Annotated in this window: 48 protein-coding genes; 22 read left to right on the top strand and 26 right to left on the bottom strand. The window is 72.1% G+C overall.

Annotated elements, in window-relative coordinates:
- Positions 1 to 290 precede the first annotated feature (290 nt).
- The 3 genes from ACFWI4_RS08530 (at position 291) to ACFWI4_RS08520 (ending at position 2,785) form a co-directional block, all read left to right on the top strand.
- A complete protein-coding gene (locus ACFWI4_RS08530; protein WP_387192362.1) occupies positions 291 to 1,655 on the top strand; it encodes an integrase in 1,365 nt (454 codons plus the stop codon).
- Positions 1,656 to 1,844: 189 nt separating this feature from the next.
- Positions 1,845 to 2,297 (top strand): hypothetical protein, encoded by a 453-nt coding sequence (locus ACFWI4_RS08525; RefSeq protein WP_387192793.1) that lies wholly within the window; start codon positions 1,845 to 1,847, stop codon positions 2,295 to 2,297.
- Positions 2,294 to 2,785: a hypothetical protein gene (locus tag ACFWI4_RS08520; RefSeq protein ID WP_387192359.1), complete on the top strand. Its 492-nt coding sequence runs from the start codon at positions 2,294 to 2,296 to the stop codon at positions 2,783 to 2,785. Before ACFWI4_RS08525 ends, ACFWI4_RS08520 begins: the two co-directional genes overlap by 4 nt.
- A gap of 38 nt (positions 2,786 to 2,823) precedes the next feature.
- Here the strand turns inward: ACFWI4_RS08520 and ACFWI4_RS08515 are convergent, their stop codons facing one another.
- Both ACFWI4_RS08515 and ACFWI4_RS08510 read right to left on the bottom strand, forming a co-directional pair.
- Complete coding sequence (locus ACFWI4_RS08515; protein ID WP_387192356.1) at positions 2,824 to 3,540, bottom strand: methyltransferase domain-containing protein; 717 nt, start codon at positions 3,538 to 3,540, stop codon at positions 2,824 to 2,826.
- 5 nt (positions 3,541 to 3,545) lie between these two features.
- Positions 3,546 to 3,851 carry a 4a-hydroxytetrahydrobiopterin dehydratase gene (locus ACFWI4_RS08510; protein WP_387192353.1) on the bottom strand — a complete coding sequence of 102 codons (306 nt, stop codon included), beginning with the start codon at positions 3,849 to 3,851 and terminating at the stop codon, positions 3,546 to 3,548.
- 344 nt (positions 3,852 to 4,195) lie between these two features.
- Between ACFWI4_RS08510 and ACFWI4_RS08505 the strand changes: the two genes are divergently transcribed.
- Together ACFWI4_RS08505 and ACFWI4_RS08500 are read left to right on the top strand one after the other, a co-directional pair.
- Positions 4,196 to 5,041 carry a helix-turn-helix domain-containing protein gene (locus ACFWI4_RS08505; protein ID WP_387192350.1) on the top strand — a complete coding sequence of 282 codons (846 nt, stop codon included), beginning with the start codon at positions 4,196 to 4,198 and terminating at the stop codon, positions 5,039 to 5,041.
- A 58-nt stretch (positions 5,042 to 5,099) separates the two neighbouring features.
- Positions 5,100 to 5,963, top strand: coding sequence for a helix-turn-helix domain-containing protein (locus ACFWI4_RS08500; RefSeq protein WP_387192347.1), 864 nt, complete (start codon positions 5,100 to 5,102; stop codon positions 5,961 to 5,963).
- Positions 5,964 to 5,981: 18 nt separating this feature from the next.
- Here the strand turns inward: ACFWI4_RS08500 and dnaK are convergent, their stop codons facing one another.
- The 4 genes from dnaK to ACFWI4_RS08480 form a co-directional block, all read right to left on the bottom strand.
- A complete protein-coding gene (dnaK, locus tag ACFWI4_RS08495) occupies positions 5,982 to 7,892 on the bottom strand; it encodes a molecular chaperone DnaK (RefSeq protein ID WP_387192344.1) in 1,911 nt (636 codons plus the stop codon).
- Between the two features lie 155 nt (positions 7,893 to 8,047).
- A complete protein-coding gene (locus ACFWI4_RS08490) occupies positions 8,048 to 8,476 on the bottom strand; it encodes an OsmC family protein (protein ID WP_387192341.1) in 429 nt (142 codons plus the stop codon).
- Positions 8,477 to 8,974: 498 nt separating this feature from the next.
- A complete protein-coding gene (locus ACFWI4_RS08485; RefSeq protein ID WP_387192791.1) occupies positions 8,975 to 10,993 on the bottom strand; it encodes an alkaline phosphatase family protein in 2,019 nt (672 codons plus the stop codon).
- Between the two features lie 237 nt (positions 10,994 to 11,230).
- Entirely contained in the window at positions 11,231 to 11,710 is a 480-nt protein-coding gene (locus ACFWI4_RS08480; RefSeq protein ID WP_387192338.1) for a hypothetical protein, read from the bottom strand.
- 84 nt (positions 11,711 to 11,794) lie between these two features.
- On the opposite strand from ACFWI4_RS08480, the gene ACFWI4_RS08475 reads away from it, so the two are divergent.
- Positions 11,795 to 12,568, top strand: a complete 774-nt coding sequence (locus ACFWI4_RS08475) for an MBL fold metallo-hydrolase (RefSeq protein WP_387192335.1) — start codon at positions 11,795 to 11,797, stop codon at positions 12,566 to 12,568.
- On the top strand, positions 12,568 to 13,227 hold the full coding sequence (locus ACFWI4_RS08470) for a DedA family protein (RefSeq protein WP_387192788.1): 660 nt from the start codon (positions 12,568 to 12,570) through the stop codon (positions 13,225 to 13,227). Before ACFWI4_RS08475 ends, ACFWI4_RS08470 begins: the two co-directional genes overlap by 1 nt.
- Positions 13,228 to 13,290: 63 nt before the next feature.
- Here the strand turns inward: ACFWI4_RS08470 and ACFWI4_RS08465 are convergent, their stop codons facing one another.
- The 7 genes from ACFWI4_RS08465 to ACFWI4_RS08435 form a co-directional block, all read right to left on the bottom strand.
- Positions 13,291 to 14,400 carry an MBL fold metallo-hydrolase gene (locus ACFWI4_RS08465; protein ID WP_387192332.1) on the bottom strand — a complete coding sequence of 370 codons (1,110 nt, stop codon included), beginning with the start codon at positions 14,398 to 14,400 and terminating at the stop codon, positions 13,291 to 13,293.
- Complete coding sequence (locus tag ACFWI4_RS08460; protein ID WP_387192329.1) at positions 14,397 to 15,644, bottom strand: aminotransferase class I/II-fold pyridoxal phosphate-dependent enzyme; 1,248 nt, start codon at positions 15,642 to 15,644, stop codon at positions 14,397 to 14,399. Before ACFWI4_RS08460 ends, ACFWI4_RS08465 begins: the two co-directional genes overlap by 4 nt.
- Before the next feature lie 274 nt (positions 15,645 to 15,918).
- Positions 15,919 to 17,004: a hypothetical protein gene (locus ACFWI4_RS08455; RefSeq protein WP_387192327.1), complete on the bottom strand. Its 1,086-nt coding sequence runs from the start codon at positions 17,002 to 17,004 to the stop codon at positions 15,919 to 15,921.
- A 265-nt stretch (positions 17,005 to 17,269) separates the two neighbouring features.
- On the bottom strand, positions 17,270 to 18,064 hold the full coding sequence (locus ACFWI4_RS08450) for an RNA polymerase sigma factor SigF (protein WP_387192324.1): 795 nt from the start codon (positions 18,062 to 18,064) through the stop codon (positions 17,270 to 17,272).
- A gap of 215 nt (positions 18,065 to 18,279) precedes the next feature.
- Positions 18,280 to 18,858: a TIGR03086 family metal-binding protein gene (locus ACFWI4_RS08445; protein ID WP_387192321.1), complete on the bottom strand. Its 579-nt coding sequence runs from the start codon at positions 18,856 to 18,858 to the stop codon at positions 18,280 to 18,282.
- Positions 18,855 to 19,097: a DUF6158 family protein gene (locus tag ACFWI4_RS08440; protein ID WP_037621429.1), complete on the bottom strand. Its 243-nt coding sequence runs from the start codon at positions 19,095 to 19,097 to the stop codon at positions 18,855 to 18,857. Before ACFWI4_RS08440 ends, ACFWI4_RS08445 begins: the two co-directional genes overlap by 4 nt.
- A 223-nt stretch (positions 19,098 to 19,320) precedes the next feature.
- Positions 19,321 to 20,940 (bottom strand): ABC-F family ATP-binding cassette domain-containing protein, encoded by a 1,620-nt coding sequence (locus ACFWI4_RS08435; protein ID WP_385408172.1) that lies wholly within the window; start codon positions 20,938 to 20,940, stop codon positions 19,321 to 19,323.
- A 151-nt stretch (positions 20,941 to 21,091) separates the two neighbouring features.
- Here ACFWI4_RS08435 and ACFWI4_RS08430 point away from each other — a divergent pair, with 151 nt between their 5' ends.
- From ACFWI4_RS08430 to ACFWI4_RS08420, 3 genes are all read left to right on the top strand, one after another.
- Complete coding sequence (locus ACFWI4_RS08430) at positions 21,092 to 22,597, top strand: bifunctional phosphatase PAP2/diacylglycerol kinase family protein (RefSeq protein ID WP_387192317.1); 1,506 nt, start codon at positions 21,092 to 21,094, stop codon at positions 22,595 to 22,597.
- 239 nt (positions 22,598 to 22,836) lie between these two features.
- A complete protein-coding gene (locus ACFWI4_RS08425) occupies positions 22,837 to 23,664 on the top strand; it encodes a class I SAM-dependent methyltransferase (protein ID WP_385408176.1) in 828 nt (275 codons plus the stop codon).
- A 43-nt stretch (positions 23,665 to 23,707) separates the two neighbouring features.
- A complete protein-coding gene (locus tag ACFWI4_RS08420; protein ID WP_385408178.1) occupies positions 23,708 to 23,878 on the top strand; it encodes a hydrophobic protein in 171 nt (56 codons plus the stop codon).
- 134 nt (positions 23,879 to 24,012) lie between these two features.
- On the opposite strand, the gene ACFWI4_RS08415 is transcribed toward ACFWI4_RS08420, so the two are convergent.
- From ACFWI4_RS08415 to ACFWI4_RS08360, 12 genes are all read right to left on the bottom strand, one after another.
- A complete protein-coding gene (locus tag ACFWI4_RS08415) occupies positions 24,013 to 24,762 on the bottom strand; it encodes a GvpL/GvpF family gas vesicle protein (RefSeq protein ID WP_387192313.1) in 750 nt (249 codons plus the stop codon).
- Between the two features lie 68 nt (positions 24,763 to 24,830).
- Positions 24,831 to 26,678 carry a transketolase gene (locus ACFWI4_RS08410; RefSeq protein WP_387192311.1) on the bottom strand — a complete coding sequence of 616 codons (1,848 nt, stop codon included), beginning with the start codon at positions 26,676 to 26,678 and terminating at the stop codon, positions 24,831 to 24,833.
- Between the two features lie 317 nt (positions 26,679 to 26,995).
- Positions 26,996 to 28,972: a DUF5107 domain-containing protein gene (locus ACFWI4_RS08405; RefSeq protein ID WP_387192309.1), complete on the bottom strand. Its 1,977-nt coding sequence runs from the start codon at positions 28,970 to 28,972 to the stop codon at positions 26,996 to 26,998.
- A gap of 103 nt (positions 28,973 to 29,075) precedes the next feature.
- Complete coding sequence (locus ACFWI4_RS08400; protein WP_387192307.1) at positions 29,076 to 29,624, bottom strand: GNAT family N-acetyltransferase; 549 nt, start codon at positions 29,622 to 29,624, stop codon at positions 29,076 to 29,078.
- A gap of 46 nt (positions 29,625 to 29,670) precedes the next feature.
- Positions 29,671 to 30,597: an LD-carboxypeptidase gene (locus tag ACFWI4_RS08395; RefSeq protein ID WP_385407919.1), complete on the bottom strand. Its 927-nt coding sequence runs from the start codon at positions 30,595 to 30,597 to the stop codon at positions 29,671 to 29,673.
- Positions 30,598 to 30,694: 97 nt separating this feature from the next.
- Positions 30,695 to 32,668, bottom strand: a complete 1,974-nt coding sequence (locus ACFWI4_RS08390) for a prolyl oligopeptidase family serine peptidase (protein ID WP_387192304.1) — start codon at positions 32,666 to 32,668, stop codon at positions 30,695 to 30,697.
- A gap of 9 nt (positions 32,669 to 32,677) precedes the next feature.
- A complete protein-coding gene (locus ACFWI4_RS08385) occupies positions 32,678 to 33,982 on the bottom strand; it encodes a M20/M25/M40 family metallo-hydrolase (protein ID WP_387192301.1) in 1,305 nt (434 codons plus the stop codon).
- A complete protein-coding gene (locus ACFWI4_RS08380) occupies positions 33,975 to 34,808 on the bottom strand; it encodes a M55 family metallopeptidase (RefSeq protein ID WP_387192298.1) in 834 nt (277 codons plus the stop codon). Before ACFWI4_RS08380 ends, ACFWI4_RS08385 begins: the two co-directional genes overlap by 8 nt.
- A gap of 74 nt (positions 34,809 to 34,882) precedes the next feature.
- A complete protein-coding gene (locus ACFWI4_RS08375) occupies positions 34,883 to 35,608 on the bottom strand; it encodes a class I SAM-dependent methyltransferase (RefSeq protein WP_387192295.1) in 726 nt (241 codons plus the stop codon).
- A 171-nt stretch (positions 35,609 to 35,779) separates the two neighbouring features.
- Positions 35,780 to 38,236 (bottom strand): SpoIIE family protein phosphatase, encoded by a 2,457-nt coding sequence (locus tag ACFWI4_RS08370; RefSeq protein WP_387192293.1) that lies wholly within the window; start codon positions 38,234 to 38,236, stop codon positions 35,780 to 35,782.
- A gap of 280 nt (positions 38,237 to 38,516) precedes the next feature.
- A complete protein-coding gene (locus tag ACFWI4_RS08365; protein WP_387192290.1) occupies positions 38,517 to 40,904 on the bottom strand; it encodes an MFS transporter in 2,388 nt (795 codons plus the stop codon).
- 225 nt (positions 40,905 to 41,129) lie between these two features.
- Positions 41,130 to 41,573: an SRPBCC family protein gene (locus tag ACFWI4_RS08360; protein WP_387192287.1), complete on the bottom strand. Its 444-nt coding sequence runs from the start codon at positions 41,571 to 41,573 to the stop codon at positions 41,130 to 41,132.
- A gap of 193 nt (positions 41,574 to 41,766) precedes the next feature.
- Here ACFWI4_RS08360 and ACFWI4_RS08355 point away from each other — a divergent pair, with 193 nt between their 5' ends.
- The 3 genes from ACFWI4_RS08355 (at position 41,767) to ACFWI4_RS08345 (ending at position 45,210) form a co-directional block, all read left to right on the top strand.
- Entirely contained in the window at positions 41,767 to 42,816 is a 1,050-nt protein-coding gene (locus tag ACFWI4_RS08355; RefSeq protein WP_387192284.1) for an Rv2578c family radical SAM protein, read from the top strand.
- A 186-nt stretch (positions 42,817 to 43,002) separates the two neighbouring features.
- Positions 43,003 to 44,586, top strand: coding sequence for an alpha/beta hydrolase (locus ACFWI4_RS08350; RefSeq protein ID WP_387192281.1), 1,584 nt, complete (start codon positions 43,003 to 43,005; stop codon positions 44,584 to 44,586).
- Positions 44,587 to 44,646: 60 nt separating this feature from the next.
- On the top strand, positions 44,647 to 45,210 hold the full coding sequence (locus ACFWI4_RS08345; RefSeq protein WP_387192278.1) for a GNAT family N-acetyltransferase: 564 nt from the start codon (positions 44,647 to 44,649) through the stop codon (positions 45,208 to 45,210).
- Between the two features lie 68 nt (positions 45,211 to 45,278).
- Here the strand turns inward: ACFWI4_RS08345 and ACFWI4_RS08340 are convergent, their stop codons facing one another.
- Complete coding sequence (locus tag ACFWI4_RS08340) at positions 45,279 to 45,863, bottom strand: adenylosuccinate lyase (protein WP_387192275.1); 585 nt, start codon at positions 45,861 to 45,863, stop codon at positions 45,279 to 45,281.
- A 371-nt stretch (positions 45,864 to 46,234) separates the two neighbouring features.
- On the opposite strand from ACFWI4_RS08340, the gene ACFWI4_RS08335 reads away from it, so the two are divergent.
- The 9 genes from ACFWI4_RS08335 (at position 46,235) to pssA (ending at position 57,175) form a co-directional block, all read left to right on the top strand.
- The gene (locus ACFWI4_RS08335) at positions 46,235 to 48,040 is read left to right on the top strand and encodes a 3-hydroxyacyl-CoA dehydrogenase family protein (protein WP_387192272.1); all 1,806 of its coding nucleotides are present in this window, start codon (positions 46,235 to 46,237) and stop codon (positions 48,038 to 48,040) included.
- Positions 48,041 to 48,176: 136 nt separating this feature from the next.
- Entirely contained in the window at positions 48,177 to 48,989 is an 813-nt protein-coding gene (locus ACFWI4_RS08330) for a TetR family transcriptional regulator (protein WP_385407884.1), read from the top strand.
- A gap of 429 nt (positions 48,990 to 49,418) precedes the next feature.
- The gene (gene ccrA, locus ACFWI4_RS08325) at positions 49,419 to 50,756 is read left to right on the top strand and encodes a crotonyl-CoA carboxylase/reductase (protein ID WP_387192269.1); all 1,338 of its coding nucleotides are present in this window, start codon (positions 49,419 to 49,421) and stop codon (positions 50,754 to 50,756) included.
- A gap of 8 nt (positions 50,757 to 50,764) precedes the next feature.
- Positions 50,765 to 52,813 carry a protein meaA gene (locus ACFWI4_RS08320; protein WP_387192265.1) on the top strand — a complete coding sequence of 683 codons (2,049 nt, stop codon included), beginning with the start codon at positions 50,765 to 50,767 and terminating at the stop codon, positions 52,811 to 52,813.
- Positions 52,810 to 53,775: an HpcH/HpaI aldolase/citrate lyase family protein gene (locus ACFWI4_RS08315; protein WP_385407892.1), complete on the top strand. Its 966-nt coding sequence runs from the start codon at positions 52,810 to 52,812 to the stop codon at positions 53,773 to 53,775. The genes ACFWI4_RS08320 and ACFWI4_RS08315 overlap by 4 nt, the downstream gene beginning before the upstream one ends.
- 5 nt (positions 53,776 to 53,780) lie before the next feature.
- Positions 53,781 to 54,308: a MaoC family dehydratase gene (locus ACFWI4_RS08310; protein WP_261705053.1), complete on the top strand. Its 528-nt coding sequence runs from the start codon at positions 53,781 to 53,783 to the stop codon at positions 54,306 to 54,308.
- Between the two features lie 2 nt (positions 54,309 to 54,310).
- Positions 54,311 to 55,516, top strand: coding sequence for an acyl-CoA dehydrogenase family protein (locus tag ACFWI4_RS08305; protein ID WP_385407894.1), 1,206 nt, complete (start codon positions 54,311 to 54,313; stop codon positions 55,514 to 55,516).
- 170 nt (positions 55,517 to 55,686) lie between these two features.
- A complete protein-coding gene (locus ACFWI4_RS08300) occupies positions 55,687 to 56,334 on the top strand; it encodes a phosphatidylserine decarboxylase (RefSeq protein ID WP_385407896.1) in 648 nt (215 codons plus the stop codon).
- A 22-nt stretch (positions 56,335 to 56,356) separates the two neighbouring features.
- Positions 56,357 to 57,175, top strand: a complete 819-nt coding sequence (gene pssA, locus ACFWI4_RS08295; protein WP_339135874.1) for a CDP-diacylglycerol--serine O-phosphatidyltransferase — start codon at positions 56,357 to 56,359, stop codon at positions 57,173 to 57,175.
- Positions 57,176 to 57,209 lie beyond the last annotated feature (34 nt).

Raw genomic sequence — 57,209 nt, 5'->3', positions numbered from 1 at the left:
AGTTTTGCCATCAACCTAGATCTTGGGCCGACATCCACATTCCTTGGATACCCGACCCAAGTAGACGGCGAGACAGTATGTGTCCTGACCCCCAGGGCCACCGAAGACCGCGCGATTCAGGAGCGCGTGAGGCGGTTCATGAAGGGCCAGGGCCAGGATTGCAAAGCCTGCCGCGGCTGCCCCGTCGGCACGACAGACTGAGCAATCCACACGCGGAGGCCCGGCGGTAGGGGTGCCTGCCGGACCCATCCGCAGTCCAACTCACAACCCGGGGAGGGCGCATGCCTTCTGTGGAGGTACGCGGAGCCAGCATCCGCGTGAAGTGGTGGGGCGGCGAGTTCAAGCTCGACGACGAGGGCCGCCCGACAAAGAAGAAGAAGTACGAGAGCGCGTCCGGTCCCGAGCCGGGCATCCCGTTCGAGAGCGAGCAGCAGGCCTACGAATACGGGCTCGACCGGGAATCCGAAGTCCGCAACGGCAAGTACCGGCCCAAGACAGCCGACATGAACATGGCCGAGTACAGCGACCTGTGGTTCTCCACCATCGACCTGGCCGCCCGGTCGAACGACAAGTACGAGTCGATCCTCAAAGCCGTCATCAAGCCGTACTGGCGCACCTGGACCGTCGGCCAGGTCACGCCCGTCGACTGCGATTTGTTCCGGGCGCACCTCAAGAGGCGCTACTCGGAGAGCTACAAGAACAGCGTCCTCAGCGTCTTCCGGATGCTGATGACCGACGCCGTCCTCAAGTACAAGCTGCGCGACGAGTCACCGATCATCGAGCAACGCGGGCGCGGCCGGTACGAGAAGAAGCAGACCCGCCGCGTCAAGGGCGAGCTGCCCATCGAGGCCGTGCACCAGCTGGCCGTCAACGCGTTCCACGTGTGGGGCTACGCAGGCTGGGTGTACATCTGGACCCTCGCGTTCACCGGGATGCGTCCGCCCGGCGAAATCCAGGGCTTGCAGCGTGGGTTCACGTCCGTGCACTGGCCGGCAGCCGACCCGGACCGCGACCGGCGCCGGGAAGCCGAGAAGCGCTACGACGGGATGCACGTCCTGCGGGTGCAGTACCAGACCTATTACGCGGCTGGGAAGCAGGTGCTGGCGCTGCCGAAGTACGACAGTTACAGGTCTCTCGTGATTCCGCCATTCCTGCATGACCTGCATGAACGGCTGCTCGTTTCCCATGACAAGCCGTGGCTGTTCGTCTCCCCCATGGGCAAGAACCTGCTGGGCGTGGGGTTCACGAAGAACTACTGGTACCCCATCCGGGACGGCAGGAAAGAGCACGAGCCGCGGGCGGGGTTCGAGCGGTACGCGAAGTGCGCCCTGCCGGCGGTGGACGAGATGGCCGGGCAGGACATCTACCGGCTGCGGCACTGGCACAAGGCTTTGCTGGACGAGCCGGGGGCGGATATCGCGACGGTGGCGAAGGAGGCCCGGATGGGGCATGAGATGCCTGGCATGGAGGGCGTGTACAGCGAGGTGACGCTGTCGATGGAGCGGCGGATCGTGGAGTACCTTCAGGAGGTGTGGGAGAAGCAGGTCGTGTCGGCGGGGCTGTGGATGCCGCCGTTTCCCATCCGTCTCCCAGATGATCTTCTGGGTGGTTCGTCTTCGCTGTTCAGCGGGCTTCCTTCTTTTGCACTTCACTGACACAGGATGTCAGTGAAGCGGCTCTAGCGTCCTCCCATGACTTCAGCCACCTCCGTTCCTTCCACGACCTCCGTGGATCCCACGGCGCCTGCGGGGCATCCGGGGCCCGCGCCTTCCGGTGGCTCCGCGGGTTCCGTGGGCTCCGGTGCGTCCCCGGCGCCCGCCGTCTTCCGGGAGAAGCTCCTGACCGTGCCGCCGCCCATCGAGACGGCGGGACGGCGGATCAAGCGGTACCACGTGACCACGGACCCCGCCGGTATCGAGCCGGAGATCGAGGCGGCGGCCTACGCGATGCTGCCGCGGCTGCTGCCCGAGCCGGACGGCACCCCGCCCGCCACGTTCGCCGTCCTGCACCGGGCCGGCGACGGCAGCGCCTATCTGTGCGCGTACAGCTGGGTCTGGGACAACGTCCTGCACTTCCGGGCCGCCGCCGCGGGCCAGCCGGTGCTCGGCTGCCCCGACCGTGACGCGACGAACTTCGTGGTCACCGAGCGTCCGTGGATCGGCTGCGTCTGGGAGCTGCCGCCGATCCTGCACGAGCGGGACGCCTGGGTACGGCATCTGCTCGCCTCCGACGTACCCGACCTCGACGCCTACATGACCGACTGCCTGCCCGGCGGAACGACAGGAGACCGCACGTGAACGACGTCCGCGACCCGGCCTCGGCCGTGCACGACTTCGACTTCTTCCACGGCGACTGGGACGTCGCCCACCGCCGCCGCACCGACTTCCTGTACCCGGACAGCGACTGGGAGGAGTTCCCCGCGGTGACCCACTGCCGGCCGCTCTTCGGCGGCGCGGCGAACATCGACGAGATCGACGTGCCGAGCCGGGGATGGACGGGCCTGACGCTGCGGCTCTTCGACGTGGAGACCGGGCTGTGGTCGCTGAACTGGTCGTCCAGCAGGACCGGCCGGCTGTTCCCGCCGGTGTTCGGGGGGTTCGGACCGGACGGGCGCGGGGTGTTCCACGGCGACGACACCCATGAAGGGAAGGATGTGCGGGTGCGGTTCGTCTGGTCGGGGATCTCGGGGACCACGGCCCGCTGGGAGCAGGCGTTCTCCCTGGACGGGGAGAACACCTGGCTGACCAACTGGACCATGGACTTCACCCGGAGGGAGGCCGGCTGAGGCGCCGGTGGGACCCGGGCGAGGCCCGGCCCGCGCGTTCAGTGCTTGCGGAAGGCCCGCAGGGTGAAGGCCGGTTCGCGGCGCGGGACGTCGGGGCCCGGCAGGGTCTCGACGCGCTCGGCGAGCCGGGGTCCGCCGGCCGGGTACAGCCGGCCGCTGCGGATGTACTCGGCGACGCGTCGCGGGGTGCGGCCCTGGCCGTGGCCGCGGAAGAGGGCCGTGCCGCTCGGGACCAGACCGTGCTCGGCCGCGTACTCCGTCATGCGCTCGCTGCCGTCCTCCGCGTGTCCGGCGTACCACCGCACGGTCAACGCGTCGATGTCGCTGCCGACGTGGTGGGCGGCGTCCTTGTCGACGGTGGTGACGAACACGCCGCCGGGGCGCAGCACACGGGCGGCCTCGGCGACGACGGGGCGCGCGTCGTCCAGCAGATGGAGCAGCCAGACGGCGCACACGGCGTCGAACGAGCCCGCGGAGAAGGGGAGTCGGCGGGCGTCGGCGCGGACCGCCGCTCCCGGCAGACGCTCGGCGGCCCGGCGTGCCATGCCGTGGGCCGCGTCCGCTCCCGTCACCCTGAGCCCGGGCCTGGCGGTGGCGAGCCTGCTGGTCACGATGCCGGTGCCGCAGGCCACGTCGAGCAGGTCCCGGGCGTCGTCGGGGACCAGCGCGAGCACGGCGGCGGCAGCGGCTACGGCCCGTGGCTCCCCGCCCCGCGTGGCGTCGTACCGCTCCGCTTCCTTGTCGTAGTCCAGCACGGCGGTCAGCTCGCCCCGTGCGCCGGTGCGAGCTCCTCCACCCTGCGGGCGAGGTCGAAGTCCAGCGCGGTGACGGCGCCGCCGACACTGTGGGTGTTCACGGAGAGGGCGACCGTGTTGTAGCCGAGGGTGAGGTCGGAGTGGTGGTCGAGCTCCTCCTGCACCTGGGCGATGTGCACGACCAGCGCGGCCGCCGCGAAGTGCGTACGGAGGCGGTAGGTCCGGGCGAGCCGGTCGCCGTCCACCGACCAGCCGGGCAGCTGCGCCAGCCGCTCCTCGATCTGCTCGGGCTCCAGCGCTTCGACGGCCATGGACGTGATCCCTTCGTACGGCGGGCGGGACGGCGGGTCCGCGGTGGGACGCGGGGTCCCGGACCGGCGGCGAAGGGCGACCGGAGCGGCCCCGCGCCCAGCGTGCCACAGCCCGCCCCCCTCGGCAGGGCACACGCGGCAGGCGACTGACCTGCGAGGGACGAGGGGCCCATCCGAGTGACCGGATCCGAACGCCTGGATCTGAGCGTGGCCGGCATCGTCGGATGTCGGCCCGGGTGCTGTGCCCGGGTGCCGCGCTCGGGTGGCGCGGCGGGCGGCGTCGTGCCGTGGGGGTCGGGCTCGTGGCGCGGGTCCCGGTCCGGCTCCTCGGCTACCGTCGTCCCATGAGCATCGACCCGCCCGGTCCCGCCCCCGTCCCGGCCCCAAGTGCCGCCTCCGGCAATGGTGTCGGTCCGCTGCTGCGCGCCTGGCGGGAGCAGCGGCGGATGAGCCAGCTGGAGCTGGCCCTGCGGGCCGACTCCTCGGCCCGGCACATCAGCTTCGTCGAGACGGGACGCTCGCGCCCCAGCGAGGAGATGGTGCTGCGGCTCGCCGAGCACCTCGACGTACCGGTGCGGGAGCGCAACGCGCTGCTGCTGGCCGCCGGTTACGCCCCTCGCTACGCGGAGACCCCGCTCGACGACCCGTCGATGGACGCGCTGCGCGAGGGCGTGCAGCGGCTGATCCAGGGCTACGAGCCGTATCCGGCGCTGGTGGTGGACGCGACGTACGACGTCCTCGCGGCGAACCGCGGCATCGCCATGCTGCTGGACGGTGTCCCCGACCGGCTCCTCGTGCCGCCGCTGAACGCGATGCGGCTCACCCTGCACCCGGAGGGTCTGGCGCCGCGCATCCTCAATCTGCGGGCCTGGCGCGGCCATCTGCTCGCCCAGATGGACCGGCAGATCGCGCTGCGCCGTTCGGAGCCGCTGCGCGCGCTGTACGAGGAGGTGGCGGCGTATCCGTTCCCGGACCGGGAGCCGGTACCGGCGGACGACGAACCCGACGCCCCCGCACCGCACTTCGCGCTCCCGCTGCGTATCGAGCACGAGGGTCGGGTGCTGTCGTTCATCTCGTCCGTCTCGACGTTCAACACCCCGATGGACGTGACCGTGAGCGAGCTGGCCATCGAGACGTTCCTGCCGGCCGACCCGGCCACGGGAAAGTACCTTCACTCACTCTCTTCGTGATGGCGCGGCGCGAACATGGCACACTGCACGCATACTTCGGCGCGTGGGGAGGCGTGGCGTGAGTGAGCGGCGGCCGGCACCCACGGTGGGGCAGGTGGTCCTGGGCCGACGGCTCCAGGAGCTTCGGGAGGCCGCGGGCCTGAAGCGCGAGGAGGCGGCGCGTGTCCTGCGGGTCGCTCCGGCGACCGTGCGGCGAATGGAGACGGCCGAGGTCTCCCTCAAGATCCCTTACGTACAGGTCCTGTTGACGACGTACGGTGTCTCCGACGCCGAGGCCGTGACGTTCGTCGCGCTGGCCGAGGAGGCCAACGAGCCGGGCTGGTGGCAGCGCTACCACGACGTGCTGCCGGACTGGTTCAGCATGCACGTCAGCCTGGAGGGCGCGGCCCGGCTGATCCGCAGCTACGAACCGCACTTCGTGCCGGGCCTGTTGCAGACCGAGGAGTACGCGCGGGCCGTGCTGGAGGCCGGGACGGTCGGGCAGACCGGGGCCGAGGCCATCGACCGGCATGTGGCGCTGCGCATGAAGCGGCAGGCGCTGCTCACCCGCGAGAACCCGCCCCACCTCTGGGTGATCATGGACGAGACGGCCCTGTTGCGTCCGGTGAGCGTCCGGGGCGAGGTGATGCGCGAGCAGATGGACCGGCTCCTCGAATGGGTCGAGCTCGATCACGTCACGCTCCAGGTGGCCGAGTTCGCGGCCGGCCCGCACCCGGGGACGTACACCTCCTTCGCCCTGTTCCGCTTCGCCGAGCGAGAGCTGCCGGACATCGTCTACAGCGAGTACGTGACGGGCGCCCTCTATCTCGACGCGCGGGAGGAGGTGGCGCTGCATCTGGAGGTGCTGGACCGCATGGCGACCCACGCCGCCTCGGCCGAGCGCACCAAGGAGATCCTCCGGGAGTTCCGCGAGCGCCACTGACCGGGTCCGCGGGACCCGTCAGCGCCGACCCCCGGCGCTCCCGCCCTGTCCGTCCGCTCCGCCCGCATCCCGCTCGTCGTCGATGATCTCCGCGTCCACGACGACGTCGTCCTCGCCCGGGGCCTGTCCGTCGGCCTGCTCGGTGGGCGGCCGGTCCTGCGGGTCCGACGGCTGCTGGGCCTGGGCGTACATGGCCTGGCCCATCTGCTGGCTGACGGTGGCCAGTTTCTCGATGGCCCCGCGCAGGGCGACGGTGTCGGTGGAGGAGTCCTCCAGGAGCTGTTTCAGCTCGCCGGCCGCCCCCGCGACCGCGGCCTTCGTCTCGGCGGGGACGCGGTCGTCGTTGTCGCGGACGAACTTCTCCGTCTGGTAGACGAGTTGCTCGCCCTGGTTACGGGTCTCGGCCGCCTCCCGGTTGCGCCGGTCCTCCTCCGCGTACTGCTCGGCCTCGCGCACCATGCGGTCGATGTCGCCCTTGGGCAGCGCGGAACCGCCGGTCACGGTCATCTTCTGCTCGCGCCCGGTGGCCAGGTCCTTCGCCGAGACATGGGTGATCCCGTTGGCGTCGATGTCGAAGGCGACCTCGATCTGCGGGACCCCGCGCGGCGCGGGCGGCAGTCCGGTGAGGTCGAAGACCCCGAGCTTCTTGTTGTACGCGGCGATCTCGCGCTCGCCCTGGTAGACCTGGATGCCGACCGAGGGCTGGTTGTCGGCGGCCGTCGTGAAGATCTCCGAACGCCGGGTGGGGATCGTGGTGTTGCGCTCGATGAGCGTGGTCATGATGCCGCCCTTGGTCTCGATCCCGAGGGACAGCGGGGTGACGTCGAGGAGCAGGACGTCCTTCACGTCGCCGCGGATCACCCCGGCCTGGAGCCCGGCACCCAGGGCCACGACCTCGTCGGGGTTGACGCCCTTGTGCGGCTCCTTGCCGGTGAGTTCCTTCACGAGTTCGGTGACGGCGGGCATCCGGGTCGATCCGCCGACCAGCACGACGTGGTCGACGGCCGAGAGCTTCACACCGGCGTCCTTGACGGCCTGGTGGAAGGGCGTCCTGCAACGGTCGAGCAAGTCGGCCGTCAACTCCTGGAACTGAGCGCGCGTCAGCTTCTCGTCGAGGTGCAGCGGGCCCTGCGCGGTGGCGGTGATGTAGGGCAGGTTGACGGTGGTCTCGGTGGACGAGGACAGCTCGATCTTGGCCTTCTCGGCACCCTCGCGCAGCCGTTGCAGCGCCATCTTGTCGTGGCCGAGGTCGACGCCGTGCGCGGCCTTGAAGCGCTGGGCGAGGTGCTCGACGATCCGCTGGTCCCAGTCGTCCCCGCCGAGCCGGGTGTCACCGTTGGTCGCCTTGACCTCGATGACCCCGTCGCCGATCTCCAGGAGCGAGACGTCGAACGTGCCGCCGCCGAGGTCGAACACCAGGACGGTCTGCTCCTCCCCGCGGTCGAGCCCGTACGCCAGGGCCGCGGCGGTGGGCTCGTTGATGATCCGTAAGACCTTCAGGCCCGCGATCTCGCCGGCCTCCTTGGTGGCCTGGCGCTGCGCGTCGTCGAAGTAGGCGGGCACGGTGATCACGGCGTCCGTGACGTCCTGGCCGAGATAGGCCTCGGCGTCCCGCTTCAGCTTCTGGAGCACCCGCGCGGACAGTTCCTGGGCCCGGAAGCGGGTGCCGTCCACGCTGCCCTTCTCGGGGAAGCGCCAACTCGTGTCGCCCATGTACCGCTTCACGGACCGCGCGGTGCGCTCCACGTTCGTCACGGCCTGCCGTTTGGCGACCTCGCCGACCAGCACCTCGCCGTTCTTGGCGAAGGCCACCACCGAGGGCGTGGTACGTGCTCCCTCGGCGTTGGCGACGACCGTCGCCTCTCCGCCCTCCAGGACGGCCACCACCGAGTTCGTCGTTCCGAGATCGATCCCGACCGCACGTCCCATGTCAGTCCCCTTCCGCCCCGGCTCTGCCCGCCCTCAAGCACAAAACGTGTGTTCTCGCTTGTCAATGGCGCGGACGGACGGATGGCCGGACCGCCCCGGACACGCCGGTGCCGCGCCCCCACGGACGGGACGCGGCACCGGTGGACGGACGGGCGTCAGGCGAGCTTCGCCGACAGGGTGATCGTCGTACCGGTCAGGGCCTGGCTGACCGGGCAGTTCTTCTTGGCGTCCTCGGCCGCGGCGACGAAGCCGTCGTTGTCGAGGCCCGGCACCGTGCCCTCGACCGTGAGGTGGATGCCGGTGATCCCCTCGCCGGGCTGGAAGGACACGTCGGCGTTGGTGAGGAGCCTGGTGGGGGGCGTCCCGGCACCCGCGAGGGCGTGCGACAGCGCCATGGAGAAGCAGCTGGAGTGGGCGGCCGCGATCAGTTCCTCGGGGCTGGTCTTTCCGTTCGCGTCCTGGGCCCGCGACGCCCAGGTGACCGGCTGGTCGGCGATGGCACCGGAGGAGTCGAAGGTGACGACGCCGTTGCCCTCGAGCAGGTTGCCTTCCCACACAGTGTGTGCGGTGCGCGTGGTTGCCACGATGATTCCTTTCGGGTGTGGTCCCGTTGCCGGGGTCCGTGTCCCCCATCCGATCACACCTGGGCCCGGTGCACCCCGCGGTTCGGGCGGCGACCTGCCGGGGCGTGTCCGGGATTTCACCGACCGGGGACGGCGCGCGTCACGGCGGGCGCTCAGGTCACCCGGAACACCGGTCCGCGCGCGGTGAACGGCAGCCGCGCGCCGTGCGGCACCAGATAGGCGTGCTCGCGCCGCACCCGCAGCACGTCGCAGTAGCCGTCCGTGATCATTTTCCGGCGCGCCCGACGGCCCCGGCCGGCCTCCGCTGCGCACGCGACCGCGACGGCCGGCCCGCACAGCGCACGCGAGCGCCCCGACCGGCCCCGCAACCGCCCCGGCCGGCCTCGCGGCGCGCACGACCGCCCCGGCCGGCCGCTCTCTCGGTTCCCGTCCTCCCGGTGGTGGCGTCGCCGCCCGTACAACTCGGCCCCGGTGTCCGGCTCGTGGCGGAGTGCCGGCTCAGGCGGCCTGTTCGTCCGGGTGGGCGGGCAGTGGGATCTGGGGGCCGTCGCACTCGCGCAGCCAGCCCCGCAGCACCTCGTGCACCCGCTCCGCGCCGACGAGTGCGGTGCCGTGGCCGCCGGGTTCCGTGTCCGCGCCGGCCGGTGCGGACAGGGTCAGCGGGGAGAGGAGGAAGGGGTGCCCCTGGGCTCCGCCGAGGCCGCCGTGCGAGCCGATCTGCTCCTCGAAGGCGAGGACTTCGCCCTCGACGGGGTCGTACCAGGAGTTGACCATGATGTCGGCGGTGTGCGGGAACGTGTGCGTGCGCCGCACCGCGGCGGCGGCGCCGGGGCCGAAGTCGGCCAGGGGGCCCGGGTGTTCGTCGTCGAGCCGGTCCACCGGCACCTCGACGCCGTGCGCGCCGAGCACCAGTCCGCCGTGCTCCTCGCTGCGCACGAGGAGGAAGCCGACGCCGGGGTGGTTGGCGAGCGTGGACAGCAGCGCGGGATGACGCCGGTCGATCTCCTCGCGGCTCATCCGGTGGGCGACGTCGGGGAAGGAGACGAGACCGAGGTTGCCGGAGGCCAGGACCAGGGGTTCGGAGCGGCGGGTCGCCGGTCCGTCCCGTTCCTCGCGCTCCTCGACCGGTCTGCGCAGGGCGGCGCGGACGGCGGTCCTGGCCTCGGCGCCGCTGTGGGTGCGACGGGCCCTGCGGGGCACGGGCAGCCCGCAGCCCGCCCGGACCAGATCGCCGAGGCCGAGGCCGTATCTGCTCAGGAAGGTCTCTCCCGGGCTCTGGCCGTGGTCGGAGAGCACGACGATCCGGTACGGCCGCGGGGCGTGCTCGGCGACCTTCTCGATCAGCGCGAGCGACCGGTCGAGCCGCTCCAGGATCTTCTCGGTGTCCCGGCCGCGCGGTCCGGAGTGGTGCGCCACCTCGTCGTAGGCGACGAGGTCCGCGTAGACCGCGTTGCGCCCGGCGAGCATGTCGCCGATCACCGCGGCGACCACGACGTCCCGTTCGACGACGGTCGCGAAGGCGCGGACGAACGGGTACAGCCCGCCGCGTCCGACCCGGGGCCGCCGCCGCTGGAGCCGGGCCCGGGTGGACTGGCCCGTCTCCCTGAAGACCTCGGCGACGAACGACATCGCCGTACGGACGGCGTTGGCCGGATCGGAGAAGTACGCGAAGTAGCCGGCCCGTGAGCGGTTGTCCCGTCCCCGGCGCGCGGCCACGGACAGCACCAGGGCGAGCTCGTCGGCACCGCCGCCGAAGAGGTTGCCGCGGCTCGCGCCGTCGACCGTGAGCAGGCCGCCGTCGCCGGTGTACGCGACGGCCCGCCGCTGGAGTTCGGCGGCGCTCGTCGGCCGGTTGCAGACCATCACCTCCTGGGTGTCCTTCTCGTACCACCGGAAGGCCGGGACGTCGTGGTTGGTGCCGTGCAGGATGCCGAGCTGGCTGGCGCCGGTCTGGCTGGACCAGTCGGTTCTCCACGGGGTGAGCCGGTGGGTGGGGCGGGGCCCGTCGAGCCATCGGGCGGCGGTCGGCATCAGGTTCCGGTCGATCGCCTCCCGCAGCACGTCGTGCCCGACGCCGTCGAGCTGGAGGAAGACCACGCCGGGTGTGGAGGGGCCGGGCAGCCCGGCCGCGCGTCTGCGGCGCCGGTCGGCGAGGCGGTACAGGCGCCGCCGGTACGCGTCGTCGTCCCGTACGGCGAGGGCGGCGCCGGTGGCCGAGGCGACGGCGGACATGACGGCGGCCACGACCACGGCGGTCTCGGGGGCCGCGTCACCGTGCCCGGAGGGGTTCAGCCACAGGGCGATCAGCAGCAGCGAGCCGTTCAGGAAGAAGACGAGCAGCCCGAGCACGAACGCGGGGACGAGCAGCAGGGTCCGTACGAGCAGGGGCCACACCAGCGCCGAGAGGAGACCGAAGACGCCCGCGCCGGCCGCTGCGGTGACGGCGATCCGGGTCGCGCTGTCCCCGCTCGGCGACTGGAGCCGGAAGTCGGGCAGCGCACCGGCGAGGACGAGCATCGTGACCGTGGACACGGCCCACACCGTGATGCTGCGTCCCGCCGCGCTGGCGAGGCGCCGCCACCGTCCCTTGTCCACGCCCAGTCCACCTCACGTCCCGGCCCGCCCGGTCCGCGCGGCCTGCTCCCACCCTGTCACAACGGCCGGAGATCCCCAGAAGTCCCCAAAAGCCGCAAGAAGTGCCGCGGCGACCTCATCCACGGGTGGCCCGTGCCGGGACTCCTCCCGGGAGCGGGGTCAGCGGCCGTCGTAGCCGGCCGTCGGCATCGACAGCCGGCGGTGGACGCTGGCCTTCATCTGGGCGTCGTACGACGGTTCGGCGGTGCCCACGGTCTCGACGCGGACGCCCCGGCGCGCGCACTCGGCGGTGAACTCCTCCACCGAGGCGAGGGCGCGCTCCAGCACGCGGTGGCTCGGCGAGACGAACAGGTCCACCAGACCGGCCTCGACGTCCGCCCACAGGCTGCGGTGGTCGGGGCGCAGCCCGCGTACGAGGAGTTCCCTCGTGACGACATGGCCGTGCTCGGCGGCCCAGCGGGCGCACATCGCGTACTGGCTGCGGGAGTCGACGAGAAAGGGGTCCTCGTCGAGCTCCTCCAGGGGTGTCAGGCTGGCGATCGCCATGACGCGGAGCGACGGAGGGCGCGGCGCGGGGCCGTTCCGCTCGTGCGGGCGTGTGAGGGCGTGCGCGCCGGAGGCACCGCGTGCTTCTGCCATGGTGTCCCCCTCACCTCCTGGTTTCGCCGCAGACCCTACTCCTGCCCGTAGGCTCGGGGGGAGTCGTGCGAAGGAGGCAAAGAGGTGCCGGTGGAGATCACCTGGTGGGGGCACGCCACCTGCACGCTGGAGGACTCCGGGACACGCGTGCTCACCGATCCCCTCTTCGCGCGCCGGCTCGCACATCTGCGGCGCAGGCGCGGGGCGCCGCCCCCTCCCCCGGCCGCGGTCGCCGATGTCGCGCTCGTCTCCCATCTGCACGCCGACCATCTGCATCTTCCCTCGCTGGCGCGGCTGGCCCCGGGCACCCGGCTGCTCGTGCCGCGCGGGGCCCCGCGTTCGGTGCCGGGGCTGCGCAAGCTGGACCATCTGCGGCTGACCGAGGTCGCGCCCGGTGACCGCACCCGGGTCGGTGACCTGGCCGTACGCACGGTTCCCGCACGGCACGACGGACGCCGGCTGCCGATCGGGCCCCATCGTTCGCCCGCCGTCGGGTACGTGATCGAGGGGGAGGCGCGGACGTACTTCGCCGGGGACACGGGGCTGTTCGCGTCGATGGCCGAGGAGGTCGGGCCGGTCGACGTGGCGCTGCTGCCGGTGGGCGGCTGGGGGCCGTACCTCGGGGAGGGGCATCTGGACGCGGGGCGCGCCGCCGAGGCGCTCGTGGCACTGCGTCCGCTCAGTGCCGTGCCGGTGCACTACGGCACGTTCTGGCCCATCGGGATGGATGCCGTGCGCCCCCATGAATTCCACGCGCCGGGTGAGGAGTTCGTGCGCCTGGCGGCCGAGCGCGCGCCGCAGGTGGCGGTGCATCTGCTGGCGCAGGGCGAGAGCGTGCGTCCGGAGGCCGCTCGGTGATCGTCTGGTCCGCCGCCGGGGCGGTGGCTCACTCGGTCCTGCGGTCCACCGCGCCGCCGACCGTCCCGCCGGAGTCCACGCAGCAGGCCATCGGCTATCCGTCACTGTTCCTGCTGGTGCTGATCGGCGCGCTGGTGCCGGTGGTGCCGACGGGCGCGCTGGTGAGTTCGGCGGCGGTGGTGGCCTTCCACCAGACGTCGCCCTTCGCGCTGATGGCGGTGTTCGTGGTGTCGTCGGTCGCCGCGTTCCTCGGCGACATGTCGCTGTACTGGCTCGGGCAGCGCGGCATGGGTTCGAAGAACGGGTCGCGCTGGCTGGAGGCGATCCGGGCCCGCGCCCCCGAGGACCGCCTCGCCCAGGCGCAGCGGAAGCTCGCCGACCACGGGATCGCCGTCCTCGTCCTGTCCCGCCTCGTTCCGGCGGGACGCATTCCGGTGATGCTGGCTTGTCTGCTGGCGAGGATGCCGCTGCGTGTCTTCGCCCGCGGGGACGTCCCGGCCTGCCTCGCCTGGGCGGCGACCTACCAGATCATCGGCATCCTCGGCGGCTCGCTCTTCCCCGAGCCCTGGGAGGGTGTGGTGGCGGCGGTGGCCCTGACGGTGGCGATCAGCGTGGCGCCGGGCGTGTGGCGCAGGGTCCGCGCACGGAAGCAGCCGTAGGAACTCGGCCGCACGCGGGGGAACAGGACCACGGGCTCTTACGAGAGGCCTGGCGGGGGCGGCTCACTCCAGGACCCGGGAGGCTCCCACCGCGAGGTCCCACAGGTTCTCCCGGGCCAGGCCCGCCCTCTCCCACGCGGCCCGCACCCGCCGCAGGGGTTCGAGCACCGGCTCGGCCGAGAGCACGAACGTGCCCCAGTGCATCGGGGCCATCCGCCGCGCGCGCAGGTCGACGGCCGCCTGCACGGCCTCCTCCGGGTCGCAGTGCACGTCCCGCAGCCACCAGCGCGGGTCGTACGCGCCGATGGGCAGGAGGGCGAGGTCGATCCCGGGGTGGCGCTCCCCGATGAGGCCGAACCAGTGGCCGTATCCGGTGTCGCCCGCGAAGTACACCCGCCGGCCGTCGGGCGCCGTGAGCACCCAGCCGCCCCACAGGGAGCGGCAGGTGTCGGTGAGGGTGCGCTTGGACCAGTGGTGGGCGGGGACGAAGTCGAAGCGGACGCCGCCGAGTCGGGCCGCCTCCCACCAGTCGAGCTCGGTGACGCGGCTGAACCGGCGGCGCCTGAACCAGCGTCCGAGGCCTGCCGGTACGAACACCGGTGTGTCGCGCGGGAGTCGGCGCAGTGTCGGCGCGTCCAGGTGGTCGTAGTGGTTGTGGCTGATGACGACCGCGTCGATGTGCGGCAGCGCGCTCCAGGCCACGCCGACCGGGGTGATCCTGGCCGGGGTCCCCATGATCCGGCGGGACCAGACGGGGTCGGTGAGGACGGTGAGCCCACCGATCCCGATCACCCAACTCGCGTGCCCCGCCCAGGAGACGGCGACCGTTCCCGCGGGGGCGGCCGGCAGCGGTTCCGGCTCGAAGGGCAGCAGCGGGATCTCCGCGAGCCCCTCGGCCCGGGGCCGCAGCGCTCCTTCGCGGGCCAGCCGGGCGAAGGCGCGCAGTCCCGGCAGCGGCGCGGTCAGCCGGTCCACGAAGGAGCGGGGCCAGACCCGCCGTTCACCGAGCGGGTGGGGCTCGGCGGCGGGGTGGACGTCGGGCTCGACGACGAGGTGGGGGTCGGCGAGCGACGATGGAGCGAGGACCCCCGGGGGCCCCGGGACCGGGGGCGCGGGATCGCCGGTGGCCTGGGGTGTCGTGCTCGTGGTGGTCGACTCGGACTGCTGTGTCATCGCGGAGGCTCCCGTCGCCGAGCGTCGTCGCGGAGATCGTCGAAGACCGATCCCAACCGGGTCAACGCGCGGTGCACATGCGGCAGTTCCAGCGGCGAGGGAGAGGAGAGCGACTCCTCCCGCTCCTCGTCCGTGGAGCCGAGCAGCGGTCCGGTGCCGAGGCGGACCCGGAGGGCGGCGAGGTCGTCGCCGAAGCGGTGCCCTCCCGGCGCGGGCATGCCGAGCCGGGCGGAGAGCCAGTCCTCCAGGTCCTGTGCGTCGCCGACGCCGTGCGCGCCGACGGCGGAGCGGAGCGGGCCGAGGTCGACGTACAGGTGCCGGCCCGCCCGCGGTGGCCGTACGAGGGACCCCGTGGCCCCCACCGCGAGATGGGCGGCGTCGGCCACGCGCGCGTGCAGGCGTACGGCGGCGCTGAGCCGTTCGGTGATCGCTGCGGGCTCGCCGAGCGCGTACGCGGCCGCGGCGGCGACCGGTTCGGCGACGCGCGCCCCCAGCACGGTGAGCACGTCGAGGACGCGGGAACGCAGCGAGGCGCCCGCGTCGTTGTGGGGGAAGCGGGCGACGGCGGCCGGCCAGCCCTGGGGCAGGAAGGCGCCCGCGAGATCGGTGATCACGGTGACGTCGCCGGGAAGCATCTCGGCGGGGCTGAGCAGCACGGTGTCCCGCGGCCGGTGCAGGGTGTCGCGCCAGGTCTCGTCGCTGACGATGTGCAGTCCCTCGCCCGCCGCGGCCTCCACGGCCTCGTGCACCACCTCGGGCGGTGCGACGGTGGCGGTCGGGTCGTCGGCGACGGACAGCAGCAGCAGCCGCGGGTCGCCTCCCTCCGCGCGGACCCTGCGGACGGTCTCCAGCAGGGCGGAGGAGTCGGGGACGCCACCGCACTCGGCGGGTGTCGCCACATGGAACACGGACCTGCCCAGCAGCCTGGCCTGCGGCGCCCACCAGGCGGCGCACGGCCGGGGCACGAGGATGTCGCCGCCGGCCGCGCCGGTCAGGGCCAGCAGCAGCGCGGCGGCTCCGGGTGCGGCCGCGACCCGGTCGGGTGCGGCGCGCAGTCCGCGCCGGGTCCAGTAGCCGCTGGCGGCGTCGAGGAGGACGGGGCCGCCGCCGCAGGGCTCGGCCTCGGGGCGGTTCGCGGCGGCGGCGAGGACGGAGCGGAGCTCCGGGAGTACGGGCAGGCCCTGGTCGGGCAGGGGCGGACCGTAACGGAGCGGTCCGTGGTTCTCCGGGTCCGTCCGCCGCATGTCCGCCTCCGCACCGTGGATGCCGCTGTTCCCCGTTCCGGGGTCTGTCCGTCCGTACGGATCCGGGTGTCCTCGTGCCCTCGTACAGCTCACCCGGCGCGGCCCGCCCGCCCGCGCCGTGAGCCGCTCAGTGCCCAGAGGCATGCTGTCCCGAACTCGCTCCCGCGCGTGCTCCGGTGCTCGATCCCGTGCGCGCTTCCGCGCTCGTTCCCTCGTGCGCGCCGGTCACCTCGTTCTGCGCAGTGCCGTCCACCGTGATCGTGCCGTCCCTCCGTCAGGCGCGCCGCCGTCGCCGTCCGCGTAGCTGGTACACGGCCGCGCCCACGGCCCCGGCGATCAGCACCCCGCCGGTGACCAGGGCCGGCACCGAGTCGGTGAAGACACCGCCCTCGCCGGCCTCCACGCCCCGCTGGACGGTGGGCGGGCGGTCCCCGGCGCCGGTGCCGGTGCCCGCCGCGTCGTCGGGAGCCCGGGTCGCCGTGGCGCCCCGGCCCACGGCGTACGAGGCGGTCCACTGTTTCCCGTGGCCGCCGGGGGGCGCGGGACAGACCCCTCCGACGTTCCACCGTCCGTCGGCGCCCCCGGTGTCGGGGGCCGTGGCGTCGGGGGCCGACCTGTCCGGGCCGGCCCTGTCCGGACCCACCGTGCCGGAGCCCGCCGTGCCGGGATCCGTGGTGTCGGGGCCCACGGCGCCGGGGTCCGCGGGGTCGGGAACCGTGTCGGGCCCGACCGAGTCCGGGCCCAGGTCGTCGGGGCCCGTGGAATCCGGGCCCACCGTGCCGGGGCCGACCGGGTCCGCGCCGTCGGTCCCGGGGTCCGACGCCCCGGGGACCGCAGGGTCGCCGGCGCCCGGGAGGGGTGCCTGGGCGTCGGGCAGGGCGGTGTTCGGGCTCCCGGCGGCGGGGCTCACCGCATCGGGCCCGGCCGCGGCGGCGGCACCGGCCGCGTCGGAGTTCTTGGCGTCGGAGGCGCCCGAGCCGAGCGTGCCGGGGCTCGCGTCGTCGAAGCCGCGCCCCGCGTCGGACCCCTGGCCGGTGGAGTCCGGGGCCTGGTCGGGGCCGCCGGACGAGATGTGGGCCGTACCGCTGTACGAGGCGGCGCCCGCCCCGCTCCCGCCGGCACCGTCGACGCGGTGGAGCTGGACCTTGCCCTCCTGGAAACCCTGGGAGCTGGCGTCGATGGAGTCGGGCGGGGTCCCCCCGATCGCGTCGCAGCTGACCGTGACGGTGACGGTGCCGCCGGGTTCGACGGAGCCGGGACTGACCTCCGCGGCCGGATCCGCGACCGCGCCCGACGCGGCGGCGCCGAGAGCGGCGCCGGCCAGGGCGGTGGCGTACAGGACTCGGGCGGTACGGCGCATGAGCGGGGCTCCTTCGGCGGGGCTGCGGTCCGAGAGCCACGGCCGTCGTGTCCCTCGGTGCCATCAGAGCCCGCCGTACCGCGGGGCGCGAACGGCCGGGCACCATTCGCGGGAAAGCGGGGGCCCGAGCGGGTGACATCCCGTCGGTGCGGCCACCGTCCCGACCCGGCGCCCGGCCCGCTTCTCCGCCCCGGGCCCCGCGCCCGGACCGGCGCGTGCACCCCCGTCCGAGCGGGAGGGCTCACCCGCCCGGGGCTTCGGCCGCTCAGGCCGCGTCGCGCATGATCTGCTCGCGCAGCCGGTCGCAGCAGCGGTTGATGAGGCGCGAGACGTGCATCTGGGAGATGCCCAGCTCGTCGGCGATGCGGCTCTGGGTCATGTCGCCGAAGAACCGCATGTAGAGGATGGTGCGTTCCCGCTCGGGCAGTGCCTGGAGCCGGGGCTTGACGGCCTCGCGGTCGATGACGGTGTCGAGGGCCGGATCGGGCGAGCCGAGGGCGTCGCTCAGGGAGTAGCCGTCCCCGCCGCCGGGGAGCTCGGCGTCCAGGGAGAGGGCGGTGAAGCTCTCCAGGGCCTCCAGGCCGGTCAGGACGTCCTCCTCGCTCATCCGCGCGTGCTCGGCTATCTCCGCGACCGTGGGACGGCGCCCCGGGATGGTCTGTGACAGGTCCTGTCCGGCGAAACGGACCCGGTTGCGCAGGTCCTGGACCCGGCGCGGCACGTGCAGGGTCCACATGTGGTCACGGAAGTGCCTCTTGATCTCGCCGGTGATCGTCGGCACGGCGTAGCTCTCGAAGGCGTTGCCGAGCTCGGGGTCGTAGCGGTCGACGGCCTTGACCAGCCCCAGCGCGGCGACCTGGCGCAGATCCTCGTAGTTCTCGCCGCGGCTGCGGAAGCGGCCCGCGAGCCGGTCGGCCATCGGCAGCCAGGACTCGACGATCTCCGCCCGGAGCGTGTCGCGCTGCTCGCCCGGAGGGAGCGCGGCGAGCCTGCGGAAGGCGTCCGCGGTGTCGGGGGCGTCGTCGTGCGGATGGTGCGTCGCGCTCGCTCGAGTTCGCATGGTGCGTCGCAACTCCCTTGATGATGCCAGGTGATGGACAGTCATCGTGGGAACGCACTCATGCTCCGGACGAGTACACCCAGGGCGCGGTAAGGCCGCTCCCACGGACGTGCCTCCTGTCCGAAGCACTGAGACTGCGTCTGCCCGGCGCCATGCGGGGCAAACACTCTCCGATTCTCCCCGGTCCCGGTCCGCCCGCCGTCCCGGGGGGCGGGTCAGGGTCTGCGGCCGACCAGGCAGAGCAGCTTCGTCTGGACGTCGGCGCCGGGCGGCGGCTCCTCCGGGGGCGCGAAGAGCCCGGTCCGCTCCAGTTCCGCCGCGTGCGGGGTGACCTCACGGACCGCGAAGGACAGGAGGTCACCGGGGAGTTGCTCGTCGGCGCCGATGGCCCGGGACAGGTCCCAGGTGTGGACCGTCAGATCGGTGACCAGCTGGGCGCAGTAGTCGTCGGCGGTCATGTCCCCGAAGGAGAGGTGGACCGTGCGGTCGAGGGCGCCGGGCTCCGCGAACACCGCGCGGGAGGCCTCGGCCACGGTCTCCCAGGCGACGACGGGGTCGGGGCCGAGCAGATCACCGTCCAGGCTGTCGCCGACGTCGTCGACGGTGGCACCGTCACGGACCAGCGCGGGTACCCACGCCTGCTCGGCGACGAGGTGCCCCACGAGATCGCGCACGCTCCAGTCGGTGCACGGCGTGGGGGCCTCCCACTGGTCGTCGTGGATCGCGTGGACGCGGCGGCCGAACAGCTCCAGCGCCTCGGCCTGCCGGGTCAGGATCGTCCGCGGCTCGCTCATGCCGGCGGCACCCCCGCCGGTCCGCGCTCCCGGGCGCCGTCACGGGTGCGGCCCGCCGCGACGGGCCGCCGCGGGTGGCGCCGCAGATACTCGCCCTCCAGCTGCGCCATGCGCACGTTGTGGGTGTGCAGCGCGTCGTTCGAGCCGTGCAACAGCGTGTCGTGGCGGGTGCGGTGGATAGCCTCCAGCTCTTTCATGAGCTGCTGGTCGTCCAGCCGGCCCGGGTCGACTCCGGTCATGGTGCTACCCCGCTCGTCGTGGCCGTCGGTGCGGTCCGGGCACCCGCCCCGGGCAGTCACTGCCCCGAGCGGCGTCCGGGAGGGAGCCGTGGATCGAGACCCACTCCCTCCACTCTACGAACATCCGGGGTGCCGGGCCTCCCCGGAAGGTGCCCGCCGCCCGCGACCGGGGCACCGGCGCGCGGCCCCGCCCGGCCGCCGCGCCGCCCCGCCGCCGGGGTGTCTAGCGCTCGCGCTCCACCCGGCGCTCGTCCCACACCGGCTCCCGCGTCTCCCGGACCCGGCCGTCGGAGCCGAAGACCAGGTAGCGGTCGAAGGAGCGGGCGAACCAGCGGTCGTGGGTGACCGACAGGACCGTCCCCTCGTACGCCTCCAGGCCTTCCTGGAGCGCCTCGGCTGACTCCAGGTCGAGGTTGTCGGTCGGCTCGTCCAGGAGCAGGGCCGTCGAGCCCTCCAGTTCCAGGAGCAGGATCTGGAAGCGGGCCTGCTGGCCGCCCGACAGCCGCTCGAAGCGCTGCTCGGCCTGGGCGGTCAGCTCGTAGCGGCGCAGCCTCGACATCGCCGCCCCTCGGTCCTGCGCGTGCTCGGTCCACAGGATGTCCAGGAGCGCACGGCCCTCCAGCTCCGGGTGGGCGTGCGTCTGCGCGAAGTGGCCGGCGACCACGCGGGCGCCGAGCTTCCACTCGCCGGTGTGCGCGACGTCGCCGCCCGCGAGCAGCCGCAGGAAGTGCGACTTGCCCGAGCCGTTGGAGCCGAGGACGGCGACGCGCTCGCCGTAGTAGATCTCCAGGTCGAAGGGCTTCATCAGCCCGGTGAGCTCAAGTCCCTTGCAGGTCACGGCCCTCACGCCGGTGCGCCCGCCGTGCAGCCGCATCGTGATGTCCTGCTCGCGCGGCGGCTCCGGCGGCGGACCGGCCTCCTCGAACTTGCGCAGCCGGGTCTGCGCGGCCGCGTACCGGGAGGCCATCTCATGGCTGACGGCGGCCGCCTGACGGAGGTTCAGCACCAGCTTCTTGAGCTGGGCGTGCTTCTCGTCCCAGCGCCGGCGCAGCTCCTCGAAGCGGGCGAACCGCTCCCGCCTGGCCTCGTGGTAGGTCGCGAAACCGCCGCCGTGCACCCAGGCGTCCGCGCCGGCCGGGCCCGGCTCGACGCTGATGATCTTCTCGGCGGCGCGGGCGAGGAGTTCGCGGTCGTGCGAGACGAACAGCACGGTCTTGCGGGTCTCCTTGAGCCGCTCCTCCAGCCAGCGCTTGCCGGGGACGTCGAGATAGTTGTCCGGCTCGTCGAGGAGCAGCACCTCGTCGGTGCCGCGCAGCAGCGCCTCCAGGACCAGGCGCTTCTGCTCGCCTCCGGACAGGGTCCGGACCAGCCGCCACTGCGCCTTCTCGTAGGGGACGCCGAGGGCGGCCATCGTGCACATGTCCCAGAGGGTCTCGGACTCGTATCCGCGGACCTCGGCCCAGTCGGACAGGGCCTGCGCGTAGTGGAGCTGCGCGGCCTCGTCGTCGACGGTCATCATCGCGTGCTCGGCGGCGTCCACGGCCCGCGCCGCCTCGCGGATGCGGGGCGGCGCCACGGAGACGAGCAGCTCGCGCACGGTCGTCTCGTCGCGCACGGACCCCACGAACTGGCGCATCACGCCGAGCCCGCCGCTGAAGTTCACGGTCCCGCCGTGGGGCTTGATCTCCCCCGAGATCAGCCGCAGCAGCGTGGTCTTGCCGGCGCCGTTCGGTCCCACCAGGGCGACGACGGCCCCTTCGCCCACCCGAAACGACACATCGCCGAGCAGCGCCCTCCCGTCGGGAAGGTAGTACTCAAGATGTGCGGCTTCGAGATGTCCCATGGGCAGGCATTCTCCGTGGAGCGGGGGATCGGGGCAAACGGGTATGCGACCGGGGCCCTGGTGCGGGGGCGGGAGGCTCCTTCGTACGGAGGGCGGGATGCTTCTCCGCGCGGAGGGCGGGAAGTTTTCGATCCGGGGTAGACGGAGCCGCATGACCACGACCCCGGATGTCGACCTGACCGCCCTCGTACCGGGCCGCCACGCCCTTCGGGACCGCCTGCTCGCCCTGGACTGCCGGATCTTCGAGGCGGTCGCCTCGCGGCACTGGCCGGGCGGCGACCCCGTGCTGCCACGGCTGAGCCGGAGCGCGAACCACGGCGTCCTGTGGTTCGCGACGGCCGCCGCCGTGGCGGCGAGCCGCACTCCCCGGGCCCGCCGGGCCGCCGTACGCGGGGTCGCCTCGCTGGCGCTGGCCTCGGCCACGATCAACACCCTCGGCAAGCGCTCGGTGCGCCGGACCCGTCCCGGCCTCGGCCCGGTCCCCGCGGTGCGGCAGCTGAAACGGCAGCCGTTCACCACCTCGTTCCCGTCGGGGCACGCGGCCTCCGCCGCCGCCTTCGCCGCGGGGGTGGCGCTGGAGTCCCGCGGCTGGGGCGCGGCCGTCGCGCCGCTCGCCGCCGCGGTGGCCCTGTCGCGGGTCTACACCGGCGTGCACTACCCGAGCGATGTCGTGGCCGGTGCGGCCCTGGGCGTCGGCGCCGCGTACGCCGTGCGCGCGCTGGTGCCGACCCGGGGGCGGCCGGCCCCGCCCGGCCGTCCGAGCGCCGACGCGCCCGCGCTGGCCGGGAACGGGGGCGAGGGCCTGGTCATGGTGGCCAACACGGCCTCGGGCACCGCGGAGCGGGTCGGCGCGCTGGCCGACGCGCTGCCCCGGGCGGAGATCGTCGCGTGCGAACCGCACGAGGTGCGGGAGGAGCTGGAGAAGGCGGCGGTACGCGCCCGGGTGCTCGGCGTGTGCGGCGGCGACGGCACGGTGAACACCGCGGCCGGGGTCGCCCTGCGCCACGGGATCCCGCTCGCCGTCCTCCCGGGCGGCACGCTCAACCACTTCGCCCACGACCTCGGCGTGGAGGGCGAACGCGATCTCGTCCGCGCGCTCCAGGAGGGCGAGGCGGTCCGGGTGGACGTCGGCCGGTTCTCGTCCGGCTCCAGGAACGGCATCTTCCTCAACACGTGCAGTCTCGGCATCTACCCGGAGTTGGTGCGCGAGCGGGAGAACTGGTCCAGGGTGATCGGCAGTTGGCCGGCGGGAGTGCTGGGCGCCCTACGGGTGCTGCGCGCCGACCGTCACCCCTTGCGGGCCGAACTCGGCGGCCGCAGCCATCCGTTGTGGCTCCTGTTCGCCGGCAACGGCACCTACCACCGTATGGGTCTGGCCCCGGCCCGCCGCTTCGACCTCGCGGACGGCCGCCTCGACGTACGGGTCGTGCACGGCGGCAGCCATCCCGCCGTGCGGCTGCTGGCGGCGGCCTTCGCGGGGCCGCTCACCCGCTCCCCCGCCCACGCGGCCGTACGGGTGCGGCGCCTGCGCGTCGAGGGCGTGGCACCCGGGACGCTGCTGGCCTACGACGGTGAAGTGACCGAGGTGAGCGGCGAGGTGACCCTGCGCAAGAGCCCCGGGGCACTCACCGTCTACCGCCCGCTTCCGGCGCGCTGACCACCGCTGTCGCCCGGCGGACCCGCCCACCGGGCGACACCCGTACGGCGAAGCCCTCCCGTCGACGCCGGCACCGCAAGCCCCGCGCGGCAAGCCCCGCGCGGCAACACCCCTACACCGCCGTCCATATGGCAAGACGCGGGTCTCACGATCCGACATGACGGCGTACGGTGATGACATCGCCCCGGGGAGTGCGCGCACACCCCGGCGAGGCCCGTACGACGAGAAGGGGATCGGTCATGTCGCAGTCGAAGCCGCAGGAGACCGCCGTCTACACCCACGGCCATCACGAGTCGGTGCTCCGCTCGCACACCTGGCGCACGGCCGCCAACTCGGCGGCCTACCTGCTCGACTCGCTGAAGCCGCACATGCGGATCCTCGACATCGGCTGCGGCCCGGGCACGATCACCGCGGACCTGGCCGAACGGGTGCCGGACGGCCGGGTCACCGGCGTCGACCACGCGCCCGGCATCCTGGACCAGGCCCGCCGGACGGCGGCCGAACGCGGGCTGCGCAACGTCGACTTCGCGGTCGCCGACGTCCACGCGCTGGAATACCCCGACGACACGTTCTGCGTGGTCCACGCCCACCAGGTGCTCCAGCACGTGGGCGATCCGGTGCGGGCCCTGCGCGAGATGCACCGGGTCACCAAGCCCGGCGGGTTCATCGCCGTCCGCGATGCGGACTACTCGTCCATGACCTGGTACCCGGCGACGCCCGGCATGGACGACTGGCTGGACCTGTACCTGCGGGTGGCCCGGGCCAACGGGGGCGAGCCCGACGCCGGCCGCCGTCTCAAGTCATGGGCGCGGGCGGCCGGGATCCGGGACATCACGTCCACGTCGAGCACCTGGACCTTCGCGACCGAGGACGAGCGCGCGTGGTGGAGCGGTCTGTGGGCGGACCGCACCCTGGCCTCCGCGTACGCGGAACGCGCCACGGAAGGGGGCCACGCGACCCCGGAGCAGCTGCGGGCCGTGTCGGAGGCCTGGCGGCGGTGGGGGCGCGAGGAGGACGGCTGGTTCTCCGTACTGCACGGAGAAATTCTCTGCCGAAAGGAAGCGTGATCCCGCGAAAGCGGGCAACCAGGAACGCAGGAGGTCACACACTATGGTTCCCATTCTGCTGGTTCTGTTGCTCGCGCTGATTCTCTTCGGTGCCGGATTCGCGCTGAAGATTCTGTGGTGGATAGCGTTGGTGGTCATCGTCCTGTGGCTGCTCGGATTCCTGGTGCGCGGCACGAACGCCACCGGGGGCCGGGGCCGCTGGTACAGGTGGTAGCCCTCCTTCTCCGAGGAGACTCCGGGAACACCGGGGGAAACGGCTTTGCGCGGTACGGGGGTCCAGGACATTCCTGGACCCCCGTACCGCGCTCTCCGCTCCAGGCCTGCGGCCCGTTCCGGTCGCGGCTCAGCTCAATGCCTGCGGTCCGTTCCGCTCGTGACACCGGTGAATCCGGTCAGGCCCGTCGACCGCGTGAAGGAGTACGCGGCCCACGGCCCGGTGAGTTCCACCCGCATTCCCGGTTCCTCCCCCGCCTTTCCGTTCACCCGTTCCACAAATTCCCCCGATTCCGCGCGCGGCACCAGATAGGCCGCGTCGAAGATCTTCTCCCCCGCTTCTTCGAGGGAAGGCTCGCGAACCGTTTCCTGACGCCGTGGAGCCAGCAGCCGGTTCTCCTCGGCGCACTCGGAAAGGGTGTCGTGCAGCCGGCGCGTGAATTCCTCCGCGAGGTTCCCGGACGTTTCTGATGTCCCGGTGTCCTCCGTGGCGCCCGCGTACACGCTCACGTCCCATTCCACCCGTCCGTCGAGCCGGTCGAGGGTGCGCAGGAAATCCTCCCTGCGTTCCTCCATCATCACGCGCACACCGCTGTCGTCCCGCAGAACGGTGGCCAGCCGGAGCGGCAGCGGGCTGGTGACGGCGGTGAGCGCGTCGATCACACCCTGATGGGCACGGGCCGTCGCCTCCAGCCAGAAGGCGTCCTCCAGCCGGCGGCGCAGCGGCTCGGCCGCGAACTCCCGTTCCGGGACCGCGCCGACCACGGCGATCAGGTCGCCGTGGCGCAGCAGTTTGGGCGGTACGCCCCCGACCCCGGTCAGCTCGGCCGACAGCGCTGCCGAGAAGGGGCGGCAGATCGCGTACACATAGCGCAGAGCGCTCATGGATCACCTCCCGCGCTTCCACTCGCACCCCCCGTGGCGTACTGACCATGGTGCCCTGCCCACTCCGGTCAGCGCACCATGGCAGTCTCGACCAGCAGACGGCCCGTAGCCGCGATCGACTCGGCGTCGATGCCGGCCGCGTGGAGCTGCTCGGCCGGGCTCGCGGAGCCCGGCATCGTACGGACGGCCAGACGGACCAGGCGGGGCACGGGGCGGCCGTCGGTGAAGGCGTCGAGGACCGCGTCCCCGAGGCCGCCCTCCTCCCGGTGGTCCTCCACCGTGACCAGACAGCCGGTCTCCTCGGCGGCCTCGCGCAGGGTCGCCCGGTCCACGGGCTTGACCGAGTACAGGTCGATCACCCGGGCCCGGACGCCCTCCCGGTCGAGCGCCTCCGCGGCGGCGAGCGCCTCGTGGACGGTGACCCCGGCGGCGACGAGCGTGAGCCGGTCGTCGGCCGAGGCGCGCAGCACCTTGCTCCCGCCGACCGGGAACTCCTCGGTGGCGCTGTAGACGACGGGGCCCTCACCGCGTGAGGTGCGCAGGTAGCGGATCCCGTCCAGGTCCGCCATCGCGGCGACGAGCTTCGCCGTCTGGTTGGCGTCGCACGGGTACAGCACGGTCGAGCCGTAGACGGACCGGAACATCGCCAGGTCCTCCAGACCCATCTGGGAGGGTCCGTCCTGCCCGATGGAGACCCCCGCGTGGGACCCGACGAGGTTGATGCCCGCACCGCTGACGGCGGCCATGCGGACGAAGTCGTGGGCGCGGGTGAGGAAGGCCGCGAACGTCGAGGCGTACGGGACCCAGCCGCGTACGGCCATGCCGACGGCGGTGGCGACCAGCTGCTGTTCGGCGATGTAGCACTCGAAGTAGCGCTCGGGGTGTTCCTCGGCGAAGAACTCGGCGCGGGTGGAGTCGCCGACCTCGCCGTCCAGGGCGACGACGTCACCGCGGGCGCGCCCGAGCGCGGCGAGCGCCGTGCCGAAGGCGTCGCGGGTGGCGACCCGGTCACCGGTCTCGTAGCGCGGCAGGTCGAGGTGTCCGGTGCGCACGGCGTGCAGCGTCCGGGCGGCGGGCGGTTGCTGCACCTCCACGCGGCGGTCGTGGACGCCGCCGAGCTCGGCGATCGCCTGCGGGGCGTCCGGCAGCGGCTTGCCGTGCAGGCCCTCGCGGTCCTGGACCGAGGCCACGCCCTTGCCCTTGAGGGTGCGGGCGAGGATCACGGTGGGGCGGCCGTCGGTGGCGTCCGCCTCCAGGAAGGCGCGGTCGATGGCGTCCACGTCGTGGCCGTCGATCTCGACGGTGTGCCAGCCGAACGCGGCGAACCTGCGGGCGTACGCGTCGAGGTCGTGTCCGTGCCGGGTCGGACCGCGCTGGCCCAGCCGGTTGACGTCGACGATCGCGGTGAGGTTGTCGAGCCGCTCGAAGCCCGCGTGCTCGGCGGCCTCCCACACGGATCCCTCGGCGAGCTCGCTGTCGCCGCACAGCACCCGGACGCGGTAGCCGGTGCGGTCGAGGCGCTTTCCGGCGAGCGCGATGCCGACCGCGACGGGCAGTCCCTGGCCGAGCGATCCGGTGGCGGTCTCCACCCACGGGAGGCGCCGGGGCGTGGGGTGCCCCTCCAGCCGGCTGCCCGCCTTGCGGAAGGTGAGCAGTTCCGCCTCGTTCAGGGCGCCCGCCGCCTTGTACGCGGAGTACAGGAGCGGTGACGCGTGCCCCTTGGAGAGCACGAACCGGTCGTTGCCGGGATGTCCGGGGCGTTCGAAGTCGTAGCGGATGTGGTTGGCCAGCATGACGGCCATGAGCTCGGCGGCGGACATGGACGAGGTCGGATGGCCCGAGCCCGCCGCGTCGGCGGCCCGGACGCTGTCGACGCGCAGCTGCTGGGCCAGATCGATGAGCCGGCGGCTGTTCATGATGCTCCTTCCCTTCGTCCGGCGGTTTCCGGACAGCCCGGCGCTCCGGCCTCTCCCGCCGGCGCGGGCGAGACCGGGTTCCGACCGCCGTACGGACTTTCCGCGTCCCCCTGAGCCGGGGCCCCAAACACGGGCGCACCCGAGGTTCCGGGCGTGCCCGGTCCACCGGGCCGCCCCGGAACGGGAAAGGCCCCGGGTGCTGCGCCGCCGACGCGGCGGAGCACCCGGGGCCCAGGATGTGGACGGTTCGGGATTCGGGACGTGAACGGCTCGGGGCTGGACGGCTGGGGACGGGAACCGCTCGGGACGTGAACGGCTCAGGGCGTGGACGGCGGCCGCATGCGGAAGTCGTAGCGCGCGGGCAGGGGTTCGTCGCTCAGCCGGGACCACAGCCGGTCGATGATCTCCGCGCCCTCGCGCAGGTCGGCGACCTCGAAGCCCGCGTCGAAGACCGCCCGCGCGTCCTCGCGCCGCCCCTCGGCGAGCAGCAGTCCGGCCTCGACCAGCCGGAACCGGCCCCGCTCCCGGGTCGCGGGATGCAGCCGGTCCCACACGGCACGCGCCTGCGCCGGGCGGCCGGCCTTCAGCAGCGCCTCGACGGCCTCGCGGCCGAGGGCCGCGGTCGCCGCCGTCCACCGCGGGCCGTCGTCGCGCCGCTCCCGGCACAGGTCGTCGAAGGCCTCGGCGTAACGGTCCGCGGCGCGCTCGTCGTGGCCCGCCTCCTGGTCGGCGACGGCGAGGCAGCGCAGCAACGGCCAGAGCGAGGGCGAGAGTTCGAGTGCGCGCTCCCAGCTGCGCACGGCCTGGGCCACGTCCCCGGCGTGCCATTGGGCGACCCCGAGGTGGTACTCCGAGACCGGGGCGGCGGGGGCCGTCTCCAGCATGTCGCGCCAGTGCGGGGCGACCAGCGTCTCGCCGGGCGGCCCGACCCGCCGGGGCTCGGGGAACGCGCCCGAGCGCAGCAGCTCCAGCCACGGCTCCTGGTCGTCCCCGAGCGTGCTCTCCTCGAAGGGCGTACCGGGCAACTTGTGCGCGGCGCGCAGCACTTCGAGCGCCCCCCAGCCCGATCCGACGGCGAGGACCTCGCCGGGCGCGGTGTCGGCGTGCGGCAGCCAGGCCTCGTAGGCGGCGTCGACCGCGTCCCGGGAGAGGGCGCTCTCCAGACGGCTCTCGGCCTCGGCCCGCGCGGCCTCCCAGTCCGTGCCGTGCGCGCTCTCCGCGCCGACGGTCAGCGGCCCGTACGCCTCCAGCCAGGACACGTCGCTCTCGGCCTCAAGCGGCACGTGTTCGAGCTGGGTGCGGGCGAGTCCGGCCTGGATCTCGCAGTACCCGCCGGTCCCGGGCTCGGTGAGCCATTCCTGCCAGCGCCGCCCGCCGGGCCCCGAGCCCCAGACGAAGAGCTTGCGCCCGCGCAGGACGTCGGTGGACGTCTGGACCAGGCCCTCGCCCGCGTCGTCGACCGCGGCGATCCAGCGGCGCCGCCCGTCGGGCACCTCGTAGAAGTAGTCGGCGGGGAAGACGCTGTTGAGCGGGTACGTGCGGTCGGTCCCGTCGTACGCCGGCACGGGCACCCGGCGCAGCCGCCGCTCGTAGCCGAAGTGCCAGGCCTCCTCGGCCGGGGCGAGCACCCTGCGCTCCTCGGGGACCGCGATGTTGGACCACCAGTACAGCGGGGCGGGCTTCTCGTGCGGGTTGCGGACGCGGACGCCGACGTAGAGGAAGTCGGAGCCGTCCGGGAGCCACAGGTCGACCTGGAAGGGGAGGTCGCGCAGCCGCTCCCACTCCCACAGGCGCAGCATCTCGCCGCCGTCCGGGGCGGGGACGCGGGCGGCGTGGACGGGTGAGCAGGACAGCGTGGTGTGCCCGGTGGCTCCGATGTTCCACTCGATGCCGCCGGAGAACCAGGCGCCGTTGAGGGCGAAGCAGGCCGGCTGGAGCACCGGGTTGGTGTAGAGCAGTTCCTTCGCGGTGGGTTTGTGGAAGAGCGAGACGACGCGGCCGCCGTAGCCGGGCAGCACGGTGGCGCGCAGCCGGTCGTTCTCGATCACTATCGTGTCGAGTTCACGGGGCGGCCGTTCTCGCTCGTACCCGTCCCGTATGCGCTCCGGCAGCACGCTGCGCAGCGGCTCGTACCCGATCTGCCGGGCCATGTCGCCCGGCAGGCCGACGCGGTCGCGGTCGTCGATTCGGTGCATCTCGTCGAGGGTCCGCAGGGGCGGCAGCGGGTTGCTCGGGCCCAGTTCCGCCGCCGGGAGGGCCAGTACGTCACGTCGGATCGTCGTCACGATGACCATGGAACATGTTCATCGGCCTGCTGACCAGGGTGTCCGCTCACCAGAATCGGGTCAGGATTCCGCAAAGGGCCGGGTCGCCCGTGCGCGTGCCGGCGGGCGCCCGTCAGCGGGACTTGATCATCTCCGCGGTGATGGCCCAGCGCTCGTGGTCGCGCCAGGCGCCGTCGATGTGGATGAAGGCCGGGGAGAAGCCTTCGAGCCGGAAGCCGCAGGTACGGGCGAGCGCGACCGAGGCCGTGTTGGCGGGCTGGACGTTGATCTCCAGCCGGTGCAGCCCCAGTTCCCCGAAGGCGTACCGCACGACCAGGCCGAGGGCCTCGGTCATCAGTCCGCGGCCCGCCGCGTGCGCGAAGGCCCCGTAGCCGAGGGCACCGCACAGGAAGCCGCCGTGGACGATGTTGTTGATGTTGATGAAGCCCGCGATCCCCCCGCCGTCCCGCTCGCAGACGAGGAACCCGGCCTTCGTCGGATCCTCGATGAGCCGCCCGGCGTAGACCGCGTAGGCGTCGAGGTCGGCGGGCGGGAAGAGCCAGGGGTGGTGCAGGCTCCGGCTCTCCCTGGCCCGCGCGGTGAACTCCGCGCCGTCGTCGAGGGTGAAGGGACGAAGGGCCGCACGGGAGCCCTCGGCGAGAAAGCCGGCGTTCTCAGACATCCGGTCACCCTACGCGAGCACCCGCCCGGCGGCAGGTTCCGACGGGTCAGAGCAGCGCGGGCTCGTCCAGCGTCAGGGTCCCCGCGTCCGCGTCCAGTTCGGCGCGGACACCGAACGGCATCGTCAGCGACCCGTCCGCGTGCCCGAACCCGAAGTGCTCGACGACCGGAACGCCGAGGGCGCCGAGCCGGTCCGCGAACACCGCGCGCAGTCTCTCGTACGGTCCGCAGTCCGCCCAGGAGCCGAGCGCGATCCCGGCCACCCCGTCGAGCCAGCCGCCGCGCAGCAGTTGCGTCAGGATCCGGTCCAGCCGGTACGGCTCCTCCCCGACGTCCTCGATCAGGAGCAGCCCGCCGCGGGCACCGGGTCGGGCGTGCGGGGTGCCGAGTTCGGCGGCCAGCAGGCTGGCGCAACCGCCCAGCGTGACGCCCCGGGCCTTCCCGGGCACCAGCGCCACGGCCTCGCCGGAGGCGATGGTCCGCACCGATTCGGGTTCGAAGAGGGTCGCCCGCAGGTGCTCCTGGGACCGGGTGTTCTTCAGGAAGCCGAGGGACGACACCATCGGCCCGTGCAGGGTCGCGAGCCCCACCCGGGTGGCGAACGCCTCGTGCAGTGCGGTGATGTCGCTGAAACCGAGGAAGACCTTGGGGCCCGCGGCCCGGACGGCTTCCCAGTCGAGCAGGTCGATCATGCGCTGGGCGCCGTAGCCGCCGCGGGCGCACAGCACCGCGGACACGTCCGGGTCGCACCAGGCGGCCTGGAGGTCCGCCGCCCGGTCCGCGTCCGTTCCCGCCAGGTAGTTGAACTCCTGGTGCCGGTCGAGGACATGGGGTGCCACAACGGGGTCGAGGCCCCAGCCGCGCAGGATGTCGAGGCCTGCTTCGAGCCGTTCCTCGGGGACGGGCCCGCTGGGCGCGACGACCGCGACCCTGGCCCCGGCGGCGAGCCGCGCGGGCCGGGTCAGTGCGGTGATCGATGCGGTCGTTCGGGTCACTCGTGGTGCTCCAGGTGCTGGTGGTTCATGTGCAGGTGGTTCATGTGCTCGTGGCCCATGTGCGGGGGTGCGCCGGCTATTTGGAGAGGTCCAGGGTGGGAATGCCCGGCGGGTCCAGTGCCAGGACTTGCGCGTACAGCGAGAGTTCGGCCTCCAACGCGCGTTCCATCGACTCGGCGCGCCGGAAACCGTGCCCTTCGCCCTCGAAGGTGATGTAGGCGTGCGGGACATGACGGCCCTGCTCCTCGACGCGGGCCAGGAAGCGCTCGCACTGCGCCGGTGGGCAGACGGCGTCGTCGAGTCCCTGGAGCAGCAGGAACGGCGCGGTGATCCCGTCGGCGTGTGTCGCGGGCGACCGCTCCGTGTAGCGGGCGGGAACCTCGGCGATCGGGCCGACGAGCGATTCCAGGTACTGCGACTCGAAGTCGTGGGTCTCGCCCGAGGTCCATTCGGTGAGGTCGACGACGGGATAGAGGATCGTGCCGCAGGCGTAGACGTCGGTGGTGGCCAGCGAGACGGCCGTGGTCCAGCCTCCCGCGCTGCCGCCCCGGATCGCGAGCCGCCGCCGGTCGGCAGTGCCCTCCTCGGCGAGCGCGACCGCGACGGCCGCGCAGTCCTCGACGTCGACGACACCCCACTGTTCACGCAGCAGGTTGCGGTACTCCCGCCCGTGGCCGGTCGAACCGCCGTAGTTCACCTCGGCCACCCCGATGCCCCGGGAGGTGAAGTAGGCGATCTCCAGATCGAGGACGAGCGCCGACCTGCTGGTGGGGCCGCCGTGGACCCGCACGACGTACGGCGGGAGTTCGTCGGCGCGGCCGACGTGGCCCGGGTGGTGCGGCGGGTAGACGTGCGCGTGGACCTCGCGTCCGGCGGGGCCCGCGAAGGTGCGGATCTGGGGCTCCGGGTAGTACGCGGGGTCGACCGGGTCGTCGTGCTCGGCGCCGATCACCCGGGCCCGGCCGGTGCGGGCGTCCAGTTCGACGACCTCGTGGGCGCTGCGGGGGCTGGCTCCGACGCCGACGACCCTGCTGCCGTGCACGGCGAGCGTCGAGGCGAACTCGGTCCAGGGGCCCGCCGTGTCGACGACCTCCCCGGTCTCGGGGTCCAGTATCCCGAGCGCGGTGGCCCCCCGTCCGTGCACGACGGCGATCAGGCCGCTGTCCAGCGGCGCGAACCACCGGAGTCCGACCTTCCAGAGCGGGCCGCCGAACTCCTCCTCGCGCGGGCAGACGGCGATCGCCTCGCCGTCGGCGCCGAGCCGGTACAGGTTCCACCAGCCGGTGCGGTCGCTGACGAAGAGCAGCGTGCCGTCGGCCGCCCACTCGGCCTGGACGACGGACTCCTCCGGGCCTCCCGCGACGGGCCGAGGACCGGACAGCGCGCCGTCCTCGGTGACGTCCGCGAGGATCACCTCGGTGCCGTCCCAGGGCATGCGCGGGTGGTCCCAGGCGAGCCAGACCGCCCGGCGGCCGTCGGGCGAGAGCCGGGGTCCGGTGACGAACCGGTGTCGTCCGTCGGACAGTTCCCGCACGGCGCCCCGGTCTCGCGCCGCCGATCCGTTCAGCGGCACCGCGACGACGGCCCGGCGCACCTCGGTGGGTCCCTCGCCGGTGAACTCCTCCATCACGCACCAGACCTCGCCGCGCTCGGGCCGCAGCTGCGGATCCACCCAGCGCAGCCCGCCGCCGACCGGCGAGACCGGGGTCAGCGGGCGCGGTTCGCCTCCCGGTTCGCAGCGGTAGAGGCGCTGGTCGGCGAAGTCGACGAAGACGATCAGCGGGCCCTCGGGGCCCATGACACCCGCCCAGGGGCTGCCGCCGTACTCGATGACACGGCTGCGCACGTTCCAGGGGGCCGGGAGCACCGGTTCCTCGGTGCCGTCGGCCTTGCGCCGGACCAGCGTGCGCCGCCCGCCCTCGGCCGGCCGGGGTTCGGTCCACCAGGCCTCGTCGCCGACGAATCCGACGAACTCGGGGTGGCCGTCGTGCGCGGCGGCGAGCCGCGCGTCGATCGGCGAGGGCCAGGAACCGTACGGCGTGGTCTGCATCGCGTCCCCCTAGGCCGTGCGCAGGAAGCGGTCGAGGACATGGACACCGAAGTGGAGCGCCTCGACCGGGACGCGCTCGTCGACTCCGTGGAACATCGCCTGGTAGTCGAAGCCCTCGGGGAGCCTGAGCGGGGAGAAGCCGTAACCCGTGATGCCGAGGCGGGAGAACTGCTTGGCGTCCGTGCCGCCCGACATGCAGTACGGGACGACATGGCCCTCGGGCGCGAACTCCTCGACGGCCGCACGCATCCGGGCGTACGTCGGCGAGTCCAGCGGTGCCTGGAGCGCGACCTCGTGGTGGTGGAACTCCCACTCCACGTCCGGTCCGGTCAGTTCGTCCATGGTGGTGCGGAACTCGTCCTCGCCGCCGGGCAGATACCGGCCGTCCACGTAGGCGACGGCCTCCCCCGGAATCACGTTGATCTTGTAACCGGCGCTGAGCATGGTCGGGTTGGCGCTGTTGCGGACGGTCGCCTCGACGAGGGAGGCGGCCGGGCCGAGCTTGCCCAGCAGGGCGTCCACGTCGTCCAGGCCGCCGTCCACGCCGTACAGGGCGGCGAGTTCGGTCAGGGCGGCCCGCACGGTGGGGGTGATGCGCAGCGGCCATTCGTGGGCGCCGATGCGGGTGACCGCGGCGGCGAGGCGGGTCACCGCGTTGCTCCGGTTGACCTTGGAGCCGTGCCCCGCGCGTCCCCGGGCGGTGAGCTTGAGCCAGCCGGTGCCCCGCTCCCCCGCCGCGATCGGATACAGCTGCCGTCCGCTGCCGTCGTGGAACGTGAACGCCCCCGACTCGCTGACGCCCTCGGTGCAGCCCTCGAAGAGTCCGGGGTGCTCGTCGGCGAGGAAGCCCGAGCCGTCCTCGGCGCTCGCCTCCTCGTCGGCCGTGAAGGCGATGACGAGGTCGCGCCGTGGCCGTACCCCTTCGCGCGCCCAGGACCGGACGACGGAGAGGATCATCGCGTCCATGTTCTTCATGTCGACCGCGCCGCGTCCCCAGACGACACCGTCGCGGATCTCCCCGGAGAACGGGTCCACGCTCCAGTCCTCGGCCTGGGCGGGCACCACGTCCAGATGACCGTGGACGAGCAGCGCGTCGGCGGACGGGTCGGTGCCCTCCAGCCGGGCCACGACGTTCGTGCGCCCCTTCGTGCGTTCCAGGAGGGTGGGTTCCAGGCCCGCTTCGGCCAGCAGCGCGGCGGCGTACTCGGCGGCCGGGCGCTCCCGGCAGTCCCCGCCGCCCCGGTTGGTGGTGTCGATCCGGATGAGGTCGGAGGTGAACCGGACGACCTCGTCGAGTGCCCGTTCGTCAGCCATACTGCTCCTCCACCGCGGCCGAGGCGATCGTGGTGACCGCCTTGAAGGTCCGAATCCCCTCGTACATCGTGTCGCTGGTGTACGCGATCTTCCGCTCACCGACACGGCCGACCCCGGGCACGACGGTGGCGGCCATGGCCAGGTGCTCGGCGTCGAACTCCAGGGCCACGGTGAACGGCCCGCCGGCGACCGGCTCGTGCCGCACGGCGAGCGCCGCCGCCTCCTTGGCCGCGGCCCGGATGTCAGCGGCGGTCCTGGCCGGGGTGCGGCACACGGCCGCGTAGCGCGAGACATGGTCCTTCACGGCGACCTTCAGGGCCTCCGGCGCGTATCCCAGGGCGTCCTCGCAGGCCACGTCGTCGCCGGTGACCAGCACGACGGGCACGCCGTACTCGGCGACGACATGGGCGTTGAGCAGCCCCTCGCTGGCCCGTACGTCGTTGATCCACACGCCGGTGACGGAGTTCGCGAGATAGGTGTGGGCGAGGACGCCCTCCATGCCCGCCCCCGCGTGGTAGCCGACGAACGCGATGCCGTCCACGTCCCCGTGCTGCACGCCCTCGACCATGGACAGCGACTTGTGCCGTCCGGTGAGCATCTCCGCTCTCTCGTCGAGCCGCTCCAGCAGCAGGTTGCGCATGCTCCAGTGGGCTTCGTTGATCAGCACCTCGTCGGCGCCGCCGTCGAAGAAGCCGAGCACCGCCGCGTTCACGTCCGAGGTGAACAGCGCGCGGCACCGCTCCCACTGGGGGGTCCCCGGCAACACGTCGGCCGGCCAGGTCACACCTGTGGCGCCTTCCATGTCGGCGCTGATGAGGATCTTCATGCCGAAACCGTACGCGCTCCGGCCCGGACCCGGCAGAGCCTGTGGACAACTCGTGCCGGGCCGGGCCGGCGATGTCACCCGGGGCGTCCGGCCACCAGCCACCGCGAGGGCAGTTCGATGAGGGTGCCGTCGGGCGTGTGCTCGGTCGTGAAGAGCGGGAGTTCACCGCTCGCGAGAACCGTGAGACCGGCCTGGCGCAGATGCTCGGGGACCGCCTCGTCCTCGACCGCGCCCGGGGCGATGCCGTGCCGGAACACCGGGGCCAGCTTGGCCGGAGGGCCGTCCGGACTCTGGGCCATCGCGCGCAGCACGGGACCGGCGGCCTCGGCGAGCTCGACGAGGAAGACCCGGCCCCGGTCGCCCACCAGAGTGGCCAGGCCGTCCGCCAGCGGCTGCCGGTCGTCCGGATCGGACTGGTGGAGCACACCGCGCATGTAGACGTTGGCGTCGCCGAGCTCCGCGTGCAGGGCCTCGGTCTCGGTCTTGTCCGCCGCGTCGAGCAGCCGGTACCCGGCCTGCCCGGCCGGATCGGCGGCGCGGGCGTGATCGAGCGCCGTGGACGCGAGGTCGGTCCCGATGACCTGCGGGAACCGGTCGGCCAGGAATCGGGTCTGGGTGCCGTTGCCGCAGCCGAGGTCGACCAGCGGCAGGTCCGGCGCGGTCAGGTGCGGCTCGAAGTGGGCGAGGTGGACCGCGGCCGTGAGCGCGGGCTCCGCGTCCCACAGGACCCCGCCCTGTCCGTCGGGGGCCTCACGCCAGAAGCCCTCCCAGGCTCCTCTGTACCGACTGCTCACGCTCATGCCCGCTCCCCGGGATCGCGACCGCGCCCGCCGGGAACCGGCGGGCCTGATCGGTCTACCGTGCCCGGAGTGCGGCGACAAGCCGCCGGCGCATACCTTCACGCCTCATTCGAACCCCGTACCCCTTCATGCGCCGGAGCCGCTCCGCCGCGCCGGCGCCGGACGAACGGATCAGCCGTGCGGGAGCGTCAGTTCGAACCACACGGTCTTGCCCGCGCCGGTGCGGCTGGACCCCCAGGCGCGGGACAGCGCGCTGACGAGCCGCAGCCCTCGTCCGAACTCGTCGCCGGGACCCGCGCTGAGCAGGACGGGCAGCGTGTGGTCGTCGTCGTCCACCTCGCAGAGCAGGGTGTCGCCGCGGACGAGCCGCACCCCGATCCTGCGGCTGTGGGCGTGCCGTACGACATTGGTGACGAGTTCACCGACCATCAGCTCGGCGTTGTCCGAGAGGCCCGTCAGACCCCACGCGCGCAGCTGCTCACGGACCACGGCCCGCGCCGTGCCGGCCTCGGCGGCATCGGGCGCCAGGCTCCACTCGGCGACGGCCTCGGGCTCGATGCCGTTGAGCCGGGCCATCAGCAGGGCCACGTCGTCCTTGCGGCCGCCGCGTGTGTTGAGCGCGCGGATGATGGTGTCGCAGGCCTGGTCCATCGAGGCGGCCGGGTGCGCCGCGGACTCGCACAGGGTGGCGAGGCCGACACCGATGTCCTCGCCCCGCACCTCGACCAGCCCGTCGGTGCACATCACGAGCCGGTCGCCCGGTTCCACCCGTACGCGGATGGCCTCGAAGGGCACTCCGCCGACCCCGATGGGCGCTCCGGTCGGCAGGTCGAGCAGTTCGCTGCGGCCGTCCGCGGCACGGACCAGGACCGGCGGGATGTGGCCCGCGTTGGCGAGGTGCAGCAGTCCGGCGATCGGGTCGTACACCGCGTACAGGCAGGTCGCGAGGTAGGTGTCGCCGAGGCGCTGGGCGAGGTCGTCGAGGTTGCGCAGCAGCTGGGCGGGCGGCAGGTCGAGCGCGGCCATGGTCTGCACGGCCGTACGCAACTGGCCCATCATGGCCGCCGAGTTGAGGCCGTGGCCCATGACGTCCCCGACGACCAGGGCGGTGCGCGAGCCGGGCAGCTTCACCGAGTCGAACCAGTCGCCGCCGACGCGTCCGAGGAGGGTTCCCGGCAGATAGCGGGTCGCGATGTCGCAGCCGGCCATGCGGGGCTCGATGGTCGGCAGCATGCTGTCCTGGAGGGTCTCGGCGACGCTCTCCTGGTAGGTGTACATGCGCGCGTTGTCGAGCACCAGGCCGGCGCGGGCGGCCAGTTCGGCGCCGGTGACCCGGTCCATGTCGTTGAACTCGACGCGCTCGGGGTGCCGCAGCAGGATCATGAATCCGAGCACCACGTTGCGGGCCTTGAGGGGCACGACCAGCATGGAGCGGTTCGTGATGAGCGGCCTGATGTCGCGCTTCTCGAACTGCGCGGCGATCATGTGCCCGAGCTGCTCGCTGATGCGCGGCACGAGGACGGGCTCACCGCTGGTCATGCACTGGAAGAACGGGGTGTGCGCGGGGAAGGGCATGGCCTCGCCGACCGGCACGACGTCGTCCCAGCGGCCCGGCTCGTCCGTGTGCTCCAGGGCGACCCGGTGCCACATCGTGGTCGTGTCGGGCACACCGTCGGGGAAGCCCTCACCGGCGACGACCTGCTCGCGCAGATAGGTGCCCGCCACGTCCGTGAAGCGGGGCACGACGGCCCGGCTGACCTCCTGGATGGTCCGCGCCAGGTCGAGGGAGGTGCCGATGCGCCCGCTGACCTCGTTCAGGAACTCCAGGCGCTCGCGTACCGCGACGTACTCGAGATCCTCGCGTTCGTCGTCCGGGCTCTCCCCGGACACGGGGGCGCCGGACGCCGCCGCCCGGACGGCCCGTTCGCGGCGCGCCTTGCGTTCCGCGCGCCGGGGAACGCCCCAGTCGGGGGTGACGGGCACCCGGTCGTTCTGGCTGAACTCCAGGACGGGATAGCCCAGTTCCAGCACCTGGGCGACGATGCGGGCGCTGTCGCCGACACTCATGCTGGGCAGGATCTCGGGGAGCCGGCGGGCGAGGTCCTCCGCGCCGGGGAAGTCGGTGTGCAGCGCGAAGCCGGGCGCGATGCGCTCGAAGGAGACGTCGTCGTCCTCGTGCCGCATCGCGGCCGCGTCTGCGGCGAGCACGAGGAGCCGTTCGGGGCCGGGGCCGACCAGCGGGTAGGCCCACCACAGGACGTCGATCCGTCCCGGCCCGGCCGCGGAGAGGCGGGCGCGTCCGGCGGCGGGATAGGAGAGCCGTCCGTCCAGGGAGGACTCCAGGCCGGGCCCGAGTCCGTCGTACGTGGCACGGCTCCCGAGGGGGACGGCGTCCGAGGCCTCGGGGAGCGCGCCGGAGACGGGGAGCAGGTCCACCGCCAGACGGCCCAGCGCCTCTTCCTTGGCGACGCCGAACAGCCGTCGCGCGCCGCTGCTCCAGTGCGAGACGAGCCCGTCGCGGTCCACGACCACCACGGCCAGCGGGATGCGGCCGTCGGCGACGTGCTCCGCCGCGCCGTTCCCAGCCCGCCGGCTGGGAGCCGCGCCCGTTTCCGTGCCACGGTCCATGGCCCAGGCCCTCTCTCCCCACGGCTCCGCAAGATCTGTGCCGCCTCCACCACCGTACGGCGGCGGCCGCTCACGATGTGCGGCAATACGGGAATTGAACACGGGCGGGTCGGCTCCGGCGCGCGGCCCGCCCTCCGGGGCGCCGGTCCGAGCCGCGGGACGGCGTGATGAAACGTCAATTCAGTTGACCCGCTTGCGAGTTGCTCCGGCCTGCGAGTCCCTCCGGACCACACCCCGTCTCCGGAGGGCGTGGGTCCAGGTGACCGGCTCCGGGATCGCGTCAGTCCTCGTGCCCCACTTGCAGGTCGCGTTCCGTGCGGCCGCCGCCCGTCACCTGGAGCACGGTGGCCACCGGCGGATAGCCGGCCGCGATCACGGTGTACTCGCCGGACGACAGGTCGACGAACCGGAAGGTCCCGTCCGGTCCTGTGGTGAGGGTGTCGACCACGTTCCCCGCGGCGTCCAGCAGGGTCACGCGGGCGTCCTCGACGGGCCGCCCGCCGCCCGCCCGGACCGTGCCGCGCAGCACGGCGCCGCCGGCGAGTTCGACGTCCTGGCGGGTCTCGCGGGCCGCCTGGACGCTCACCGGGAGCGCGGCCGGGCGGAACGCGGGCGCGCCGGCGGCGAGGGTGTACTCGCCGGCCACCAGGTCCGTGATGACGTAACCGCCCTCGCGTCCGCTGCGGGTGGTGGCCACCACCTCGCCGTGCGCGTTGGCGAGGGTGACGGTGGCCTCGCGCACGGGCGTGCCGTCCGCGGTCAGCACACTGCCGGTGAGCCGCCCGGCGCCGCCCAGCACGACGTCGAGCTCGACGGGCCGTTCGCCGACGGTCACCGAGACGGCCTGCGGCTGGTGGCCGCCCGCCGCGGCGATCAGCATGTACGAGCCCGACCCGGGCGTGGACAGCGCGTACCGCCCGTCCACCGCGCTGGCGCCCCGCCCGATCTGACGTCCCCCGATGTCGATGAGGGTGAGCGCGGCGCACGCGACGGCGGTCCCGTCGGGGTGCTGCACCGTGCCGCAGACGGGAATCCCGGCGGAGTGCGCCGAACGGGCCTGCGGGACGCGGTCGGTGTGCGCGGCGTCGGGGTCCGAGGTGGATGCGTTGTGGGTCACCAGCGGTTTCTCCTTGAGGAAACAGGCGATGAGCAGGCCGAGGACGAGGACCGGCACGAGGTAGAGGAAGATCCGCGGCATGGCGTCGACGTAGGCGCCGATGTACCGGTCGCGCAGGGCGGCGGGCATCGCGTGGACGAGTTGCGGGGTCAGGGACTCGGGGTCCGGGGCGGTCCCGCCCGCGCGCGCGGGGAGGCGGTCGGCGAGCGCGCCGGCCAGCCGGTGGGCGAAGAGCGTGCCGAAGACGGCGGCGCCGACGCTGCCGCCGATCTGGCGGAAGTAGTTGTTGGCGCTGGTCGCGGTGCCGAGGTCGGCGGGCCGGACGGAGTTCTGCACGGCGACCACCAGAACCGGCATGACCATGCCGATACCGGCGCCGAGGACCGCCATCCAGACGCTGTAGTGGAGCCTTTGGGTGTGGGCGCCGAGGCGGGAGAGCAGCCACATGCCGGTGGCCGCGAGGGCGCAGCCGAGGACCGGGAAGACCTTGTAGCGGCCGGTGCGGCTGATGAGCTGCCCGGAGACGACGGAGGCGACGACGATGCCGCCCATCATGGGGAGCATCAGGAGACCGGACTCCGTGGCCCCGGCGCCGTACGCCATCTGGAGAAAGGTGGGGAGGTATCCGGCGGCTCCGAAGAGCGCGGCGCCGACGACCAGGCCGACGAGCGCGGTGACGTCGAAGACGGGGTCCCTGAACAGCCGCGGCGGGATGAGGGGTTCGACCGCGAAGCGCTCGACGACGAGGAAGAGGGCCGTGGCGGCGACCGCTCCCGCGGCCAGGGCGAGGACCACCCGCGAGGTCCAGGCGTACTCGGTGCCGCCCCAGCTGGTCAGCAGGACCAGGCAGGTCGAGGCGGCGGCGAGGAGCAGCACCCCGAGGACGTCGACCCGTCCGCGGACCACGGGCCTGGGCAGCTTCAGGACGACCGTGACGACGGCCAGGGTGAGCAGTCCGAAGGGCACGTTGACGTAGAAGCACCAGCGCCAGGACAGGTGGTCGGTGAAGTAGCCGCCCAGCAGGGGGCCCGCGACCGAGGCGAGGCCGAACGCGGCGCCGATGAGCCCCATGAACCGGCCGCGTCTGCGCGGCGGGACGATGTCCGCGATGATCGCCTGCACGCCGATCATGAGGCCGCCGGCGCCGAGGCCCTGGACCGCCCGGAAGGCGATGAGCTGGTCCATGGTCGTCGCCCGTCCGGCGAGCGCTGAGCCCACGACGAAGACGGCGATGGCGAACTGGAAGACGCCCTTGCGGCCGTAGAGGTCGCCGAGCTTGCCGTAGACGGGGAGTCCGACGGTCGAGGTGAGCAGATAGGCGGTGATCGCCCAGGACATCCGGTCGAGGCCGTGCAGTTCCCCGACGATCTTCGGCAGGGCCGTGGCCACGATCATCTGTTCGAGGGCGGCGAGGAGCAGCGCCGGGATCAGTCCGCAGAAGATCAGGCGCACCTGGCGCGGGGTCGGTCCCGCGGGTCCGGCGGCCGTCGGGGCGGGGTCGGGCAGGGGTGCGAGGGCCGTTTCGTCCGGCACCAGAGTGATCCCGCCCACGTATCCGCTCCCCTCGTCGCACCCGCCGCACAATTGCCGCCAATCGCGACAACTCCCGGCAAGCGTGACGAGTTACGGCGCGGTGCGGCACCGGGCGGAGATCCACCCGAACCGGTGAGGGCACAACACGCCGTCGGGTGGGGCCCCTTGGCGGCACTCGCCGTCAAGTGACCGTCCGACGGCCGCGCCTGGGGCCCCGGGAGCGCGCGCCTCCCGGGGGCGGGGTCACTTCTCGGTGCGCGCCGCGAGGTTGGCGAGCAGGGCGTCGTAGATGCGGCCGAGGCCCTTGGGCGCGAAGGTCCGCTCGAAGAAGCCGCCGATGCCGCCCGCGCCGTTCCAGACGCTGGTGACCTGGACACGGGAGCTGCCCTCGCCGGCCGGGGTGACACGCCAGGTGGTGACCATGGAGGAGTTGCGGTCCTTCTCGACGAGCTCGCCGTCGGTGGGCTCGCTCACCTCGAGCAGGCAGTCGCGGACGCGCTTGCTGGTGGCCTGGAGCTTCCAGTGGACGAGGGTGCCCTCGCCGTCGCCGCCCTCGCGCACCTCGTACTCGCTGAAGTGCTCGGGCAGCAGCTCGGGCCGCGTGCCGCTGTAGTCGGCCAGGGCGTCGAACACCGTTTCCGCGTCCGCCGCGATGACCCGCTCCGTCGTGGCCTCGACCTGCGCCATGGCACTTCCTCCAGCACTTGGTTCCTCGGGGTGTGCGGCCAGCCAACCACCCGCCGGCCCGCGCTCCCAAATCGGGGTACCCCTCGGCGCATCCCCCGGCGCGGGCCGCACCGGTGGGGCGACACGGGAAACGGATCGCACGATCAAGGGAACATGTGTTCTATTCTCTGTTCAGTGCTACCTAGGAGGCGCCATGCGCTGGGAGAACCTGACAGCGGATCCGGCCGACGGCCCCGCCCGGGACGCCGCCCTGTTCGGAGCGGACGCGGTCACGACGAGGACGTTCGACACCCCCGAGTTCCGGGGGATCACCTTCCACGAGATCCGGGCGCGGTCGATCGTGAACCGCGTGCCGGGGGCCTCCCGCATGCCGTTCGAGTGGACGGTCAACCCCTACCGGGGGTGCACGCACGCGTGCGTGTACTGCTTCGCCCGCAAGACGCACAGCTATCTGGACCTCGACACCGGGCTCGGGTTCGACTCGCAGATCGTGGTGAAGGTCAACGCGCCCGGGCTGCTGCGCCGCCAGCTCGCCTCGCGCCGCTGGCTGGGCGAGCACATCGCGATGGGCACCAACGTCGACTGCTACCAGCGCGCCGAGGGCCGCTACCGGCTCATGCCGGGCATCATCGCGGCCCTGCGGGACCACGCGAACCCCTTCTCGATCCTGACGAAGGGGACGCTCATCCTGCGCGACCTCGATCTGCTCCGGCAGGCGGCCGAGGTCACCGACGTCGGGATATCCGTGTCGGTCGGCTTCACCGACGCCGAGCTGTGGCGCACGGTGGAGCCGGGCACCCCGGCCCCCGAGCGCCGGCTGGACGTCGTCCGGACGCTCACGGACCACGGCATCGGCTGCGGCGTCCTGATGGCGCCCGTGATCCCGTTCCTGGGCGACCACCCGGCCCAGCTGCGCGCCACCGTCAGGGCCGTCGCGGCCTCGGGCGCCACCTCGGTGACCCCGCTGGTCCTGCATCTGCGGCCCGGCGCCCGCGAATGGTTCATGGCCTGGCTAGAGCACCACCACCCCCATCTCGTACGGCGCTACGAGCGGCTGTACGCGGAGGGCGCCTACGCCCCGAGGTGGTACCAGCGCCGGATCACCCGTCAGGTCCACGAACTGGCCCAGGAGTACGGCATCGGCCCCACGCGCGCGGGGATGCCGCGCCGGATCACGGTCCCGGAACCCGAGGCCGCCCCGGCGCCCGCCGCGACCGGGCCGACACAGCTGACGCTTCTCTGAGGACCCGTGACTTGACGGCAGGCGACCCGAAGTCCGCCGGGTCCGCGGATGGCGGCATCCGAGCGCATCCCGCCATCCAATCGGGTCGACTCTCACCGGAACACGTTCTTCCAGGACCCGCCTCCGGCACGATACGGCGAAGGCCGTGGCGTGCACGGCTCAGAATCCTCCGTCCTGGGAGGCCTTGTGAAGAAACGCGCAGTTGCTTTGTGCGGCGCGGCCGTCGTGCTGGCCGGGATGATCACGTCGATCCCCGCCGACGCGAGCACCGGCCCCGCCGCCGCACCGCGCACCACCCGGACCGCGAAACCCGTCTGGAAGAAGTGCGGCACCAGCGACTATCCGACGCTCCAGTGCGCCTCCCTGAAGGTGCCGCTCGACCATGCGAACCCCTACAGCGAGCGGATCACCCTCGCCCTGTCCCGGGTCCCGCACACCGCGAAGACGTTCCAGGGACCGCTGCTGGTGAACCCGGGCGGGCCCGGCGGCAGCGGAATCACCCTGGCCGGCTTCGTCGCCTCCGCGCTGCCCAAGACCGTGGCGGCGCAGTACGACGTCATCGGATTCGACCCGCGCGGTGTGGGCGCGAGCAGGCCCGCGCTGGACTGCAAGCCGGGGCACTTCAAGCCGGTCCGCCCCGACACCGTGCCGAGCACCAGGGCCATCGAGAAGGCCAACCTCGTGCGCGCCAGGGACTTCGCCGAGGCCTGCCGGACGAAATACGCCAAGCTGCTGCCGTACCTCGACACGGTGAGCGCGGTCCGCGACATGGACGCGATCCGCGCCGCCCTCGGCGCCACGAAGATCAACTACTTCGGCTACTCGTACGGCACCTATCTGGGCGCCGTGTACGCCAAGCTCTACCCGCAGCGGGTCCGCCGGCTGGTCCTCGACTCCATCGTCGACCCCGACGGCGTGTGGTACGACGACAACATCGGCCAGGACTACGCCTTCAACGACCGTCATCTGGCCTTCCTCGCCTGGGTCGCGAAGAACAACGCCGCCTACAAGCTCGGCACCGACCCGTCCGTGGTCGAGTCCAAGTGGTACGCGATGCGCGCGGCGCTGGCCAAGAACCCCGCGCAGAAGAAGGTGGGCGCATCCGAACTGGAGGACACCTTCATCCCGGGCGGCTACTACAACGGCTACTGGCCCTACCTCGCCGAGGCCTTCGCGTCCTATGTGAACGCCAAGAACTCGGACCCGCTCGTGGAGGCGTACGAGAACTTCGGCGCCGTCGACGCGTCGGGCGACAACGGCTACAGCGTCTACACGGCGGTCCAGTGCCGTGACGCGTCCTGGCCGCGCGACTGGCGCCAGTGGCGCCGTGACAGCTGGGCGGTCTACGACAAGGCGCCGTTCATGGCCTGGAACAACGCCTGGTACAACGCGCCGTGCGCGTTCTGGCCGACGGACTCGCTCCAGCCCGTGGACATCTCCAACCACCGGCTGCCCCCGACGCTGCTCTTCCAGGCGACCGACGACGCGGCCACTCCCTACGAGGGCGGGGTGACGGTCCATCACCGGCTGCGCGGCTCCTCCTTGGTGGTCGAACAGGGCGGCGGCAACCACGGCATCACGCTCAGCGGCAACGCCTGCCTGGACAAGTACCTGGCGGCCTATCTGACCGACGGCACGGTGCCGCGCGGCGGCGGCGAGGCCGACGCGGTCTGCCAGACGCTGCCCGACCCCAAGCCGCTGACCGCGAAGGCCGCGTCCTCCTCCTCGCGGGGTTCGACGCTGCACGGCCTGCTCGGCTACCGGGGCTGAACCCCCGCCGCACGCACGCCCGTCGGGGGCGCTGTCGGACCCGTGGTCCACGATGGACCCATGAACGAGCCGACGACCGCCTCCGCCCCCGACGGGCCGCGGGTCCGTGAGATGACCCTCGCCGACTGCGCACGGGTCGCCGAGATCCGGGTGCGCGGCTGGCAGCACGCGTACAAGGGCCTAATGCCCCAGCCGTACCTGGACGGACTCGATGCGGCCGAGGACGCGGCGCGCCGGCGCGACCGCCTCCGGCAGGCCGACGGGTCCGTCGTGAACCTGGTCGCGGAGCGCGCCGGATCCGTGGTCGGCTGGGCCTGCCACGGCCCGCACCGGGACGACGAAGTCCGGTCCGGGGACGTCGAGTTGTACGCGATCTATGTGCACCCGGACGTGCTGGGCCAGGGGATCGGGCAGGCCCTGCTGCGCGAGTCGGTGGCCCGCTGTGCACGGGCCGGGCACGAGCGCATGCTGCTGTGGGTCCTCAAGGAGAACACCACGGCCCGCCGTTTCTACGAGAGAGCCGGCTTCCGTCCCGACGGCGCGGAGGAGCCCTTCGAGGCGGGCGGGGCCACGGTGCCCGAGGTCCGGTACGCGCGCGTGCTGACCGGCGACGCGAACCGGTAGCCCCAGGGCCTGTCCGGTCGTTCGCGTCGTCGCCCCCGGGCGGGCGTGAAGCGCCGGACGGGCGGGCCCTAGGTCCGTTGCCCGGGCAACCGGTTCAGCGCGCGTACCGCCGTCTCCGCGAGCGCGGGGTGGGCCAGCGCCTCGTTCAGGACCACGCGCGCGCGGGCGTCGCCGAGGACACCCAGGCCTTCCGCGCAGGCGAGAGCCACCTTGCGGTAGGGGTCGTGCGGGCGCAGCCTGCGTTCCAGGGTGGTGATCAGCGCGGGCACGGCCTCGGGGGCGCGCAGTTCGACCAGGAGCCGCACCGGCTGGAGCGCGTACGCGACCCGCAGTTCGTTGGTGGCGAGCGCCGCCGCGGCGCGGGCGGTGCGCGGGTCGCCGAGCCGGGCCAGGGCCTGGGCGGCGGACGCGCAGCGTGGCGGGTCACGGTGGTTGAGCAGCAGGACGAGTGCCTCGAAGGCCCGCCGGTCCCCCGCGGTGCCGAGCCGGAAGGCGACCAACTCCCGCGCCCAGAGCGGCTGTCCGGGTTCGGTCAGCGCCGCGGCCAGCACATCGGGATCCTCCGTCTCCGCCAGACGTTCGTAGGCCGCCGCGGATCCGGCCCCGGCCTCGGCGCGCAGACGCTCCGTGAGTGATCGCAACGCTTCGTCCATGGGGCCGAGCTTAGGCAAGCCGGTGAGGTGCGGGGACGTACATCACAAAGTCGGGGGCTGGCGCGCTCGTTACCGGCGGGTTAAGCTCAGACGAGCGAGTTACCCACTCGTGTCTCACCTCTCGGTGGCCTGGTGACGCAGCCATCGTGAGAGCAGTCGGTTCGGTACTTCAGGTACCTCAGTACGACATGGCTCCGGGACAGGGCCGGTCGGCTTTCACCGCCCATGGGCGCCCGTTTCTCCGGCGCTCGGGGACGGCACCGGGCGTGTGCGCTCGTCAGCCCGGAAACACCCGCAACCTCCGCACGGTGTGCGCCTGTCGGCGCACCCGCGTGCGCTCCTCAGTCGTCACTTCCTCCAGGAGTCCCGCGATGGCCACTCCCCTGTCCGACACCCCTCTGTCCCCGCTGAAGACCGTCGCCGTCGTCGGCCTCGGCACCATGGGCACCGGCATCGCCGAGGTCCTCGTCCGGGCCGGCCGTGACGTGATCGGCATCGACATCAGCGAAGCCGCGGCCGCCCAGGCCGTGGCCACCCTCGAAGCCTCCACCGCCCGCGCCGTGCGCCGCGAGCACCTGAGCGACGCGGAGCGCACCGACGCCCTCGCCCGCTTCCGCACCTTCACCGACCTCGCGGCCGCCGCCGACGCCGACCTCGTCATCGAGGTGACCCCGGAGTCGTACGACATCAAGCAGCAGGTCTTCCGGGCGCTCGACGGCATCGTGCGCCCCGAGGCGATCCTCGCCACGGGCACCAACGCGCTGTCCGTGACCCGTCTCGCCGCCGACTCCGCCCGCCCCGAGCGCGTGCTCGGCCTGCACTTCTTCAACCCGGCGCCCGCGATGAAGCTGGTCGAGGTCGTCTCCTCGGTGCTGACCGCGCCGACGGCCGTGACCGCCGTGACCGACCTGGCCGTCGAACTGGGCAAGGAGCCGGTCGCGGTGGGCGACCGCCCCGGTTTCGTCGCCGACGGCCTGCTCTTCGGCTACCTGAACCAGGCGGCCGCGATGTACGAGGCGAAGTACGCCTCCCGCGAGGACATCGACGCGGCGATGAAGCTCGGCTGCGGACTGCCCATGGGCCCGCTCGCGCTGCTCGACCTGATCGGTGTGGACACCGCGCGGACCGTCCTGGAGGCGATGTACTCCGAGTCGCGCGACCGGCTGCACGCCCCCGCGCCGATCCTCAAGCAGCTCAGCGAGGCGGGCCTGACCGGACGCAAGTCCGGGCGGGGCTTCTACTCGTACGAGGCCCCCGGCAGCGACGCCGTCGTGCGGGACGCGCTGACGCCGCTGGAGGGCGCTGTCCTGGCGCAGGGCCGTACGATCCGCTCGGTGGGCGTGGCCGGCTCCGGCACCATGGCCTCCGGGATCGCCGAGGTCTTCGCCAAGGCCGGGTACGAGGTCGTCCTCGCCGCCCGTACGGAGGAGAAGGCGCAGGCGGCCAAGGCCCGGATCGGCAAGTCGCTCGCCCGTTCCGTCGACAAGGGCCGGATGACGGCCGAGGCGGCGGCGCAGACCCTGGAGCTGATCACACCGACCGGCAGCTACGACGACTTCGCCGACGTGGACCTGGCGCTGGAGGCCGTCGCCGAGGACCTGGAGGTCAAGCAGCAGCTGTTCGGCACGTTCGACAAGGTCTGCAAGCCCGGCGCGATCCTGGCCACCACCACCTCCTCGCTGCCCGTCGTCGCCTGCGCCCGCGCCACCTCGCGCCCGCAGGACGTCATCGGCATGCACTTCTTCAACCCGGCCCCGGCGATGAAGCTGGTCGAGGTCGTGCGGACCGTGCTGACCGCGGACGACGTGCACGCCACCGTGCGCGAGGTCTGCGCGAAGATCCGCAAGCACCCGGTGGACTGCGGTGACCGGGCCGGCTTCATCGTGAACGCGCTGCTGTTCCCGTACCTGAACAACGCGATCAAGATGGTGCAGGAGCACTACGCCTCGCTGGACGACATCGACGCGGCCATGAAGCTCGGCGGCGGCTACCCGATGGGCCCCTTCGAGCTGCTCGACGTGGTCGGGCTCGATGTCTCGCTGGCCATCGAGAAGGTCCTGCACCGCGAGTTCCGGGACCCCGGTCTCGCCCCCGCGCCGCTCCTGGAGCACCTGGTGGCCGCGGGCTGCCTCGGCCGCAAGACGGGCCGCGGCTTCCGCGAATATGCCCGCCGCTGAGGGTCCGGGCGACTGGTTCGCGGACGACGCGGACTGGGGCGGACTACTGGGCCCCGCCGGACACCCCCCGCCCTTCCAGGGCGGGGGGATCCCCGGACATGCGCGCTCTCCTGCGCACATGCAGTACGTTCGGGGCATGTCCCAGCCCGCCAGGTCCTCACGTACGCCAGCCACGCCCGACGCGCCGGAGAGCGCCGCGGGCAGTCGCGCGGCGGCCCAACGCCTCAAGATGCGCCGGGAACTGGCGGCCGCGGCCATGGAGCTGTTCGCCGCCAAGGGGTACGAGGCGACCACCGTCGACGAGATCGCGGCCCGGGCCGGAGTCGCCCGCCGCACCTTCTTCCGCCACTTCCGCTCCAAGGAAGAGGCGATCTTCCCCGATCACGACGACACCCTGATCCGGGCCGAGGCGGTGCTCAACGCGGCACCCGCGCACGAGCATCCGCTCGACACCGTGTGCCGCGGCATCAAGGAAGTCATGAGGATGTACGCGGCCCAGCCGGAGATCTCCGTCTCCCGCTACAAGCTGACCCGCGAGGTGCCGACGCTGCGCGAGGCCGAGATCGCCTCGGTGGCCCGCTACGAGCGCCTCTTCACCCGCTACCTCCTCGGCCACTTCGACGAGCACGCGCACGACGACGACGCCAACGACGATCCGCTGCTGGCGGAGGTCGCCGCGTCGGCCGTGGTCACGGCCCACAACCACGTCCTGCGGCGCTGGCTGAGGGCCGGCGGCCAGGGCGACGTGGAGTCGCAGCTGGACCACGCCTTCGCCATCGTCCGCAAGACCTTCGGCACCGGGATCGGCGCGGGACGGGAGACCGCGCCGCGAACGGCGCCCGCCTCGGCCTTCACCGAGGGGGACGTCCTGGTGACCGTCGCCCGGGTCGACGCCCCGCTGGACCAGGTCATGCGCACCATCGAGCAGGCCCTCAAGGAACGGTCCTAGCGGCCGTCCGCCCGCGGGCGGCCCTTTCTCCGACCAAGCGCCGGACACGCTCACTTCGAGCGTGTCCGGCGTTTTTTATACCCTGTTTTGAGCGTTTTGGGCGCCCGCCTGATCGATCATCGCTCACGTGTTGCGTAAAGATTTCACCTGAGCGCAACTTCTGGCACTCCGTGCCTTGTCAGGTGACACGGCGTGCCATACGTTGAAGGAGTCCGGGCGGCCGGCGTGCAGAGACCATGCGTACGCCGGCTGTCCCCGCAAGCCCCATGGCCTGCGCGCCCGGACGCCTGCGTCACAGGCAACCTCCTGCGCCAACCACAGCGCTGCCACAGCACCACCTCCGCCGGACCGACGGCACACCCCTCAGCAGCAGCACCGACGTACCCCTCAGCGTTCTCCCTCTGAACGCGTATCGCCGGAGGCAACACCGTGAAGGAAATCCTGGACGCGATTCAGTCGCAGACGGCCACGTCCGCCGACTTCGCCGCTCTTCCGCTCCCCGAGTCCTACCGCGCGATCACCGTGCACAAGGACGAGGCGGAGATGTTCGCCGGGCTCAGCAGCCGCGACAAGGACCCCCGCAAGTCGATCCACCTGGACGACGTGCCGGTGCCGGAGCTGGGACCGGGCGAGGCCCTGGTCGCGGTGATGGCGTCCTCGGTGAACTACAACTCGGTCTGGACGTCGATCTTCGAACCGGTGTCGACCTTCAACTTCCTGGAGCGCTACGGGCGGCTCAGCGACCTCAGCAAGCGCCACGACCTGCCGTACCACATCATCGGTTCGGACCTCGCGGGCGTCGTGCTGCGCACCGGCCCGGGAGTCAACTCCTGGAAGCCCGGCGACGAGGTCGTCGCGCACTGTCTGTCGGTCGAGCTGGAGTCCTCGGACGGCCACAACGACACGATGCTCGACCCCGAGCAGCGCATCTGGGGCTTCGAGACCAACTTCGGCGGCCTCGCCGAGATCGCGCTCGTCAAGTCCAACCAGCTGATGCCGAAGCCGGACCACCTGAGCTGGGAGGAGGCCGCCGCTCCCGGCCTGGTGAACTCCACCGCCTACCGGCAGCTCGTCTCCCGCAACGGCGCCGGCATGAAGCAGGGCGACAACGTCCTGATCTGGGGCGCGAGCGGCGGACTCGGCTCGTACGCCACGCAGTTCGCGCTCGCCGGCGGCGCCAACCCGATCTGTGTCGTCTCCAGCGAGCAGAAGGCGGACATCTGCCGCTCGATGGGCGCCGAGGCGATCATCGACCGCAGCGCCGAGGGCTACAAGTTCTGGAAGGACGAGACCACCCAGGACCCGAAGGAGTGGAAGCGCTTCGGCAAGCGCATCCGCGAGTTCACCGGCGGCGAGGACATCGACATCGTCTTCGAGCACCCGGGCCGCGAGACCTTCGGCGCCTCGGTGTACGTCACCCGCAAGGGCGGCACCATCACCACCTGCGCCTCGACCTCGGGCTACATGCACGAGTACGACAACCGCTACCTGTGGATGTCGCTGAAGCGGATCATCGGCTCGCACTTCGCGAACTACCGCGAGGCATGGGAGGCCAACCGGCTCGTCGCCAAGGGCAAGATCCACCCGACGCTCTCCAAGGTCTACTCCCTGGAGGACACCGGGCAGGCCGCCCACGACGTGCACCGCAACCTCCACCAGGGCAAGGTCGGCGTCCTCGCGCTGGCTCCCGAGGAGGGCCTGGGCGTCCGCGACCAGGAGAAGCGCGCCCAGCACATCGACGCCATCAACCGCTTCCGGAACGTCTGAGGTCCACCATGACAGAGCGTCAGACAGCCGACGGGCAGCGAGTGAAGGACCGGCCGTGGCTCATGCGCACGTACGCCGGCCACTCCACGGCCGAGGCGTCCAACGAGTTGTACCGGCGTAACCTCGCCAAGGGGCAGACAGGGCTCTCCGTGGCCTTCGACCTGCCGACGCAGACGGGCTACGACCCCGACCACATCCTCGCCCGCGGCGAGGTCGGCCGGGTCGGCGTGCCGGTCTCGCACCTCGGTGACATGCGCAGGCTGTTCCAGGACATCCCCCTGGAGCAGATGAACACCTCGATGACCATCAACGCCACCGCCATGTGGCTGCTGGCGCTCTATCAGGTCGTCGCCGAGGAGCAGGGCGCCGACATCACCAAGCTCCAGGGGACGACCCAGAACGACATCGTGAAGGAGTACCTCTCGCGGGGGACGCACGTCTTCCCGCCGGTGCCCTCCCTCCGTCTCACGACGGACATGATCACGTACACGGTCAACCACATCCCCAAGTGGAACCCGATCAACATCTGCAGCTACCACCTCCAGGAGGCCGGCGCCACGCCGGTCCAGGAGATCGCGTACGCGATGTCCACCGCGATCGCCGTCCTGGACGCGGTGTTCGCGTCCGGGCAGATCGACGAGGACCGCAAGGGCGATGTCGTGGCCCGTATCTCCTTCTTCGTGAACGCGGGTGTCCGCTTCATCGAGGAGATGTGCAAGATGCGGGCGTTCGGGCGGATCTGGGACAAGATCACGCGCGAGCGGTACGGCATCGAGGACCCCAAGCAGCGGCGCTTCCGGTACGGCGTCCAGGTCAACTCCCTCGGTCTGACCGAGGCGCAGCCGGAGAACAACGTCCAGCGGATCGTCCTCGAGATGCTGGCCGTCACCCTGTCCAAGGACGCCCGCGCGCGTGCCGTCCAGTTGCCCGCCTGGAACGAGGCGCTGGGTCTGCCCCGCCCGTGGGACCAGCAGTGGTCGCTGCGCATCCAGCAGGTCCTCGCGCACGAGAGCGACCTGCTGGAGTACGAGGACATCTTCGAGGGCTCGCACGTGATCGAGGCCAAGGTGACCGCCCTCGTCGAGGAGTCGCTGGCCGAGATCGCGCGGATCGAGGAGATGGGCGGCGCGATGGCCGCCGTCGAGTCCGGCTACCTCAAGTCGCAGCTCGTCTCCTCGCACGCCGAGCGCCGGGGCCGGATCGAGGGCGGCACCGACAAGATCGTCGGCGTCAACGTCTTCCAGTCGACCGAGCCGAACCCGCTCACCGCCGACCTGGACGCGGCGATCATGACGGTCGACCCCGCGGTCGAGGCCCGGGTGATCTCCGCGCTCGGGACCTGGCGCGACACGCGGTACCAGCCTCCCTTCAACCACCCGCGCCCGTGCAAGGCGCTGGAGAAGCTGAAGGAGGCCGCGAAGGGCACCGCCAACCTCATGGAGGCCACCCTGGAGTGCGCCCGCGCCGGTGTCACCACCGGCGAGTGGGCCGGGGCCCTGCGCGAGGTGTTCGGCGAGTTCCGCGCCCCGACCGGCGTCTCCTCGGCGCCCGTCGCGGTCACCGCCGAGGAGGGCACGGCGCTCGCGCTGGTGCGCCGCAAGGTGGAGCTGACCGCCAAGGACCTCGGCGCCGGCAACCTCCGCTTCCTGGTGGGCAAGCCGGGTCTGGACGGCCACTCCAACGGCGCCGAGCAGATCGCCGTGCGGGCGCGTGACGCCGGCTTCGAGGTGGTCTACCAGGGCATCCGGCTCACCCCGGAGCAGATCGTGGACGCGGCCGTGGCGGAGGACGTGCACGCCGTGGGCCTGTCCATCCTCTCCGGGTCCCACGCCCAGTTGGTCCCGGACGTCCTGGAGAAGCTGCGCGCGGCCGGTGCGGCCGACATTCCGGTGATCGCGGGCGGGATCATCCCGAACGCCGACGCCGAACAGCTGCGGGCCGCGGGAGTGGCCGCGGTCTTCACCCCGAAGGACTTCGACATCACCGGAATCATCGGCCGTATCGTCGACGAGATCCGCAAAGCGAACAAGCTCGACCCCCTGGAGGTCCCCGCATGACCACGCCCGTCAACCGTCTGCGTCCCAGGCGCTCCTGTCTGGCCGTTCCGGGCAGCAACCCCCGCTTCCTGGAGAAGGCCCAGGGCCTTCCCGCGGACCAGGTCTTCCTGGACCTGGAGGACGCGTGCGCGCCGCTGGCCAAGCCCGACGCCCGGCACACCATCGTCAAGTTCCTCAACGAGGGTGACTGGACCGGCAAGACCCGGGTCGTGCGCGTCAACGACTGGACGACCGAGTGGACGTACCGCGACGTCGTCACGGTCGTCGAGGGCGCGGGGCAGAACCTCGACTGCATCATGCTGCCGAAGGTCCAGACGGCCCAGCAGGTCGTGGCGCTCGACCTCCTGCTGACGCAGATCGAGAAGACGATGGGCTTCGAGGTCGGCAAGATCGGCATCGAGGCGCAGATCGAGAACGCCCAGGGCCTGAACAACGTCAACGAGATCGCCACCGCCTCGCAGCGCGTGGAGACGATCATCTTCGGCCCGGCCGACTTCATGGCGTCGATCAACATGAAGTCACTGGTCGTCGGTGAGCAGCCGCCCGGCTACCCGGCGGACGCCTACCACTACATCCTGATGAAGATCCTGATGGCCGCCCGTGCCAACAACCTCCAGGCGATCGACGGTCCCTACCTCCAGATCCGCAACATCGACGGCTACCGCGCGGTCGCCCAGCGCGCCGCGGCGCTCGGCTTCGACGGCAAGTGGGTGCTGCACCCGGGTCAGGTGGAGGCCTCGAACGAGATCTTCTCGCCCTCGCAGGAGGACTTCGACCACGCCGAGCTGATCCTGGACGCGTACGACTACTACACGTCCGAGGCCGGCGGCAAGAAGGGCTCGGCGATGCTGGGCGACGAGATGATCGACGAGGCCAGCCGCAAGATGGCCCTCGTCATCTCGGGCAAGGGCCGGGCCGCGGGCATGCGGCGCACCACCTCGTTCGAAGCCCCGGAGGCCTGAGCACCATGCAGTTCGGACGCACCTACGAAGAGTTCGAGGTCGGCGCGGTCTACAAGCACTGGCCCGGAAAGACGGTCACGGAGTACGACGACCACCTCTTCTGCCTGCTGACCATGAACCACCACCCGCTCCACATGGACAGCAACTATGCGGAGAAGACGACCGATTTCGGCAAGAACGTCGTCGTCGGGAACTACATCTACTCGCTGCTGCTCGGCATGTCCGTGCCGGACGTCTCGGGCAAGGCGATCGCGAACCTGGAGGTCGAGTCGCTGAAGCACGTGGCGCCGACCTTCCACGGCGACACGATCTACGGCGAGACCACGGTCCTCGACAAGACGCCCTCCCGGTCCAAGTCGGACCGCGGGATCGTCTACGTGGAGACCAAGGGCTACAAGCAGGACGGCACGCTGGTCTGCGTGTTCCGCCGCAAGGTGATGGTCCCCACCGAGACGTACATCAAGGAGCGCGGCGGCGAGCAGCCCGGCCGGCCCGAACTCACCGCCCCGGCGGAGAAGAAGACGGAGAAGTAGTCATGGCGCGACTCGCCCGGACCGCCGGTCTGACCGATGTCCAGCAGGAGATCCTCTCCACGGTCCGCGATTTCGTGGACAAGGAGATCATCCCCGTCGCCACCGAGCTGGAGCACCGCGACGAGTATCCGCAGGAGATCGTCGACGGTCTCAAGGAGCTCGGCCTCTTCGGCCTGATGATCCCCGAGGAGTACGGCGGTCTCGGCGAGTCCCTCCTCACGTACGCGCTGTGCGTCGAGGAGATCGCCCGCGGCTGGATGTCGGTCTCCGGCATCATCAACACGCACTTCATCGTGGCGTACATGCTCAAGCAGCACGGGACGCAGGAGCAGAAGGACCACTTCCTGCCCCGCATGGCGCTCGGCGAGGTGCGCGGCGCCTTCTCGATGTCGGAGCCGGCGCTCGGCTCGGACGTGTCGGCCATCACGTCCAAGGCGGTCAAGGACGGCGACGAGTACGTCCTGAACGGCCAGAAGATGTGGCTGACGAACGGCGGATCCTCGACTCTGGTGGCCGTTCTGGTCAGAAGTGACGAAGGACACCCCGAGGGCACGGCGCCCCACAAGTCGATGACGACCTTCCTCGTGGAGAAGGAGCCCGGCTTCGGAGAGGTCCGTCCCGGCCTCACCATCCCCGGCAAGATCGACAAGATGGGTTACAAGGGGGTCGACACCACCGAACTCATCATGGACGGACTGCGCATTCCGGCCAATCGGGTTCTCGGCGGCACCACCGGCCGAGGGTTTTACCAAATGATGGACGGAGTCGAGGTCGGCCGGGTCAACGTCGCGGCCCGTGGCTGCGGTGTCGCACAGCGCGCATTCGAGCTCGGTGTCTCATACGCCCAGCAACGTCACACTTTCGGCAAGGCGATCGCCCAGCATCAGGCCATCCAGTTCAAGCTGGCCGAAATGGCTACCAAGGTCGAGGCCGCCCATGCAATGATGGTGAACGCAGCTCGCAAAAAGGACTCCGGGGAACGAAACGACCTCGAAGCAGGGATGGCGAAGTACCTCGCCTCCGAGTACTGCAAAGAGGTGGTGGAAGATGCGTTCCGGATCCACGGCGGCTACGGCTTCTCCAAGGAGTACGAGATCGAGCGCCTCTACCGTGAGGCGCCGATGCTGTTGATCGGCGAAGGTACCGCCGAAATCCAGAAAATGATCATCGGGCGCCGGCTGCTCGAAGAGTATCGACTCCAGGGCTAGATGTCCGGGTTCGGGGTGTTTTCATCGCGAAGAAGATCACACCCCGTCAGCTCTCTTCAGCCGTCGACTCCGCATCTTGGCTTGCCCAGTTGCGGTCTGCGACCGGTACGATCGCGTGAAAGCCGCCGTCCCCCGTTCGAGCGCGGCATCATCCGCTACGAAGGTCATCCATGCCCCACAGCCAAACCTCTGCACCTCGCGGCCGGGTCCGCCTCGCGCGCGGAGCATCGCCGTGGCTTCTCCCGACCGTTGCCACCGCAGCACTCAGCCTGGCCCGTTCGCGCCGCTCCGGCGCGGCCAAGGCCGTGGCCGTACCCGCCACCGCGCTCGCGGCCGGGATGCTGTGGTTCTTCCGCGACCCCGAGCGTGAGATCTCCCAGGGCCGGGTCATCTCGCCCGCCGACGGTGTGGTGCAGAGCATCATGCCGTGGAAGGACGGACGCACCCGCGTCGCGATCTTCATGAGCCCGCTCAACGTCCACGTCAACCGCGCGCCCCTCTCCGGCACGGTGACCTCGGTCGAGCACATCCCCGGTGGGTTCGTCCCGGCGTTCAACAAGGAGAGCGAGAACAACGAGCGCGTCGTCTGGCACTTCGACACCGAGCTCGGTGACATCGAGATGATCCAGATCGCCGGCGCCGTCGCCCGCCGCATCGTGCCCTACATCCCCGAGGGGACGAAGGTCGAGCAGGGTGACCGGATCGGTCTGATCCGCTTCGGCTCGCGCGTGGACATCTACCTCCCCGAGGGTGTCGAGGTCGACGTGGAGGTCGGTCAGAAGACCGTGGCTGGGGTGACTCGAATTGACCGTGATTGATCCCGAGACACAGGCCGGGTGGGTGCCGGAGGCCGATGAGCTGGACGACGAGGAGGAGATGCCTCTCTCGCTCCGCCTCTCGATAGCGGACACGCTCACCCTCGGCAACGCCACCTGCGGCTTCATGGCGGTGTACTTCACCACCACCGGCATCCTGATCCCGCACCTCACGGGCAGCGACGAGTCGGGCATGGCCCGTCACTCCGCCGCCACGGCCGTGATCCTGATGCTCTGCGCCGCGATCTTCGACCTGTTCGACGGTCTGGTGGCCCGCAAGCTGCGCTCCTCCCCCATGGGCGCCGAGCTGGACAACCTGTCCGACCTGATCAGCTTCGGTCTCGCGCCGGCGTACTTCGTGCTCGTGTACGGCATGGTCGCGGACGACGCCTACCAGAAGGTGGCGGCGGTCGGAGCGATCGTGGTGCTGCTCGCCGTGGTGCTCAGGCTCGCGAGATTCTCCTGTGTCACGGTGAAGGACGGCACGTTCCAGGGCATGCCGAGCCCGTTCGGCGCGCTGACGGTCGTCTCGATCATCCTGCTGGAGCTGCCCTTCGTCGCCACGCTCATGGCGATCATGGGCACCGCCTGGCTGATGGTGAGCCGGGTCGAGTACCCGAAGCCGCGGGGGCGCCTCGCGGTCGCGATGCTCTCCTGGATCGTGCTCTCGATGGGCCTCCTGGCCGCGTGGGCGTTCGACGCCCCGGGCGGCCAGCTGCTCCTCCAGACCGGCTGTGCGCTTCAGCTGGTGATGGGCGCGGTGATCCCGCTGTTCGCCACGGCCCGCCGGGTGAACAACTTCCGGGGCAACCGCCGCGAGGCGCGAGCCGCGCAGCTCCCGTAACACCCCGCACATGCGGAAGGGCCCCGAACCACAC

This window comes from Streptomyces sp. NPDC127038 (assembly GCF_042725875.1).
In the GTDB taxonomy this organism is placed as follows: domain Bacteria; phylum Actinomycetota; class Actinomycetes; order Streptomycetales; family Streptomycetaceae; genus Streptomyces.
Note: the sequence above shows the minus strand (reverse complement) of the source record. Positions and strands in the feature narration are given on the sequence as shown.

Bases quoted from the DNA above. Each gene is read 5' to 3' on its own strand.
- ACFWI4_RS08425 (WP_385408176.1), top strand. From the start codon at position 22,837: ATGTCGCAGTCGAAGCCGCAGGAGACCGCCGTCTACACCCACGGCCAT.
- ACFWI4_RS08445 (WP_387192321.1), bottom strand. From the start codon at position 18,858: ATGAGCGAGCCGCGGACGATCCTGACCCGGCAGGCCGAGGCGCTGGAG.
- ACFWI4_RS08300 (WP_385407896.1), top strand. From the start codon at position 55,687: ATGCCCCACAGCCAAACCTCTGCACCTCGCGGCCGGGTCCGCCTCGCG.
- ACFWI4_RS08375 (WP_387192295.1), bottom strand. From the start codon at position 35,608: ATGAGCGTGAGCAGTCGGTACAGAGGAGCCTGGGAGGGCTTCTGGCGT.
- ACFWI4_RS08430 (WP_387192317.1), top strand. From the start codon at position 21,092: ATGACCACGACCCCGGATGTCGACCTGACCGCCCTCGTACCGGGCCGC.
- ACFWI4_RS08505 (WP_387192350.1), top strand. From the start codon at position 4,196: ATGAGCATCGACCCGCCCGGTCCCGCCCCCGTCCCGGCCCCAAGTGCC.
- dnaK (WP_387192344.1), bottom strand. From the start codon at position 7,892: ATGGGACGTGCGGTCGGGATCGATCTCGGAACGACGAACTCGGTGGTG.
- ACFWI4_RS08305 (WP_385407894.1), top strand. From the start codon at position 54,311: ATGGCGCGACTCGCCCGGACCGCCGGTCTGACCGATGTCCAGCAGGAG.
- ACFWI4_RS08330 (WP_385407884.1), top strand. From the start codon at position 48,177: ATGTCCCAGCCCGCCAGGTCCTCACGTACGCCAGCCACGCCCGACGCG.
- ACFWI4_RS08355 (WP_387192284.1), top strand. From the start codon at position 41,767: ATGCGCTGGGAGAACCTGACAGCGGATCCGGCCGACGGCCCCGCCCGG.
- ACFWI4_RS08405 (WP_387192309.1), bottom strand. From the start codon at position 28,972: ATGGTCATCGTGACGACGATCCGACGTGACGTACTGGCCCTCCCGGCG.
- ACFWI4_RS08510 (WP_387192353.1), bottom strand. From the start codon at position 3,851: ATGGCCGTCGAAGCGCTGGAGCCCGAGCAGATCGAGGAGCGGCTGGCG.
- ACFWI4_RS08320 (WP_387192265.1), top strand. From the start codon at position 50,765: ATGACAGAGCGTCAGACAGCCGACGGGCAGCGAGTGAAGGACCGGCCG.
- ACFWI4_RS08335 (WP_387192272.1), top strand. From the start codon at position 46,235: ATGGCCACTCCCCTGTCCGACACCCCTCTGTCCCCGCTGAAGACCGTC.
- ACFWI4_RS08390 (WP_387192304.1), bottom strand. From the start codon at position 32,668: ATGCAGACCACGCCGTACGGTTCCTGGCCCTCGCCGATCGACGCGCGG.
- ACFWI4_RS08420 (WP_385408178.1), top strand. From the start codon at position 23,708: ATGGTTCCCATTCTGCTGGTTCTGTTGCTCGCGCTGATTCTCTTCGGT.
- ACFWI4_RS08480 (WP_387192338.1), bottom strand. From the start codon at position 11,710: ATGGCAGAAGCACGCGGTGCCTCCGGCGCGCACGCCCTCACACGCCCG.
- ACFWI4_RS08310 (WP_261705053.1), top strand. From the start codon at position 53,781: ATGCAGTTCGGACGCACCTACGAAGAGTTCGAGGTCGGCGCGGTCTAC.
- ACFWI4_RS08460 (WP_387192329.1), bottom strand. From the start codon at position 15,644: ATGCGGCGGACGGACCCGGAGAACCACGGACCGCTCCGTTACGGTCCG.
- ACFWI4_RS08440 (WP_037621429.1), bottom strand. From the start codon at position 19,097: ATGACCGGAGTCGACCCGGGCCGGCTGGACGACCAGCAGCTCATGAAA.
- ACFWI4_RS08315 (WP_385407892.1), top strand. From the start codon at position 52,810: ATGACCACGCCCGTCAACCGTCTGCGTCCCAGGCGCTCCTGTCTGGCC.
- ACFWI4_RS08380 (WP_387192298.1), bottom strand. From the start codon at position 34,808: ATGAAGATCCTCATCAGCGCCGACATGGAAGGCGCCACAGGTGTGACC.
- ACFWI4_RS08465 (WP_387192332.1), bottom strand. From the start codon at position 14,400: ATGACACAGCAGTCCGAGTCGACCACCACGAGCACGACACCCCAGGCC.
- ACFWI4_RS08360 (WP_387192287.1), bottom strand. From the start codon at position 41,573: ATGGCGCAGGTCGAGGCCACGACGGAGCGGGTCATCGCGGCGGACGCG.
- ACFWI4_RS08435 (WP_385408172.1), bottom strand. From the start codon at position 20,940: ATGGGACATCTCGAAGCCGCACATCTTGAGTACTACCTTCCCGACGGG.
- ACFWI4_RS08400 (WP_387192307.1), bottom strand. From the start codon at position 29,624: ATGTCTGAGAACGCCGGCTTTCTCGCCGAGGGCTCCCGTGCGGCCCTT.
- ACFWI4_RS08450 (WP_387192324.1), bottom strand. From the start codon at position 18,064: ATGCGAACTCGAGCGAGCGCGACGCACCATCCGCACGACGACGCCCCC.
- ACFWI4_RS08340 (WP_387192275.1), bottom strand. From the start codon at position 45,863: ATGGACGAAGCGTTGCGATCACTCACGGAGCGTCTGCGCGCCGAGGCC.
- ACFWI4_RS08345 (WP_387192278.1), top strand. From the start codon at position 44,647: ATGAACGAGCCGACGACCGCCTCCGCCCCCGACGGGCCGCGGGTCCGT.
- ACFWI4_RS08485 (WP_387192791.1), bottom strand. From the start codon at position 10,993: ATGCTCGTCCTCGCCGGTGCGCTGCCCGACTTCCGGCTCCAGTCGCCG.
- ACFWI4_RS08415 (WP_387192313.1), bottom strand. From the start codon at position 24,762: ATGAGCGCTCTGCGCTATGTGTACGCGATCTGCCGCCCCTTCTCGGCA.
- ACFWI4_RS08370 (WP_387192293.1), bottom strand. From the start codon at position 38,236: ATGGACCGTGGCACGGAAACGGGCGCGGCTCCCAGCCGGCGGGCTGGG.
- ACFWI4_RS08385 (WP_387192301.1), bottom strand. From the start codon at position 33,982: ATGGCTGACGAACGGGCACTCGACGAGGTCGTCCGGTTCACCTCCGAC.
- ACFWI4_RS08455 (WP_387192327.1), bottom strand. From the start codon at position 17,004: ATGCGCCGTACCGCCCGAGTCCTGTACGCCACCGCCCTGGCCGGCGCC.
- ACFWI4_RS08410 (WP_387192311.1), bottom strand. From the start codon at position 26,678: ATGAACAGCCGCCGGCTCATCGATCTGGCCCAGCAGCTGCGCGTCGAC.